Here is a 57,671-nt window from a genome sequence, read left to right on the forward strand (position 1 = left end):
CCGCGCTGGGTTGACCACGACGCTCCTGCGCGATCCGGATGATCGAACGCAGGTCATTCACCATGGCCTCGAAACAGCCGGCCTGAATCCAGCGCTGCGTCTGCTGGTAGACCAGTTCCCAAGGTGGAAAGTCATTGGGCAACAAACGCCACGGTGCACCCGCGCGTACGATCCAGCGCAGCGCGTTGAACATCTCGCGCAGTTCGTAGCGGCGCTGCGGTGCGTCCTTGTTCATCAAGGTCAGGTACGGAGCGGCGAAGTACCACTCTTCATCCGATACATCCGTTGGGTATGGCCTGCGTTTTTTCATTCTGCCAGGATACCAGGTCTGACAAAAAGTGCCTAACACCCTCTAGAACGCGTGCTTCATGCCGATCCGCACGTCGGACTGCGTGTTCGACGTGGACGGCGCGAAGCTATAGCCGATCACCGCGTTCACGCCATCGGACGCGCGCAGATAGTCGCCGGAAATATATACGTCCGTGCGTTTGGACAACAGGTAATGCAGGCCCAGCGATCCCTGATTCCAGTGATTGCCTTCAAAGCGCGTGTGCTGATAACCGCCGTACAACGCGAGCGCCGGCGTGAAGTTGTACGATGCGCCGCCCTCATAAACCTGCATATGCGAGGTCTGACCCAGACCCTTGATGGTCGTATACGTGAAGTCGCCGGTCAGCATCAGCTTGCCGATCGTATAGGCGGCGCCAATGCCGAACGCGCCTTGCTTATCGACCGGAAAGGATGACGAGCTATACAGATCCGTCACCGCGCCGGTTGCCGGATCGACGGAAACAGTCGGCCGGCCGAGGAAACTGCGCGTGCCGATCATCGCATACGGATCGAACGCATAGATGCCGTACGGGTTGTTCAACTGCGTATAAGCGGTGCCGATGTTGAACGCGCCGTGCTCGTAACGTGCGCCCACGCTCCACGCGCTTTTCTGATGGAAGTCGCCCGCCGTATTGCCGAACGAATACATGCCGCCGAAACTGAAGCCCGAGAAATCGCTCGACAGGAACTTGACCGAATTCGGCAGACGGTCGCCGTTCATGCGGTCGAAGTCGCCCTGGTGGATCGCGTAGCCGCTCGCCCATGCGGAGATGTTGTACAGATAGACGAACTCCTCGGTCATGTCGAGCTGATTGCCGAACGACAGCGTGCCCCACGAGTTCTTCAGGCCGACATAAGCCTGGCGTCCGAATTCGGCGCCGCCGAATCCAAGCTGGCCGTTGCCCAGGTGAAAACCCGATTCGAGCACGAACACGGCTTGCAAGCCGCCGCCGAGATCTTCCACGCCCTTGAAGCCGATCCGGTTGCCGTACGAAATGCCGTCATCGAATTTGAACTGGTGGGCGCCGCCTGCGTTGTTCACGTAAGTGATGCCGGCGTCCAGAATGCCGTACAGCGTGACGCTGCTTTGCGCATGAACAGCCGTGGGCGCGAATGCGGCGCTGGCCGCGAGAGCGAGTCCCGAAAGACTGGCGGCATTTCTCTTCTTCATCTAGATTCTCCCCTGCTCTTTGCCTGCGTATTTCGTTGGATGAAGCGATCCTTGCCGGGCGTTGTATTCGACGCGCGGCGTTTCTCGCATGAGGGCAGTTCGAAACCGGCTGGGACTGACTGAAACGGAGTGGAGCTGGCGTCGAGGCAGTCAATCCGCATGGCTTGCCTGCCTCGACGGGTCAAGAATACGAGTCCAGATTTATGGCGAATCAACCGCATGCGACATGAATCTGTCGCCTGGCGACCTTGCCGCCACGAATGCCGCTTTATTTCACGCCGAGGGCGGTTTGCACCGCTTGCAAGCCATTCGCGCCGCTAGCCGTGTTAACTCCGTCGAGCCACGACTTCAACAGTTCCGGGTGACGCTTGAGCGCTTCGGTGGCCGCGACGTCGACGCCTGTTTTCTTTTCCAGTACTTCGGTGATTACGCCGTTTTCCAGATCGACATTGAACGTAAGCTGTTTGAAAAGGCGCCCCACATTCGGGCATTGCGCGGCATAACCGCTGCGCACCACCGTATTGACCGTGGCGCCGCCGTAATTCGGCCCGAAGTACTTGTCGCCGCCGTCGAGATAGGTCAGCTTGAACTTTGTGTTCATCAGATGCGGCTCCCAGGCGAGGAACACGATCCACTTCTTCTCGCGCACCGCGCGCTCCACCTGCGTGAGCATGCCGGTCTCGCTCGATTCGACGACCTTCCAGTTGCCGAGGCCGAACGCCTTGTCGTCGACCATCTTCTTGATGTTCTGGTTGGCCGGCGCGCCCGGTTCGATGCCATAGATCTTATTGTCGAACTTGTCGGCGTTCTTCGCGAGGTCCGCGAACGAGTGGACACCGGCAGCCGCCACGTAATCGGGCACCGCGAGCGTGAACTTCGCGTTCGTGAGATTCGGATGCACGACCTCGATCGATTTCTCTTCCTCGAACGGCTTGACGACCGGCGCCTGCGCCGGCATCCAGTTGCCGAGGAACACGTCGATCTGCCCTTTCTTCAAGCCCTGATAGGTGATCGGCACCGACAGGTTCGCCACCTTCTGCGTGTAGCCGAGCGCCTTGAGTACGACACCGGTCATCGCATTGGTCGCGTCGATGTCGGTCCAGCCCGGCCCCGCCATGTTGACCTGCGTGCACGACTGCGGCTCCGCGGCCGAAGCAAGAGTGGCCGCGGCGCAGAAGAGCGCGGCGCCGGATACGGCCTGTTTCAAGAGCTTTTTCATCATGTCGGCTTCCTGTAGGTAGGTGAATCATGAGCGGGATATCGAGCGGAACACCGGGCGGCAAACTAGTGCGCGACGGCGGGAAAGCGCGCCATCGCTTCCAGCGTATCGAGATCGATGTGGTTGCGCATGTAGCGCTGGCTCGCATCCACCAGCGGCTGCCAGTCCCACGACGCAACCGTGCCCTGCGTCGTGGCCGCGAAATGAAAGTGACGGCGGCGCTGGCTTTTCAGAACCTCCTCGTGCAACGCGGCGAGATCCCAGCGTCGCGCGATCTCCTCGCGCAGCGCCGCCACTAGCAGCGCGTATTCGGCGCGCGCGGCAAGGTTCTCGCGCTCGAACGGGTCCGCCGCGACGTCGTATAGCTGATCGGGATCGGCCGGCGTGTGGATGAACTTGAACTGCCCGCGCCGCAGCATCACGATCGGCGCTATCGCGCCTTCGGCCAGATATTCGCCGATCGCCTCGTCGTGACCGCCACCGGCGCCGCGCAGATGCGGCATGAGGCTTTGTCCGTCGAGCGAATCCGGCCACACGGCGGGCAACTCGCCACGCGCCAATTCGACGAGCGTGGGCAACAGATCGAGATGCGATACGGACGCCTTCACGCGATGCGCGTCGAACTGCTGCGGCGCATGCACGATCAGCGGCACGCGGCAGCCGCCTTCGAAGAACGTCATCTTGTACCAAAGGCCGCGCTCGCCGAGCATCTCGCCGTGGTCCGATGTCACGACGATCACGGTGTCCTGAGCGAGGCCCGTCTGTTCGAGTGCATCGAGGATCGCGCCGAACTGATCGTCGACATAGGAAATCGCGCCGTAATAAGCGCGGCGCGCATTGCGGATCTGCTGGTCGGTCGGCGGCGTGCGGTCGGTTTGAGAGACGTGCCGCAAGCGCTTCGAATGCGGATCGGCTTCGTCGAACGAATCGCGATACGCGGGCATGTCGATGCATTCGTCGGGGTACATGTCCCAGTACTTTTGCGGAACCGCGTACGGGTCGTGCGGGTGCGTGAGCGAGGCGACCAGACAGAACGGCCTCGCGTCTTTGCCGGCATGACGCTCGCGCGCGATGTCGAAGAGCTTTTGCCGGGTCGTGAACGTGACTTCGTCGTCGAAGTCGAGTTGATTGGTGCGCACGCACGGACCCGCGTCGATCACTGAACTCATGTTGTGATACCACGTCGGGCGCGTTTCGAAATCGTCCCAGTTGGGCGTCCAGCCGAAATCGGCGGGATAGATGTCGGTCGTGAGCCGTTCCTCGAAACCGTGCAATTGATCGGCGCCGCAGAAATGCATTTTTCCGGACAGGATCGTGCGATATCCTTCCGCCCGAAGATAATGCGCGAACGTCAGTGTTTGCGACGGAAATTCCGCTGCGTTGTCGTAAGCGCCAATCGCGGACGGCAGCTTGCCCGACAAAAAGGAAAAGCGCGACGGCGCGCACAACGGACTCGCGCAATACGCCGACTCGAACACCACGCCCTGCTTCGCGAGGCGATCGAGATTGGGAGTTTTCGTCAGACGATGCCCATAAGCGGCAAGCGCGAAAGGCGTCATCTGGTCGGCCATGAGAATAAGAATATTCTTTTTGGTGTCAAGCATTGGAACGTGCCTCGAATAGAATCGCAAATGTTGGAGCAAATGTTGGTGCAAATGGCATTGCAAGCGGATGAATCAGGCCGGGCAGCAACAGCACTATTGCCGTCCAATTCGCCGCTGTGAAGACGGCAAATCGTTATGTGCCTATAAGGGGGCGTTATGTCGAGGCAGGATCGCTTGCCGCCGATGCAGGCGTTGACGATGTTCGAATCGGCCGCGCGGCTCGCCAGCTTCACGGCGGCCGCTCGCGAGTTGGGTTCGACGCAGCCGGCGGTCAGTCAGCGCGTCGTGCAGCTCGAAGAAGCGCTCGGCGCGCCGCTCTTCGAGCGCGGCCACCGCGGCGTCACGCTGACCGAGGACGGCGTGCGTCTCTTCGAAGCCGTGCACGACGCGCTGGACACGATCCGCGCAGCCACCGCCGAGATTCGCGCGCGGCGCACGCCGCAAACGCTCACGCTCTCCACCGATTTCGGCTTCGCCACGTATTGGCTGATGCCGCGCCTGTCGCAATTCAAGGCGTTGATGCCGGACGTCGACGTGAAGATCATCACCTCGCAGAATGTGTTCGACCCATCGCACGAGCAGTCCGACATTGCGATTGCATTCGGCGACGAGGATGCGGATTGGACCGCGCGCGGCGTGGTCAAGCTGTTTCCCGAACGCGTGACGCCCGTGTGCAGCCCCGCGTTTGTCGCGGCGCATCCGTCGTTGCGCACCCCCGCGGACTTGACGAATCTGCCGCTGCTGCATCTCGAACCCACTCAGCCGGCGCGCTGGCTTTCATGGGCCGACTGGTTCGCCGCGCACAGCCTCGACGCGCCCGCCGCGCATCGCGGCATCACGTTCAACAGCTACACGTTGGTCGCTCACGCCGCGATCATGGGTCAGGGCGTCGCGCTCGGCTGGGCGCCGCTCGTCGACGAACTCCTCGCTACCGGGCAACTGGTCGAACTGTTCGATACGCCGCTCGTCACCGGGCGCGGCTATCTGCTCGTCACGCAGCGCACGGCCACGCCGGTCATCAGCGCGTTTCGCCAATGGCTGCTGGGCGAATGCGGACTCGACGCCGAATGAGCGCCTGACGTTCCCATTCCAGCGCGACGGCGGTTAGCTTCTATCCGCGCGTCCGGTGGATTTGCTCTACTGCGATGATGCATGCCGCGCCCCGCGGCGTCGCCTTATCGTCTATGTGGAGAGCGCATGTCCGCCGATTCCCGTCCCGATCAACTGGTTCTCACCGTCGCGTGTCCGAGCGCGGCGGGCCAGGTTGCCGCCGTTGTCGGCTTTCTCGACCGGCATCATTGCTATATCGACGAACTGACCGTTTTCGACGACGACCTCAGCGAACGCTTCTTCGTGCGTTGCGTGTTTCATGGCGTCGAGAGCAAGGAGAGCCTGGACATCGCGGCGCTCGAGCGTGAATTCACCGTCATCGCCGAGCGCTTTCAGATGACATGGGCCATGCACGATGTCGGCACGCGGCCGAAGGTGCTCATCATGGTGTCGAAACTCGAACACTGTCTCGCCGACCTGCTATTCCGCTGGCGCATGGGCGAGTTGAAGATGGACATCGTCGGCATCGGCTCGAATCATCGCGACCTCGAACCGCTTGCGCAGCAGCACGGCCTGCCGTTCCATCATCTGCCGATCACCGCCGACACCAAGCCGCAACAGGAGGCGCGCCTGCTCGATCTGTTCGAGACCTCGGGCGCTGAATTGATGATTCTCGCGCGCTACATGCAGATTCTTTCCGGCGAAACGAGCCGCGCGCTCGCGGCGCGCGCGATCAATATCCATCATTCGTTCCTGCCCGGCTTCAAGGGTGCGAAGCCTTATCACCAGGCGCATGCGCGCGGCGTGAAGCTGATCGGCGCAACCGCGCATTTCGTGACCGACGATCTCGACGAAGGCCCGATCATCGAGCAGGTGGTGGAGCGCGTCGATCATGCTTACGGCCCGGAGCGGCTGCTTGCCACGGGACGCGACGTCGAATGCATCACGCTGGCGCGAGCGGTGAAGGCGTTTATCGAGCGGCGCGTGTTTATCAACGGCGATCGAACCGTCGTGCTGCAATAAGCAGAGAATAGGCAAAAACGCCGCTAAAAAGCGGCGTTTTCTTTAGAAGTTGCCGCTCTGACAAAGCGGCAACCGTTTCACAAGAGCAGAGCGATCACTTCACCCAGCTATCCACGCGATCGCCATGCGCGCTGATCCATGCATCGGCGGCGGCGGTCGGCTTCTCGCCGTTTTGCGTCGCCAGCATCACGCTGTCGATCTCGCCCGGCTTCCATTGAAACTTCTTCAGGAACGCGACGACGGGCGGCGCTTTCTTTTCGAGTTCCGGATTCACGACGCTATCCACGTGCTCCGCTTCACCGAATACTTTCTTCGGGTCTTCGAGGAATTTGAGCTTGTACTTCGCGAACATCCAGTGCGGTTTCCAGCCGGTCACGATGATCGGCTTGCTCGCCGCTTCCGAGCGTGCCAGTTCGGCGGTCATCGCGCTACCCGAACTCGGCATCAACGTATAGTTCAGCCCATACGCCTTGATCGCTTCGCTGGTTTTCTGCATCACGCCCGCGCCCGCGTCGATACCGACAATGCGCGCGCCGAATTCCGCCTTCTTCGCTTCCAGATCGCCCACGGTCTTCACGTCGGCATTCTCCGGCACGATCAAGCCGATCTTCGCGTCGTTGAAGTTCGGGCCGAGGTCGACCACCTTCTCCTTGAAGTTATTCCAGTACGCACCGTGCGTGACCGGCAGCCACGCGGAGAGCGTCGCGTCCAGATCGCCGCGCGCCACGCCTTGCCACATCACGCCGGCCGCGACCGGCACGAGTTGCACCTGATAACCGAGGCGTTTTTCGATCACGCGCGCGGCCACGTTGGACGTCGCCACGCTGTCGTCCCAGCCTTCCACGTAACCGATCTTGATGGTCGGCTTCGTATCGGCCGACACGCTAACGCTGCTTGCCGCCAGCGCCGCGCTCAAGGTACTCAACACCAATATCTTTTTGATCAGTCTCATCGCCATCTCCCGTTCGCCGTCCAAAAAACAACCCATTGAGCATTTAGAATCGCCAGCCAGAAAGGCCGGGTAACGTTGTTTTCCGACATGCAGTTGTCCGCATGCGACCTCGCCCGAAATCCGGGTCCGATTCTTGTCTTACTTATCGACGACGAGATCACTGAGCGGCTTGCTGCAGCACAGCAGCACCATGCCCTGGTCGATCTCACGCTGACGAATCCCGCCCGCGTGTTTCATCGCGACTTCACCCGACACCAGCTTCACCTTGCACGTGCCGCACATGCCCTGCGTGCACGATGCGGGCAGCCGAACGCCGGCTTTCTTCGCCGCATCCAGTACATGCTGACCGCTGCCGCATTCGATCTCGCGATGGCTTTTGGCAAAGCTCACCTTGAATTTCGTGTCCGTCGACTCGACCGGCGCGGGCGCAAAACCCGGCGCCTCTGCGCGCATTTCGGCAAAGCTCTCCGCGGTAGCGGGAACCGTGGCACTGGCTGTCTGCAACGCATCCGCGACATGCGCGGTCGTCAATTCGGCGGCGACCTCGCTCACCGTCTCGAACGAAAAGCTTTCCTCGTGATAATGGCTGCGATCGAATCCGCCCTCGTCCAGCAAATTGCGCACGGCCTGCATATACGGCGCGGGCCCGCAAGTGAAGATCTCGCGTTCGAGGAAATCCGGCGCGATCAGCTTGAGCAGCGGCAGCGTAAGAAAGCCGGTCACGCCAGGCCAATTCGTGCGCGCGCCGAGCCGTTCGCACACGAACGCCGTGCGGAAATGCGCCTGATTCGAGGCAATCAGATCGAGCTCGCGCGCGAAAATGATGTCGTCCGGCGTGCGCGCGCTGTGCACGAATACGATGTCGCTGTCCTGACCCAGTTCGTGATGCGCGCGGCTCATCGACATCAACGGCGTGATACCCGAGCCCGCCGACAAAAACAGAAACTTGCGCGCCGGATGCCGCGCGCAGGTGAATTCGCCGGAAGGCCCAAGCACGCGTACCTGCGAACCCGCATGCAGGTTGTCGTGCAGCCAGTTCGACACCTTGCCGCCCGGCACCCGCTTCACGGTGATCGAAATCGTATGCGGTCGCGTTGGCGGCGACGAAATCGTGTAGCAGCGATTCACCGCCTCGCCGTCGATCTCCAGTTCGAGCGTGATGAACTGCCCCGGCTCGAACACGAACGCGCGTTCCGACGGCGCGCGAAAGAAAAAGCTTTTGACGTCGTGCGTTTCCTGGCGGACCTGGCAGCACACCAGCGTGTCGTCGGTATCGCTGTTCCAACGCGCCGGCAGCGTCTCCCAGAACCGCGGTTGCGTCACGCGGTTGGGAGCCGGCTCGGTCCTGAGCTGAAACGTCGCCTGATCGCGCATCATTGTTTTCTCCCGCTCCTGGTTGCGGTATTGCGCTCAGCGCTTGAACGACACGACTTTTTCGCCGTGCGGTAGCGGCGCGGTACTGCCCGCGTCGCTGGTTTGGGGTGCGTTGTCGTAATCGGCAATGCGGCCGATGTACCACTCGCAGAACTTCTCGACCAGGCCCTCGGTGAACGGCGAATACGGACCCGGCTCGTAGGCGCTGCTCGTCGCGCCGCGCTGTGAGTATTCGACGAGCGCGCGGTCCTGATCGTTCGTCGCGCGCCACACGGCCGTGAGGTTGTTCACGTCGTAGTCGATGCCCTCGCGCGCGTCCTTGTGCACGAGCCACTTGGTGCGCACGAGCGTCTTGCCGGCGGACAGCGGAATCACCGAGAAGCTCACGATATGGTCGCTCATGAAGTGATGCCATGAATTCGGCTGCGTCCAGAACGACAGGCCGCCGAGGTCGGCTTGCTCGAAACCGCCGAGCAGTTTCTTCGAGGCGACTTTCGCGTCGAGTGTCTGCGATTCGCCGTCGCGATCGAGCGGCAAGCGTTGCGTGCGGAAACCCGTGACGAGATCGGCGAGCCGTTCGATTTCCGCCGAAGGCAGATTCATCGCCTCCCACTGCGCGGTGCGGCGCGCCACGGTTTCCTCGAACGCGGCCATGCCTTCCTCGTTGGCCGGCGTGCGCTGATAGCCGAAGCCGTATTCATAGAGCGAAATCGTCAACTCGGGATGGTTCGCGACGCAGTGATAGCACTCGCGGTTGTTCTCCATCGTGAGCTTCCAGTTGCCTTCCTCGATGATGTCGATCGACGCCGCGATCTTGCAGCTCGGCAGATCGTGCGGCAGCAGATACGGTTCCATCGCGGCGCGCACCACGGCGAAGTCGGCCGGCGGATGTTCCGCGAGGCAAATGAAAATCAGGCCCGCGAGGTTTTCGAGGTGCACGGACTTCAGGCTGTGCTTGCAGCGGTCGAACTGATCGCCCATGTGCTCGGCGTACATCAGATCGCCGGTCAGGCTATACGTCCAGCTGTGATACGGGCAGACGATATTGCCGAGCGAACCTTTCTCGCTGTTGCACAGCCGCGACCCGCGGTGGCGGCAGACGTTGTGAAACGCCCTCACCTGCATGTCGTCGTCGCGCACGATCAGGATCGAATCGTGACCGATTTCCACCGTGATGTAGTCGCCCGGTTCCGGCACATCCGGCTCCACTGCGACCTGAATCCAGTGCTGGCGGAAGATCGCGTCCATGTCGAGCGCGAAAATATCCTCGCTCGTATAGAACGGCGCTTCCAGCGTGTGATTCTTCTTGCGGCGTTCGATCATTGCGCGAACGTCTGCGGAAACTTTCATTGTGTGCTCCGTTGCGTATCACGTCTGGTGCCGCGCCAGGCCCTCCTGGTCGCGCGCTGGCCTGAATGAGAAATCAGTAATCCACGAGTTGATGCTCGCGCAAATACGCGAGTATCACTTGTGCTTTTTCGACGGAACTCCCTTCAATTACGACGCTGCCGCCACGGCTTTCGGTCGTCGTTGCCGAGAGCATGCGGGCGTGGCCGGAGCGCTTTTCGGCGGCGGCGAGGCGCACCGGTTTGGCGCTGGCCGGGCGAACTGTCCAGGCGACGGAGTCGGGGTCGCGGGACTTGCTCTCACTACGCGTGGCGACCGGGCGGATCGTGCCTTCACGCAGCCGTGCATACGCATACTTCGGCACGGCGTTGGCCATCGGATGCACCGCGAGCAAGGCAGGCAGTTGCACCTCGACGCGCCGGCGCAAACCCTTCGGCATGAATTGCCGGACTTCGGCGCAACCGTCGCGCAAGGTCAGATCGACCGCCGCGCCGATGAGCGGCATCTCCAGCGCATGAGCGACGCGATACGGCAGCATGCCGCTGTCGAATGCGCCTTCGGCACGCGTGCCGGTCAGCACCAGGTCGTAACCTCGCAGACGCGCGGCAAGCGGCGCGGCGGCGTCGGCCTGAAATTCAGGCGTCGCCGGCAATTCGAGCACTTCGACCGAGCGCGCGCCGAGCGCGAGATATTCGTTGAGCGCCGGATTCGACGGATCGCCCGCGTGCAGCACGTCGAGCGTCGCGTTGTGCGCTTTCGCGAGCGAGAGCGCCATTGTCAGCGCGGCGGCGTCGTTGCGGCTGTAGCGCGCGGCGCCGCTCACCGGATGACGGCCCACGGAAACTAGTACGGCGATCTTCATGCGAGCGCTCCCTCGGCCGGTGCCGTCGAGTTCAATAAGGCCGCGCCGGTTCCGCGCGCCGTGCGCGCCGCGGATGCGGCTTCGTTCAGCGCGGCGATGGTTTCCTGGGCGTCGGCGATCACGGTGAGATTCGCGCGCTTGGCGATCGGCGCGCTGGCGTCGAGATTCACCGCGATCACGTGACGGCAATCCTTGATGCCTTGCAGATGCTGCACCGCGCCCGAAATGCCGAACGCGATATAGACGCTCGCCTCGACCGTCTTGCCCGTCGCGCCGATCTGCTTGTCGCGCGTGAACTTGCCGTCGTCCACGGCCACGCGGCTTGCGCCGATCGCCGCGCCCAAGGTGGACGCGAGACGCTCGAACGCGGGGACGTCGCTCACGCCGTTGCCCGCCGAGACGATGAAATCCGCTTCTTCGAGCGCCAGTTGCGCGGCGTCGATTTCCTCGATGCCGAGATCGCGCACGGCGCCTTTGGACGAAACCGGCTCGCCGTCGACGCGCCACACAACCCGCTCGCCCGCGCCGACAAACGGCAATTTCGGATCGACGGCGTTCGGCGCGAGCAGCACCACTTCGGGCAGCGAGCGCGCGGCGAAAGCGGTATTCGCCCGCACATAAGCCGCGACGTGCGTGGCATCGATCTCCACCACATGCGTTGCGACGCTCGCATTGGCGGCAGCCGCATAGCGGCGGCCGAGGTCGCCGTCGCCGGTCGCGTTGTCGGGCAGGAAAATATGGACCGGCGCATACGCCGCGACGCATGCGGCCAACGCGTTCAATTCGTCGATCGGCGCAAACTTGCGGCGGTCGAACATCGGCAATTCGATCAGCTTATCCACGCCGAGCATGCCGAGCGCGGCGGCCTCGCCGGTGAACTCGCCGAATACCAGCAGCACCACTTCGGTGGTTGTGTCAGCGATCAATGCGGCGGCGGCCAGCGTTTGACGCGCGTGGTCGTCCAATGCGCCGCGGTCCGCATGGGCGGCAACCAGCAACACGCGCTGCGGCGTCGCGCTCGTGCGGCGCGGCTTGGCCTGCTCGCGATGATGGCCCGCCGAGCCAGCCGCCGCGAAGTCCGCCGACCCGGCCACGCCGGTCGCACCGAGCGTGATGCGCCTGAGGCCATCCGCCGTGATGATGAACGGCCGACGCGGATCGATTCGTTTGAGAGTGTTCATCGCGTTACTCCAGCGCCGCTGCAACCAGTTCGGCAACGTCGAGCACTTCAGGACGCGGTCCGACCACGCCTTCGAGCATCGCCGTGCAATTCGGGCAACCCACCGCGACGATTTCCGCGCCGACCGTGCGAGCGTCGTCGATGCGAATGTCGGGAATGCGGCGCTTGCCGGGAATGTCGGTCAACGGCGCACCGCCGCCGCCGCCGCAGCAACGCCCGCGCATGCCGTTGCGCTCCATCTCGACCACCTTGATGCCGATGCTCTTCAGCAAGCGGCGCGGCGCTTCGGTCTCGCCGTTATAGCGGCCCAGGTAGCATGGATCGTGATAGGTGATCTTGCGTTCGGCCAACGCGGCCACCGCGCGCGGCGACAGTTTGCCGCTCGCGACCAGTTCGTCGATCAGCGCCGTGTGATGCTGCACTTCGTAGAAGCCGCCCAGCGCGCGATATTCGTTGCGCAGGCTGTGCAGCACGTGCGGGTCGGCGGTGACGATCTTGCGGAACGAGTACTGCGAAAGCGTGCCGATCAACTGCCGCGCGAGTTGCTGAAAGGTGGCTTCGTCGCCGAGACGCCGGGCCGTGTCGCCGGTATCGGTTTCCACGCCGCCGAGCACCGCGTAGTCGATGCCCGCGCGATTCAACACCTTGACCAGCGCGCGCAGCGTGCGCTGATAACGCATGTCGAACGCGCCTTCGCCGGCGATCAGCAAGACCTCTACGTGACGCCCCGGTTGCGCGACCTGCACTTGCAAATCGACCGCCCAGTCGTAGCGCGCGCCGATGTCGTAACCGTTCGCGCTGCCCGTCTCGCGCAGATTGGCGAGCGTGATCGGCCCCTTGCCCGGCACGTTGCCTTCGACCAGGGTCTGATTGCGCCGCATGTCCACGATCGCGTCGACGTGCTCGATCAGCATCGGGCACTCCTGCACGCAGGCGCGGCAAGTCGTGCACGACCACAGCGTATCCGCTTCGATCAGGCTGGAAATCAGCGGCTTGCCGGGCGCGCCGGCATGCTTGCCGAGCGGAATGCCGGGCGTGGGACTGCCTGCATAGTTGGCGTCCGTGCCGCCCACCATGCCCGTCACCAGATCCTGAATCAGCTTCTTCGGATTGAGCGGCTGGCCGGCGGCGAACGCGGGACACGCCGCCTCGCACTTGCCGCACTGCACGCACGCGTCGAAACTCAGCAACTGGTTCCAGCGAAACTCGACCGGCTTGCCAACGCCGTATTCCTTTGCGTCGAGGAGCGGCGCCTTTAGCGCGGTCGGCGGCACCACGTCGCTATCGTTGCGCTCGGCGAAACGCTCCTGGCGCGGATGAAACGCGAGGTGCAGCAGACCGGCGAGCGCATGCTTCATCGGGCCGCCGCGCGCCGCGCCGAACGTCATCGTGAACGCGCCCGCCGCGATCAGCAACGCGACGACGATCGCGAGCGCACCCGACATCGCCGAAGCCGGCAGCGCGACGAACAGCACGAGACCGAGCGCGAACGAACCGAGCAGCAGCGGCAGATGATCCCAGGGCCCGCGCGAAAGCCGTGCCGGCACCGCCTTCGCGCCATGTCGGCGACGCCAGACGAATACCGCGCCCACCAGCATCACGAGCGCGGCGAGGAAAATCAACCGGTCGAGCCACACGGAGTAAATCGCCAGCCCGTAGTTGACGAACACCAGCGCCATCGCGAGGATCGCGCCGCCCGCGGTGGCGACGTGCGTCCTGGCAATGTACGGGTCGCGCGCGACCACATGGTGCAGATCGACGAAGTAGCGCTTGGGAATCGACAGCAGATTCGCCCAGCCGTAGGCGCCCGCCGCCGTGGCGCGGCCTTCGCGCCAGTAAGCGGCGCGTTTGGCGAGCGCGAACGCGAGGCCGGCCACCGACAGCCACAGCAGGACGGTGATGACAAACACGGGGCTCATCGTCAGAAATCCTTGCAAAGACGCAGCGCGTCGTAGATCGCGCCGTGAATGTTGTGCATGGAAATGCAGTCGCCGACGCGGAACAGCAGGAAGCGGCCGTTGCCGAGTTCTTCGCTCAAGGACGGTTGCGGCTCCGAGGCGAACAGCTTGTGCACGTCCACCTGGCCGCGATTGACCGACTCGGGCTTGAGCGTCCAGTAAAGCTGGTCATTGGGCGTGCTGCCGTTCTCGATCACCACCTGATCGACCGCGCGCTCCTCCTGCTCTTCCGTGTACTCGTTGCGGATCACGGCGATCTTCTTGCCGTCTTCCTCGTAGACCTTGTCGAGCCAGTAATTCGGCGTATGAATCACGCCCTGCGCATAGAGCCGGCGATAGAAAATCGGGAACGTGGTGCCGCCCACGTCGTCGGCGACCTTCACGTCCGGCGTCACGATCTCGACGTTCGAGCCGCGGCTCGACATGAAATCGGCGACGCCCGCGCCGGCGTGCGTGCTCACCCCGTCGTACACGAGCACGTTCTTGCCCGGTTCGACCTTGCCCGACAGCACGTCCCACGAACTTACGGCAAGACCTTCCTCGACGCCCCATGCCGCCACTTGCGACGTGAACGACGAGCCGCCCGTCGCCAGCACGACGATGTCCGGCTGCTCGGCCATGATGGTTTTCTCGTCGGCGGCAACGCCGAGCCGACGATCGACGCCGAGGCGCTTCGTCTCCATATCGAACCAGCGCACGATGCCCGCCATCTGTTCGCGCTGCGGCGCTTTCGCGGCCAGCATGATCTGGCCGCCCACGTAGTCGTTCTTCTCGAACAGCACCACGTCATGACCGCGCGACTTCGCGACGCGCGCCGCTTCCAGTCCCGCCGGACCCGCGCCGACCACGACGACCTTGCGCTTCGGCCCGCGCGTCTTCGCGATCACGTGCGGCATGGTTTCCTCGCGCGAGGTCGCGGCGTTCTGCACGCACAGCACGTCGAGCCCGTTGTACTGACGGTCGATGCAATAATTCGCGCCGACGCACTGCTTGATTTCGTCCTCGCGGCCATCGCGGATCTTGATGACCATGTGCGGATCGGCGATCTGCGCGCGCGTCATGCCGACCAGATCGACCATGCCGCCCGCCAGCAGACGTTCCGCCTGCCCCGCGTCGCGAATGCTTTGCGCGTGCATGACCGGCACCTTCACCACCGACTTGATGCCGGCCGCGAGATGCACGAACGGTTCGGGCGGCAGCGCCATCGGCGGCATGCAGTTCGCGAGCGTATTGTGCGTGTCCGCGCCCGAGCCGATCACGCCGAGGTAGTCGATCAGGCCCGTTTCGCTCATGGCCTGGGCGATTTCCTTCAACTGCTCATGATCGAGCCCGTCTTCATGAAACTCGTCGCCGCACATGCGCAAACCGATGCAGAAATCCGCGCCCACCGCTTCGCGCACCGCCTTCAATACTTCAGTGCCGAAACGTAGACGGTTTTCGAGCGAGCCGCCCCATTCGTCGGTGCGGAAATTCGTGCGCGGGCTCCAGAACTGGTCGATCAGGTGCTGGTGCGCCGCCGAGATTTCGACGCCGTCCATGCCGGCATCTTTCACGCGCTTCGCGGCCGCCGCGAAATCGCTGATGATGCGGCGAATCTCCTCCACTTCGATGATCTTCGCGTTGCCGCGGTGCACCGGCTCGCGCACGCCGGAAGGCGACATCAGATGCGGCCAATGCTCGCCATGAAACGCCGAACGGCGGCCCATGTGCGTGGCCTGAATCATGATCTTCGCGCCATGCCGATGCATCGCCTCGGCGAGCCGCGCGAGCGGATCGATGATCTTGTCGGTGGACAGATTCACCGACTTCCACCAGCCTTGCGGGCTGTCGATCGACACCGGGCTCGAACCGCCGCAGACGGCGAGGCCGACACCGCCCTTCGCCTTCTCCTCGTAGTAACGGATATAACGGTCGCCGGGCAAGCCGCCCGGTTCCGCATAGACCTCCGCGTGCGCGGTGCTGACGATGCGGTTGCGCAAGGTCAACTGGTTCAGCGTGAGAGGCTTGAAAAGGTTCGGGTAACGCATCGCGATCGACCTCGGAATGGATAGGCTCAGGCGTGTTACGAAGCGAGCGGCGACACTTCGAATACGCAATGATCGTGGCCTTCAGCCGCGCATTGCGCTTCCCGCGAATACGAAGGCGGGCCCTTGCGCGCGGCATCCGGCGCGGTGTCGTTGACCCAATCCATCGCGCCCGCGAACCAGCCGGCGAACATGTAGCAAAGCTTGCCTTCCTTGCCCGGCTGCGCGAGCACGAACGACGAATGATGCAATTCGATGCGCGCACGCGAGCTCGACGGATCGGATTCGGTGATCCTGAAGATGCCCCAGCCGCGTTGCGACAGACGGTTCAGGTAATGCTCGAACACCGCCATGCCGGAAATGCCGTGCTGTTTCGCTTCCTTGTCGCACCAGAAATAGGCGGACTTGTAGCCGGCCTTGTAGAGAATCTCGGCATACGTGTCGCGGCCCAGCGCTTCTTCGACGGCGGTGTGATTGTTCGTGAAGAAATGACGCGGCACGTACAGCATCGGCAGCGCGTCGGTGGTCCAGACGCCGGTATTCGGGTCGACGTCGATAGGCAGTTGGGGTTGCATGTGGAGACTCCGTTTTTTATAGAGTGAGGTTCGTTGAGTGGCGCTCAGACTGTCCAGACTTCACCGAACACCCGCACCCAGTTTTCACCCATGATCTTCCTGATGCGCGTCTCGCTCCAACCGGCGCGCTCCATCGCGGCCGTGAGATTCGGGAACTCGCCGATCGTGCGAATGCCCTCCGGATTCACGACCTTGCCGAAGTTGGTCAGTTGGCGATAGCGGCCCTTGTCGTGCGTGATCCAGTCGAAGAACTCGGTGCTGTAGCCTTGCGTGAAGTCCGTGCCGATGCCGACCTGATCTTCGCCGATCAGATTCACCACGTACTCGATTGCCTCGATATAGTCTTCGACGGTCGCATCCGCGCCGCGCTTCAGGAACGGCGCGAACATCGTCACGCCGACGAAGCCGCCCGCATCGGCAATCTCTTTCAGTTGCTCGTCGCTCTTGTTGCGCGGATGTTCTTTCAATCCCGACGGGCAGCAATGCGAGTAGCACACCGGCTTGTTCGAAGCCGCGATCGCTTCCGAGGACGTCTTGCCGCCCACGTGCGAAAGATCGACCATGATGCCGACGCGGTTCATCTCCTGAATCACTTCGCGGCCATAGCCGGACAGACCGCCGTCGCGTTCATAGCAGCCGGTGCCCACCAGGTTTTGCGTGTTGTAGCAAAGCTGCACCACGTTCACGCCGAGATCCTTGAAGGCTTCGATATAGCCGAGGTTGTCCTCGAAAGCGTGCGCGTTCTGGAAGCCGAAAATGATGCCCGTCTTGTTCTCTTTCTTCGCGCGGAAGATGTCGTCGGTGGTACGCACCAGCGTCAGAATCTCTCCGTATTCGCGGATTTGCTGCTTCATCTCGGCGATGTTGTCGACCGTCTTCTGGAAGCTTTCCCAAACCGAGACCGTGCAGTTCACCGCGGTGACGCCGCCCTTGCGCATGTCCTCGAACACCGAGCGCTCGAACTTCGAAATGTTCAGACCGTCGATGATGATGCTGTTGTCGTGCAGAGTGCTCATCGTGTGCTCCAGGCGTTCTCAGTAGATGGGGAAGCGTTCGCACAGCGCGAAAATCTCGCGGCGCACGCGTTGTTCGGTGGCGGCGTCGCCTTCGGGGTGGTCGCGCAGCGCGTCGAGCACCTCGACGATCAGCCGCCCGATTTCGCGGAATTCGCTCACGCCGAAGCCGCGCGTCGTGCCCGCCGGCGTGCCGAGGCGAATGCCGGAAGTGACCGTCGGCTTCTCTGTATCGAACGGAATGCCGTTCTTGTTGCAGGTAATGCCGGCGCGCTCCAGCGCCTGCTCGACCTGGTTGCCCTTGAGACCCTTCGGGCGCAGATCGACCAGCAGCAGATGGTTGTCGGTGCCGCCCGTCACCAGATCGACGCCGCCTGCCTTCAACACTTCGCCGAGCGCCTGCGCGTTGGCGAGCACGCTGTCGATATAAGTCTTGAAGCCGGGTTGCAGCGCCTCGCCGAACGCCACCGCCTTGCCTGCGATCACGTGCATCAGCGGGCCGCCTTGCAAGCCGGGGAACACCGCGGAGTTGATCTTTTTGGCGATGTCTTCGTCATTCGTCAGGACAAAGCCGCCGCGCGGGCCGCGCAACGTCTTGTGCGTGGTCGAGGTGACCACGTGCGCATGGTCGACCGGATTCTGGTGACGCCCCGCCGCGATCACGCCGGCAATGTGCGCCATGTCCACCATCAGCTTCGCGCCCACGCCATCGGCAATCGCGCGCAGCCGTGCGAAATCGAGCGCGCGCGGATAAGCCGAGAAGCCGGCGATCAACAGAGCCGGTTTATGCTGCTGTGCGAGTTCCTCGATCTGCTCGTAATCGATCAGCATCGTGTCGCGATTGACGCCATACTGCACCGCGTTGAACCACTTGCCCGACATTGCCGGCTTCGCGCCGTGCGTGAGGTGGCCGCCCGCGTCGAGCGACATGCCGAGCACCGTGTCGCCCGGCTTCACCAGCGCGAGCATCACCGCGCCGTTGGCCTGCGCGCCGGAATGCGGCTGCACGTTGGCGAATTTCGCGTTGAAGAGTTGCTTGATGCGATCGAGCGCAAGCGTCTCGATCACGTCCACGTATTCGCAACCGCCGTAGTAACGCTTGCCCGGATAGCCTTCCGCATACTTGTTGGTCAGCACCGAGCCTTGCGCTTCGAGCACCGCGCGCGACACGATGTTTTCCGACGCGATCAACTCGACTTGCGACTGCTGGCGCTCAAGCTCTTTCAAAACAGCGCCGCGCACCGCGGCATCGCGCGTGGCCAGCGATTCTTCGAAGAAGGGATTCGGGTTCGACATGGAAGGGTCCGTGAAGTCGTTGACGGAAAGGCCGGAAAGCGCCGCTCAGTGGATCGTTTGAGCCCTGCCGCCGCCGGTCTGCATTGCGTCTATTCTTGACGTTCGCCCCGCGCGCCAATTTATGAATTCAGACGTGTTCTTTGCCTTTTCCGCCATGCCCGTCCTTTTTTCACAAGTCGGCGCTGACGCGCTTTCTCCGCCGATCTTCGCCGCCCAATCATCAGACGCAGGGCCGGCCTTCGTGCTGCACTGCAACCGATCGCCGCGCGCGGTTCAGGTGCGAAAAACAGGCTCGCGGCTCCGTTGTGGTGCCCCTTGTCGGGCTGTCCAACCTTAACCGGCGGCAACTGAGGGTTTAGCCTGATGGCATGGTAGTTGCACAAATACGCAAAATTGCAGGAGTCGCCGCTCCCCACGGCGACGCGACACTATAGATTCGAAGGAATCATTCCTCCCATGGCCACCGACCGCACGGCATCGTTGTCGCATTTCGCATTCATGCCGGTTCCGAACTTCACGATGATCGCTTTCACCAACGCGATCGAAGTCCTGCGCATGGCGAACTACCTGAGCGGACAGACGCTTTATCGCTGGTCGATCGTGAGTCCCGAAGGCGGACCGGTCACGGCGAGCAACGGCCTCTCGGTCGATACGGGGCCGGTGGAATGCGTCGGCCAGCCCGATATCGTGTTCGTGATCGGCGGCATCGACGTGCAGCGCGCCACCACGCCCGCCCATCTTTCCGCGTTGCGCCGCTTTGCCCGCACGGGCAGCGTGCTCGGCAGCCTGTGCACCGGCACTTATGCGCTCGCGCGCGCCGGCTTGCTGGCCGGTTATGCCTGCGCGATTCACTGGGAGAACATGTCGGCGCTCAAGGAGGAGTTTCCCGACACGCGCTTTCTGAAAGAACTGTTCGTGATCGACCGCGATCGGGTCACCTGCACGGGCGGCGTGGCGCCGCTCGACATGATGCTGAACCTGATCGCGCCGCGCGTGGGTACGGCGCGCGTCACGCAGATCGCCGAGCAGTTCATCGTCGAACATGTGCGCGACACCAGCGCGCAACAGAAAATGCCGCTGGTCGCGCGGCTAGGTTCGGCCAACAAGTCGCTCTTCGAAGTGATCTCGCTGATGGAGAACAACATCGAAGAGCCGCTTTCGCGCGAGGAACTCGCGCGCCTCGCCGGCATGTCGCAGCGGCAATTGCAGCGGCTCTTTCGCGAGCATCTCGGGATGACGCCGACGCATTACTATCTGACGCTGCGTTTGCGGCGCGCCCGCGAACTGCTGCTGCAAACCGACATGTCGATCATGCATATCACGATGGCTTGCGGCTTCCAGTCGGCTTGCCACTTCTCGAAGAGCTATCGCGACGCGTTCGGCACCGCGCCGACGCGCGAGCGTCGCAAGCAGGCGCCTTCGCTTGCGGTAGTGCCTGTGATGGCGGCCTGATTCTTCGAGCGTTCAGGTCGGGTTCACATTTCCGAGCCGACGCCGGGCGTCGCGACGGGATCAGCGGCATCAGCGGTATCGGCGGTATCGGCGGTATCGCCAACGGTAAGCGGCTCGATTCTGCCGACGATCACGAGATAACTGAGCGCACCCAGCAGGCAAGAGCCGCCTGCCACACACAGTGGCACCTTGAACGAACCATTCGTCAACGCGACCATGAAACCGGTGAATGTCGTAATGACGATGCCCGCGAGATTCGACGCGAAGTTCTGGATTCCGCCGATCGATGCAACGTGATCCGGCGTCGGCGCCACGTCGTTGGGCAGCGACAGCACACTGGCCGCGGCGAACGCGAGACTGCCATAGGCGACGCTGAAAAACGCGAGCACCAGATAGATGTTCGTCGTAAAGGCGGACAGCGTAATGACCGACGAGAGCAGCATTCCACCGACCATGCAGGATTTGCGCGCGGCCGTCAGACTCCAGCCGCGCCGGACCAGTGAATCGGACACGAAGCCGCCCAGCCAACCGGAAGGGATCGCGACGAGCGCGGGAATCATGCCGAGCGTGCCGAGCGACTTCAGCGAGAAACGGTGCGTCTGGACCAGATAGCTCGGAAACCACGTGATAAAAAAGTAAATCACGAAGTTCAGGCAGAAGAAGCCGAGCATCATTCCCCACAGCGTGCGATGGGTGAAGAGCGAACGCCAGGTGATTTTCCTACGCTTGGCGGCTCCCGATTGCACAGACGAATCGACCGCGCCGGCGCGATGTGCGCGTGAAGGATCGCGATAAATCAGCAACCATCCGACGACCCACACGAAGCCCAACGCGCCCGTGATGACAAAGGCGGCCTTCCAGCCGAAAGAACCGATGATCAACGCGACGACCGGAATCGAAAGCGCGGAGCCGACCCGGGAGCCGCTGTCGTAAATGGCGGTGGCGAAAGCGCGTTGCCGGGGCTCGAACCATTGCGACACAAGCTTCACGCAAGACGGATACGCGCCGGCTTCACCGGCGCCCAGCATCAACCGGCAGCCGAACATTCCCGCGATGCCGGTCGGCACTGCCGTCAGCATGGTGAACAGCGACCACCAGCCCACGGCGAGAGGCAGTGCGATGCGCGCGCCGACGCGGTCGACGAACCAGCCGAACGGCATCTGCATGAGCGCGTAGGTCCAGAAGAACCCGCTCAATACCAGGCCCATTTCAGTCGGGCCTAGGCCTAGCGCGCGCTGAATCTGCGGCGCGGCGACCGCAAGATTCGCGCGGTCGACGTAGTTCACCAGATTGGCCAGAAAGCAGAGAAAAATCACGGTCCAACGTGTGTTGCTCATCAATGCTCTCGTGGCAGAAGCGGGATTTTTTCGTTGCGCTGTGGCTGACGAATAGCGCGCTTTGAACCGAACAGGTCGCGCGCGAGCGATCGTCCGGCGCGACACGCGGCGAAAGGATAGCAGAGGTGAGCGGTTGATCGCCCGACATTCTGGCGCGTGGGCACAGTTCGGGCTGGTGAGAGGTGGAGTGCTTGGCGCTCGGAGAGAGCGACGGATGAGTGCGACGCAGCGAGAGCATCCGCGCGCGTCAATTTCCCGGCATTGCATGCACGGACGCGCCGGCCTTGATACCGTCTGCGATTGCCTGCGATTGCGCACGGCAATCGGACGAGCGGGACCGCGAACGATGCGATCCCGCCAGCCCGCTTTATGTTGCCTGATGCTGCTTTACGCCGCTTTCAACAACCCATGCGGGTCGATCACAAACTTGCGCGGCGCGCCGCCGTCGAACTGCCGGTAACCATCGGGCGCCTGATCGAGCGACACCACCGTCACGTTGACGATATCCGCGATCGGCAAGCGGTCCCACAAGATCGCCTGCATCAGATTGTGGTTGTACTTCATCACCGGCGTTTGCCCGGTATGGAACGAATGCGACTTGGCCCAGCCGAGACCGAAGCGGATGCTCAGACTGCCCTTGCGCGCAGCGGCGTCGGCGGCGCCCGGATCGTCCGTGACGTACAGGCCCGGAATGCCGATCGCGCCCGCGGCCCGCGTGATTTCCATCAACGAATTGAGCACCGTGGCCGGCGCTTCCTCATGCGAGCCGCTGCTGCCGTGGCCGTGCGCCTCGAAGCCGACGCAGTCCACCGCGCAGTCCACCTCCGGCTTGCCGAGAATCTGTTCGATCTGTTCGCCGAGCGTGGCGTCTTTGGACAGGTCGATCGTCTCGAAGCCCATCTTGCGCGCATGCGCGAGGCGCGCCTCGTTCATGTCGCCGACGATCGTGCAGGCCGCGCCCAGCAGACGCGCCGACGCGGCCGCCGCCATGCCCACCGGCCCCGCGCCCGCGATATAAACGGTGGCGCCGGGCTTCACGCCCGCCATCACCGCGCCGTGATAGCCGGTCGGCAGAATGTCGGAAAGGCACGTGAGGTCGCGGATTTTCGACATCGCCTGCGCGCGGTCGGGGAATTTCAGCAGATTGAAGTCGGCGTACGGCACCATCACGTATTCGGCCTGGCCGCCGATCCAGCCGCCCATGTCGACGTAGCCATAAGCGCCGCCCGCGCGCGACGGATTCACGTTCAGGCACACGCCGGTGTGCTGCGCCTTGCAGGTCGGGCAGCGTCCGCAGGCGACGTTGAACGGCACGGAAACGAGATCGCCGATGCTCAGCGTCTCGACGTCGCGGCCGATTTCGATCACCTCGCCGGTAATCTCGTGGCCGAGCACGAGGCCGACCTCGGCGGTGGTCCGGCCGCGCACCATATGCTGGTCGGAGCCGCAAATATTCGTGCTCACCACCTTCAGGATCACGCCGTGGCCGATCGCCCGGCCACGTGGATCGACCATCTTCGGATAGTCGATCGACTGCACTTCCACCTTGCCCTGCCCCAGATACACGACGCCGCGATTGCTGCTCATTGTCTGTCTCCATGTCTTGTGAGCGGCGTGCGAGACCGTCTGCAACACGCCGTTCAACGAGCGTAGCGCCCGCTGAGCCACGGACATGTACTGAACGCGACATGGGTTTGGCCGGAACCGACACGCGCGGCGCAACCGCCGTCCACGCTGATGCAACCCGGTTTTTATTGATTGACCGTTCAATATAAAAAACCTAACATGGCCCATCGAATCCACGGCCGGCGACCGGGTTTAGCCGCCCTTGGCCATCTGAAGCCCGCCCCAACAGCACCATGCCCAAACTTGGAATGCGCGAAGTCCGCCGCGCTCAACTGATCGACGCGACCTTGCTCACCATCGACCAGACCGGCCTCGCGGGCGCGACGCTCGCCTCGGTCGCGCAGCGCGCGAGTACTTCCACCGGCATCGTCAGCCACTATTTCGGCGACAAGGACGGCTTGCTCGAAGCCACCATGCGCCATGTGCTGCGCGATCTGTGGCAAGCCACGTCGCGCCGGCGCCGCGCGGCGAAAGCCGATCCGCGCTCGAAACTGCGCGCGGTGGTGGCCGCGAATTTCGACGCCGAGCAGACCAGCGGTCCGGTCATGAAAACCTGGCTCGCTTTCTGGTCCGAAAGCATGCACAAGCCGCAGTTGCGGCGGCTGCAATACGTGAACACACGGCGCCTGAATTCGAACCTGTACGCGGATTTTTCGCAGGCGCTGCCGCGCGCGGCGGCGCGGCGCGCGGCAAGCGGCCTGGCGGCGTTGATCGACGGCTTATGGCTGCGCGGCGCGTTGTCGGGCGAACCGTTCGATACGAAGGCGGCGCTGCGCCTCGCGAACGAATACATCGATCTGGTTTTGCAGGCACGCAGCTAGGCCGGCGACATTTTTAAAGGAGCAAGTCATGGCGGTATTCGCAACGCAACGTCTCTATATCGGCGGCGCCTACGTCGACGCAACCGGCGGAGAAACCTTCGACACGTTCGACCCCGCCACTGGCGAAACGCTCGCCATGGTGCAGCAGGCAACGGCGGCCGACGTCGATCGCGCGGTGCGATCCGCGCGCGACGGTCAGCGTGAATGGGCCGCGCTCACGGCGATGCAGCGCTCGCGCATTCTGCGCCGCGCGGTCGAGCTTCTGCGCGAGCGCAACGACGAGCTCGCCGCGCTCGAAACGCGCGACACCGGCAAGCCGATTGCCGAGACGCTGGCGGTCGATATCGTGACCGGCGCGGACGTCATCGAGTATTACGCCGGGCTTGCCACCGCGATCGAAGGACAACAGATTCCGTTGCGCCCGTCGTCGTTCGTTTATACGCGGCGCGAACCGCTCGGTGTATGCGCGGGCATCGGCGCATGGAATTACCCGATCCAGATCGCGTGCTGGAAGTCGGCGCCCGCGCTGGCGGCCGGCAATGCGATGATCTTCAAGCCGAGCGAAATCACGCCGCTGTCGGCGCTGAAGCTCGCTGAGATTTATACCGAAGCCGGCGTGCCGGCGGGCGTATTCAACGTCGTGCAAGGCGATGGGCGCGTGGGCGCGATGCTAGCCGCGCATCCCGACATCGAGAAGATTTCGTTCACGGGCGGCGTCGAAACCGGCAAGAAGGTAATGTCGCTGGCGGGCGCATCGTCGCTGAAGGAAGTGACGATGGAACTCGGCGGCAAGTCGCCGCTGCTCGTGTTCGACGACGCCAATCTCGAACGCGCCGCCGACATCGCGATGAGCGCCAACTTCTTCAGTTCCGGCCAGGTTTGCACCAACGGCACGCGGGTTTTCGTGCAACGCGGCGTGCTCGAACAGTTCGAAGCGCTCGTGCTGGAACGCGTGAAACGCATTCGCGTGGGCGCGCCCACCCACGCTGACACCAACTTCGGCCCACTCGTGAGCGCCGCCCAATTGCAGAAAGTGCTCGGCTACATCGAGAGCGGCGTACAGGAAGGCGCGCGATTGATGGCGGGCGGCAAGCGCATTTCCGAAGGGCATTTCGGCAACGGCCAATACGTCGAGCCCACGGTGTTCACCGGCTGCCATGACGACATGCGCATCGTGCGTGAGGAAATCTTCGGCCCGGTGATGAGCATCCTCGCGTTCGACGAAGAGGACGAAGCAATCGCGCGCGCGAACAAGACCGCTTACGGTCTCGCCGCCGGCGTGGTGACGGAGAACCTGTCCCGCGCGCATCGCGTGATTCATCAACTGGAAGCCGGCATCTGCTGGATCAACACATGGGGCGAGTCGCCCGCGGAAATGCCGGTGGGCGGCTACAAGCAATCGGGCGTCGGCCGCGAGAACGGCATCACCACGCTCGAGCACTACACGCGCATCAAGTCCGTGCAGGTCGAACTCGGCCCGTATCAACCGGTGTTCTGAGGAGTGGCGGAGATGGCTTCGAATGAATACGACTACATCATCGTCGGCGCGGGTTCGGCGGGCAACGTGCTCGCCTCGCGCCTGACCGAGGACGCGGACGCGACCGTGCTGCTGCTCGAAGCAGGCGGCCCCGATTACCGTTTCGACTTTCGCACGCAGATGCCCGCCGCGCTCGCGTATCCGCTGCAAGGGCGGCGCTACAACTGGGCGTATGAGACCGACCCCGAGCCGCACATGAACAACCGTCGCATGGAATGCGGCCGCGGCAAGGGGCTCGGCGGGTCGTCGCTGATCAACGGCATGTGCTACATACGCGGCAATGCGCTCGATTACGACGGCTGGGCGACGCGTCCCGGTCTGGAAAACTGGACTTATCTGGATTGCCTGCCCTACTTCCGCAAGGCCGAAACGCGCGATGTCGGCGCGAACGCGTATCACGGCGGCGACGGTCCCGTGCATGTGACCACGAGCAAGCCGGGCAATAACCCTTTGTTCGCCGCGATGGTCGAGGCCGGCGTGCAAGCGGGCTTTCCGCGCACCGACGATCTGAACGGCTATCAGCAGGAAGGCTTCGGGCCGATGGATCGCACCGTCACCGCGAATGGCCGGCGTGCGAGCACGGCGCGCGGCTATCTGGATCGCGCGAAGGCGCGGCCGAATCTGACGATCGTCACGCATGCCATGACCGATCGCGTGTTGTTCTCGGGCAAGCGCGCGGTCGGCGTCGCGTATCTGCATCACGGGAACGCGGTGAATGCGCATGCGCGCCGCGAAGTGCTGGTGTGCAGCGGCGCGATTGCGTCGCCGCAATTACTGCAGCGCTCGGGCGTGGGCCGCTCCACGTGGCTGCGCGAACTCGATGTTCCGCTCGTGCATGATCTGCCGGGTGTCGGTGAAAATCTGCAGGACCATCTGGAGATGTATATCCAGTACGAATGCAAGGAACCGGTGTCGCTGTATCCCGCGCTGCAATGGTGGAATCAGCCGGCGATCGGACTCGAATGGATGCTCAACGGCACGGGCATCGGCGCGAGCAACCAGTTCGAGGCGGGCGGCTTCATCCGCACTCGCGACGACGATTTGTGGCCGAACATCCAGTATCACTTTCTGCCGGTGGCGATCAACTACAACGGTTCGAATGCGATCAGGATGCACGGCTTCCAGGCGCACGTCGGTTCGATGCGCTCGCCGAGCCGTGGCCGTGTGAAGCTCACGTCACGCGATCCGGCCGCGCATCCAGGCATCCTGTTCAACTACATGGCCGATCCGCTCGACTGGCGCGAGTTCCGCGACGGCATTCGCATCACGCGCGAGATCATGCGGCAACCGGCGCTCGACCGTTATCGCGGCCGCGAACTGAATCCGGGCGCCGATTTGACGACCGACGAACAGCTCGACGCCTTCGTGCGGATGCGTGCGGAAACCGCGTTTCATCCGTCATGCTCGTGCAAGATGGGTTACGACGACATGGCCGTGGTCGACAGCGAGGGGCGCGTGCATGGCATGGAAGCGCTGCGCGTGGTCGATGCGTCGATCATGCCGCAAATCACCACCGGCAATCTGAACGCGCCGACCATCATGCTCGCGGAGAAGATCGCGGACCGGATTCGCGGCCGCGAAGCGTTGGCGCGAGTGGAGACGCCGTATTTCGTGGCGAATGGGGTGGTGGCGCGGAAACGGGAGGGGGTGGCGGTTTGACGGGAACCCGGTGACGCAGGACTCTGCAAAAGCTCGCTGGTTGATATATGATATGTATATATCGAAAGGGAGGCATTAATGAGCCGGATTCTGATTGATCTGCCCGATTCGCAGGTTGAAGAACTGGCGTTGCTCGTAGAGTCGGAGCAACGCCCTCGCGCCGCGGTTATTCGCGACGCAATCGAGGCGTATATCGCCCAGCATAAGCGCGTGCTGGGAAATGACGTTTTCGGACTGTGGAAAAACAGAAAAGTCGATGGCCTTGAGTACCAGCGAGAATTGCGCTCGGAATGGTAAAAGCTCTTTTCGACACAAACATCCTGATCGACTATCTCGGCGGCGTCGGCGGAGCGAAGAAAGAGCTTGCGCGCTATGAGTATCGAGCGATCAGCATCATCACATGGATGGAAGTCCTTGTTGGGGCAACCCCGGAAGACGAAGCCTCGATTCGCGGATGGCTTGGCTCGTTCGACGTGATTGCGCTGGACAGCACAATTGCAAACCGTGCGGTTGAGATTCGCAAACAGAAGCGCATCCGTCTGCCCGACGCGATTGTTTGGGCGTCGGCGCAGGTGAATTCCTTGCTGCTGGTATCGCGCAATGTCAAGGACTTTCCTGCGAACGAACCCGGCGTTCGAGTGCCTTACAAAGTCTAACCACCCGGCGATTCCAGAAAGCCCCAAGGCCGCGACAACGTCGCGGCCTTTTTAACACCCGCCTCCTGCAACCCTCACTCCCGCACCGGACTCAACACCCCCTGCCCGTCCGTCTCCACCGCTTCGGACACGAGCGTCTCCAACGCCAATCCACGCGTCTCGATCCCCAGTACCCACACCGCCGCGGCCGCGATCACAAAACACATCGCACCGAGCGAAAACACGCCGCCTTGCCCGAACACCGGCAGCACGACGCCGACCACATACGGCCCGATCAACGAACCCACCCGCCCAATCGCGGACGCAAACCCCGAACCGGTAGCGCGCGCGCCCGTGCCGTAAAGCTCCGGCGTATAGGTGTAAAGCACCGCCCACATCGCGAACAGAAAGAACTGCATCGCGAGCCCGGCGCAGATCAGCAGCGCCGGCGTTTGTGCATGCAACGCGGTCTGTCCATAGACATACGCCATCACCGCGCTGCCCGCGAGCGAAGCAATACAGGTCGGCTTGCGTCCCCACCGCTCGACCAGCCACGCCGCGCAAATAAAGCCCGGAATCCCGCCGAGCGAAATCAGCACCGTGTACAACACCGACTTCGTCACCGCGAAACCGGCCTGCTGCATCAACGCGCCGAGCCACGAGGTCAGCCCGTAGAATCCGAGCAACGCGAAGAACCACAGCGTCCACACCATGATCGTGCGGCGCCGGTAGGCGATGCTCCAGATCTCGCGGAATGCGCCCGTCCCCTTCGCCACTGCCGGCTCCGCGAGCATCACGGGCGCGCGCAACTGGCTCAGCCCCGCCGCCTTCATCACTTTCACTTCGATCTGCGCGAGTACTTTGTCCGCCTCGGCGATGCGTCCGCGATGTTCGAGCCAGCGCGGCGATTCCGGCACGACGCGGCGCACGACCAGCACGAATACCGCCGGAATCGCGAGCAGCGCGAACTCGGTGCGCCACCCTAGCGTCGGCAACACGAAATACGACACCACGCCCGCCGTGATGAAGCCGAGCGGCCAGAAGCCGTCCATCAGCGCGATCAAACGTCCGCGCGACGCAGCCGGCACGAACTCCGACAGCAGCGTTTGCGCAATCGGAAACTCCATGCCCATGCCGAAGCCGAGCAGCACGCGATAAAAGATCAGCGCCTCGACGCTCTGCGCGGTCGAGCAGAGGTATGACGCCAGCCCCCACAACACCATGCTCCACTGAAACACGGGCCGTCGTCCGAAACGATCCGCGAGCAATCCGGCAATCGCCGCACCGCCCACCATGCCGAAGAAGCTCGCGCTCGCAACCAACCCCGTCGTCGCGGTCGACAGATGAAACTCCGTCTTGATCGAGCCGAGCACGAAGGTCATCGTGCCGAGATCGACGGAGTCGAAGAAGAACGCGATCGCGATGATGATGAAGATGGTCCGGTGATAACCGGAAAACGGCAGGCGTTCGAGTCGCGCGGCTGCGCTCGCGCGAGGCTGAAAAGCGGTGGACATGTCATCCCCTCATTGATGCGGCGGCTGCCGCGTGGCTGTTCCGATCGGTGTTTTCAGTAGACGCCGACATAAATCGGCCACATAGAAGAAATGCGTCATCGGAATGGAACGGGGGCGTCGTTCCTCGACCGCGATGCGAAAGCGTTACGCCCGCAGCCGCGCCCGCGCCGCGCCGGCAATGCGCGCGAGCGCATCCGCGCTCAGGCGCGCGGCGATTTTCTCGACGTAGTCGTGATGCCGCGCCTGCAGCGGCGCGCCGAGTTGCTGCGCGAGCAGATAGCGGATCAGCGCGATGCGCCGGTGCCGCAACTCGATGCTCTGTTCGAGCAGCGCGAGCGCGGCGTGCGCATCGCCCTGTTGAAACGCGCGCTCGGTGAGGCGCGCGGTGGCTAGACGTGTCGACGTCATGTCGGTCGATCGCGAGGCAAGCCGCGAGCGGTGCGGGCAAGCACCGCTCGCCGCGTCTCACGACATCAGCGGCTCGGCGGCGTCGAGCATGATCTTGACGAAGTAGTCCGCGAAGCTGCGGCGCACGACGAGATCGAAACTATCCGGCCCGGTGGGCAGCAGCGTCATCGATGCCTTGAAATAATGGCTTTGCGCGCACTGTCCTTCACCGAACAGCTTGGGATGCAGGTCGAGCGGGCACCCGCGCGCGAGCACCTCGCGCACACGCGTGCCGCTGATTTCGAGCACCGTATAGCCGCTGCCGATATCCACCGCCGAAGCAAACACGCCGGCAAACGCGGCGCCGAGCTTCGCTTGCAGCGGCGCGGTGCGCGACGCGTCGTGCGCCGTCGCCGAGCATGCCAGCCATTCGTCCGGCCCGAGCCACAACAGGTCGTAGCCGTTGCCGCGCGCCATCGTGTTCGCCTTCTCCGGCGGCCGGCAGCCGAGCACGCTTTCCACGGCACGCACAAACGCCGCGTCGCGCGTATCGCCGCGCACGTTCACCAGTTCCAGAAACGGCCGCTCGCTCAGCCGGAACGCGGCGGACGCCGTGGCCTGATGCTTCTTCAGCAGCGCATCCGTGCCGACCAGCGGCGACTCCTGCCACACGCCGGTTTGCTTGCCGACGGCGCGATCCACCACCGACGCCGTCCCTCCTGTTTCATTCCACATGTTGACGTGCTCCTTCGCTGTCGTAGAACACCGAACTGGTGACCTTGGCCGCAATCTGCCTGCCGCTGGAAAGCGGGATGGTGACGGTTTCGCCGATCTTGTCGAGACCGCCCTTCACGACCGCCATCGCGATCGAGCGCTTCAGGATCGGGCTGTAATAGCTCGACGTGACGTGGCCGAGCATCGGCGCGGTGTCGCCCTGGAATGGGCCGGCGACGATCTGCGAGCCCTCGGGAATCACGAACGACGGATCGTCCGCGAGCAATCCCACCAGTTGCTTGCGCCCCGTCTTCGCCGTATCGGAGCGCGTGAGCGAACGCTTGCCGAGAAAGTCCTTCGACTTCGCGACGAGCCCGCCCATGCCGAGATCGTAGGGCGTCATCGAGCCGTCCGTATCCTGGCCGACGATGATGTAGCCCTTCTCCGCGCGCAGCACGTGCATGGTTTCCGTGCCGTAGGGCGTGATGTCGAACTCCGCGCCCGCGGCCATCAGCGCTTCCCACACCGCGCGCCCGACGTTGGCCGGCACGTTCACCTCATAAGCGAGTTCGCCGGAGAAGCTGATCCGCATCACGCGCGACGCCGCGCCCGCGATCGTGCCTTCGCGATAGCTCATGAACGGGAACGCGGCGTTCGCGAAGTCGATGTCGCGGCACACCTTCTGCAAGACCTTGCGGCTGTTCGGACCGACCACCGCGAAAGTGGCCCAGTGGTCCGTGACCGACGCGAGCCGCACGCGCATGTCGGGCCATTCGGTTTGCAGCCAGCGTTCGAGCCACGTGAGCACACGCGCGGCGCCGCCCGTCGTGGTGGTCATCATGTAATGCTGATCGGCGAGGCGCACCGTCACGCCGTCGTCGAAGATCATGCCGTTCTCGTCGAGCATCAGGCCGTAGCGGCACTTGCCGACTTCCAGCTTGCTCCACGGATTCGTATAGACCCAGTTCAGCAGCTTCGCCGAATCGGGGCCCTGAATGTCGATCTTGCCGAGCGTCGAGGCGTCGAGAATGCCGACGCTCGTGCGCACCGCGAGCGACTCGCGCGCCACCGCCGCGTGCATGTCCTCGCCGGCTTTCGGGTAATACCAGGGACGCTTCCAGTTGCCGACGTCCTCGAACGCCGCGCCGTTTTGCACATGCCATTCGTGCACCGCGGTCTTGCGCACCGGATCGAGAAACTCGCCCAACTCGCGGCCCGCGAACGTGCCGAACGTGACCGGCGTGTAGTTGGGCCGGAACGTCGTCGTGCCGGTCTCGGGAATCGTCTTGCCGAGCGCCTGCGCGAGAATCGCCATGCCGTTGATGTTGCCGAGCTTGCCCTGATCGGTGCCGAAGCCCATCGCCGTGTAGCGCTTCACGTGCTCGACCGATTCGAAACCCTCGCGCGCCGCGAGGAAAATATCGGCCGCCGACACGTCGTTCTGGAAATCGACGAACTGCTTCGGCCCACGCGTGGCGAGTTCGCGTCCGCCGACGAGCCACAGCGGCTGCATCTTCGCTTCCGCGATGTCGGCGACTTGCACCGGATTCGGCCGCGCGACGATATGACCGGCGGCGCGCGCCGCCTCGACGCCCGCATCCATCGCGACACGGATGCCTTGACCCAGCGTGAAGTCGCCCGCGCAAGCGCCGACGCTCGTTTCCGGCTGCATCGCCTTGCCCGGCACGAAGCAGGCTTTTTCGTCATGCCAGTGCGCCTTGCCGCCCGACTGCGCGAACAGATGCAGCACCGGGCTCCAGCCGCCGGACATCGCCAGCAGATCGCAAGCGAGTTCGCCCTGCTTCGCGCCGACCTGGCCGTTCGAATACGACGCGACCTCCACCGAGTCGACGCGCAGCTTGCCGTGCGCCGCCGTGATCGCCACGCCGTTCATCACCTTCACGCCATAGCGCCGCGCGAGCGCCGGCAGCGTGCCCTTCGATTCGCCCGCGCGCGGATCGACCACCGTCACCTGCGCGCCGGCCGTCTTCAGGTCGAGCGCGCATTGATAGCCGTCGTCGTTGTTGGTGAACACCACCGCGTTGCGCCCCGGCAGCACCGCATAGCGATGCAGATACGTGGACACGGCCGAAGCCAGCATCACGCCCGGCAGATCGTTGTTGCCGAATACGATCGGCCGTTCATGCGCGCCGGTCGCGAGAATCACGCGTTTGGCGCGGATCTTCCACATCAGTTCGCGCGTGCCCTTGCGTTGCGACACCGGCAGATGCTCGGTGAGCCGCTGCGTGACCGTGACGAGATTGTGGTCCTGATAGCCGAATGCGGTGCTGCGGCAGAGGATTTTCACGTCGGGCATTTGCCGCAGTTCGTCCTCGATCTTATGCACCCATTGCAACGCGGGCTTGCCGTCGATATCCGTGCGGCACGACAGCAGCGAGCCGCCGAGTTCCGGCTGATCGTCGACCAGGGTCACGCGCGCGCCGGACAGCGCCGCCGCGTGCGCGGCCGCGAGGCCGGTCGGGCCGCCGCCGACCACCAGCACGTCGCAATGCGCAAAGCACTTGTCGTAGCGGTCGGCGTCGGTGTGCTCGGGCGCCTTGCCGAGACCGGCCGCATCGCGAATCACTTCTTCGTACTTCGGCCAGAACTTGCGCGGCCACATGAAGGTCTTGTAGTAGAAGCCCGCCGGAATGAAGCGCGCGATCTTCTGATTGACCGCCATGCGGTCTTTCTCGATGCTCGGCTTCGCGTTCACGCTGGTGGCGACGAGCCCCTGATACAACTCCACCTCGGTGGCGCGCGCATTCGGCACGGTGTACGCACCGGTTTCGAGTTGCACGATCGCATTCGGCTCTTCCACGCCCGCCGTCACGATGCCGCGCGGCCGGTGATATTTCCAGCTACGTGCGACGAAATGCACGCCGTTCGCGAGCAAGGCCGAAGCCAGCGTGTCGCCCTGATAGCCCTGATACTTGCGGCCGTTGAACGTGAAGCTCAACACGATCGCGCGGTTGATGCGCCCGCCGCTCGGCAGTCGGTCTTTCTGGCTCATGATGCCTTACCCTCGTTTGCTTGACCCTCGTTGCCGCCCATCGTGAGCAGCGGACGCTCGAACGTCTCGTAGCCTTGAATCTCGTAGCTCACGGTGTCGCGCTGCGCCTTGAACCAGCGGCGACAGCCTTGCGCGTGCAGCCATTGCTCGTGATGCACGCCGCGCGGATTCTTGCGCATGAACAGGTAGTCGCCCCATTCCTTATCGGTGAGTTTGTCGGTGTCGAGCGGGCGGGCGATGTCCGCCTCGCCGCCGCAGGAAAATTCGGTTTCGGCGCGTGGCCCGCACCACGGGCATTCGATCAGCAGCATGTTCCTTTCTCCTCGTGTGCGATTAGTGGGCCACGGCGGCCGCGCCGTGCTCGTCGATCAGGTGGCCGGTATAGAAACGCTCCAGCGAGAACGGCGCGTTCAGCGGATGCGGCTCGTCCTTCGCGATGGTGTACGCGTAAGCCCAACCGGAGCCCGGCGTCGCCTTGAAGCCGCCCGTACCCCAGCCGCAATTGAAATAAAGCCCCTTCACGTCGGTCTTGCTGATGATCGGGCACGCATCCGGCGACACGTCCACGATGCCGCCCCACTGACGGTTCATCCGCACGCGCGAGAACACCGGGAACATTTCGACGATCGCCTCGAGCGTGCCTTCGATGATCTGGAAACTGCCGCGCTGACCGAAGCCCGTGTACTGATCGACGCCCGCGCCGATCACCAGATCGCCCTTGTCGGACTGGCTGATGTACGCGTGCACCGCGTTCGACATCACCACGGTATTCACCACCGGCTTGATCGGCTCGGACACGAGCGCCTGCAACGGATGGCTCTCCAAAGGCAAGCGCACGCCGGCCATGTCCGCGAGCGTGGACGTATTGCCCGCCGCGACGATCGCCACCTTCTTCGCCTTGATGAAACCCTTCGTGGTGTCCACGCCGGTCACCTGGCTGCCGTCGCGGCGAATGCCCGTGACCTGGCAGTTCTGCACGATATCCACGCCGGCCTGGTCCGCGCCGCGCGCGAAACCCCACGCCACCGCGTCATGCCGGGCCACGCCGCCGCGGCGCTGGATCGACGCGCCGAGCACCGGGTAGCGGCTGTTCAGGTTGATGGTCGGTTCGAGTTCCTTGATCTGCGCCGGGGTGAGGAATTCGGCGTCCACGCCGTTCAGCCGGTTCGCATTCACGCGGCGCTCGGTGTCGCGCACGTCCTGCAACGTGTGGGCGAGATTCATCACGCCGCGCTGGCTGAACATCACGTTGTAGTTGAGGTCCTGCGAGAGCCCTTCCCACAGCTTCATTGCTTTCTCGTAGAGCGCGGCCGACTCGTCCCACAGATAATTCGAGCGCACGATGGTCGTATTGCGCGCCGTATTGCCGCCGCCGATCCAGCCCTTCTCCAGCACGGCGATATTGCACACGCCGTGCTCCTTCGCGAGGTAATAGGCGGTGGCGAGACCGTGCCCGCCGCCGCCGACGATCACGACGTCGTACTCACGCCTGGGCTCCGGGCTCTTCCACTGTCGCTCCCAGTTCTCGTGATACGACATTCCGTTGCGCAACAGGCTGAATATCGAATAGCGGCTCATCATTGATCCTTGTTGGTGCTGTCGGTACTAATGCTCGATACGTCGTAGCGGGTTCAACACTCGATGACGTTCACGGCGAGACCGCCGCGCGACGTCTCCTTGTATTTCGTCTTCATGTCAGCGCCGGTTTCGCGCATCGTCTTGATCACGTTGTCGAGCGACACGTAGTGCTGGCCGTCGCCCTTCATCGCCATGCGCGCGGCGTTCAGCGCCTTGATCGCGCCCATTGCATTGCGTTCGATGCAGGGAATCTGCACGAGCCCGCCGACCGGATCGCAAGTCATGCCGAGGTTGTGTTCCATGCCGATCTCGGCGGCGTTCTCGACTTGCGTCGGCGTGCCGCCCATCACGGCGGCGAGCGCCGCCGCGGCCATCGAGCAGGCGACGCCCACCTCGCCCTGGCAGCCCACTTCCGCGCCGGAGATCGACGCGGTTTCCTTGTAGATGATGCCGATCGCGGCGGCCGTCAGCAAAAACGTGACGATGCCTTCGTCGTTCGACGCGTGCATGAACTTCACGTAGTAATGCAGCACGGCGGGAATCACGCCGGCCGCGCCGTTGGTCGGCGCGGTGACCACGCGCCCGCCCGCGGCGTTTTCCTCGTTGACGGCCATCGCGTAGAGGTTGACCCAGTCGAGCATCGAGAGCGGATCGCGCAGCGACTCCTCGGAACGCGAGCGCAATTGCGCGCTCAGATCGGCGGCGCGGCGCTTCACGTGCATGGGGCCGGGCAACTCGCCGCGCACCTTGCAGCCGCGCTCGACGCACGCCGCCATCACGCGCCAGATCGCGAGCAGGCCGTCGCGCACTTCCTGTTCGGGACGCGACGCGCATTCGTTGCGCAGCGTCACCTCGGCGATCGACAAGCCGGTTTCGCGGCATACGCGCATCAGATCGTCGCCGGTGCGAAACGGATGCGGCACCTGAGCGCCGGCGCGCAAGCCGTTCACTCGATCGCCCTCGCGATTCACCACGAAGCCGCCGCCGATCGAGTAATACTCTTTCTCCACCAGCAACTGGCCGTTTTCGTCGAATGCCTGAAACCGCATGCCGTTCGGATGCACGATGCTCGAACCCGGCGCGCCGGGCATCAGCTTGCGAAAGAAGCCGAGATGCTCGCGCTCGTCGAACTTGATGGGATGCTTGCCGAGCAGCGTCAGTTGCTTCGTTTCGCGGATCGCCTGCAAGCGCGGCTCGATCTGGTCCGGGTCGATCAGATCGGGCAGATTGCCTTCGAGCCCGAGCAGCACCGCCTTGTCCGTGCCGTGCCCCTTGCCGGTCGCTCCGAGCGAGCCGAACAGTTCGACCTTCACGCGGCGCACGAAGCCGAGCAGGTTGGCGTCCTCGATATGCGAGGCGAAGCGGCAGGCAGCGATCATCGGCCCGACCGTGTGCGAGCTTGAAGGACCGATACCGATCTTGAACAGATCGAAAACGCTGACGTTCATGGCGTGCCTTGTGCGTTGCGATGCATGGGTGGCCGGGTTCGGCCTGAAGTAGCCCCTATTGCACCGCACGTCAATTTGGACCGATAGAATAAAAACGGCATCACAGTGGGATAGTGGCGTCAAGCGGGCCGCCCGCAAAGCGCCGCGGCGCATTTGCGATGACTTCTGACGCATTTGCGACAGGCGTCGCGCCCGTCGCTGGCGATGCTGGGGCACCGCTTCGGTGGCGCAAATGAAGCGGCCCGATGAAGCGCCTTGTTTCCCCGGTGCTATGCTTGATTCAACCTTTTCTCTTGCCGGCTGCATGCATGAATTCCGCTGAACCGCTTCCCCTTCAATCGATCGACGGCACCTCGAAACAGCGCATCCGCTTCGGCATCATCCTGCTGCCGAATTTCACGCTGACGGCGTTCTCGGGGTTCGTCGACCTGCTGCGCCTGTCCGCGGATGAAGGCGACTTCAGCAAGCCCGTACGCTGTTCGTGGAGCGTGATAGGGGAAACCCTCGCTCCGGTGCGCGCGAGTTGCGGCATCCAGATCACGCCGTGGGAAACCTTCGACAACGCCGAGCGGTTCGATTACGTGGTCGTGGTCGGCGGCCTGTTGCATTCCGGTCCCGCCGCCAACGAGGCGACGCTCGCGTTCATCCGCCGCGCCGCCGCCACCGACGCGACGCTCGTCGGCATGTGCACCGGCGTGTTTTCGCTGATGCGCGCGGGCGTGCTGGAAGGCCATCGCATTTGCGTGAGCTGGTTTCACTACTGGGATTTCATCGAGCGCTTTCCGTCGGTGAACGAAGAAGCGCTGGTGGCCGACCGCCTCTTCGTGATCGACCGCCGTCGCATTACCTGCTCGGGCGGGCGCGCATCGATCGACGTGGCCGCGGCGATCTTGCTGCGTCACTTCGAAACCGCCACCGTGCAGAAGGCGCTGCGCATTCTGCTGGTGGACGATATGCAGAAAGGCAACGCGCCGCAGCCGCACCCGCCCGGACTCGCGCCCGCCGCGCATCCCAAGGTGAAGCGCGCGATTCTGCTGATGGAGCAGCACGTGGGGCGTTCGCTGTCGCTCGATGAACTGGCGGGCAAGCTCGATCTTTCGCCGCGTCAGTTGGAACGGCTTTTCAAGGCGCAGACCGGCAAGGCGCCGCAAGCCTACGCGAAGCAGGTGCGCTTGCGCACCGCCGCGTGGCTGCTGACGAGTTCGGATAAGACCGTGGCGGACATCGCGTCGAGTTGCGGCTTTTCCGATGCATCGCATCTGGGCCGCGAATTCCGCAAGCAGTTCGGCTTGCCGCCGATGATGTACCGCGAGCAGCGCGGCACCGCCGCGCAAGTGGAAGACGGCTCGGGGTATGACGAAACTTTTCCGGGGCGGGCTCAGGCGATCTGAGATGCGCGGCCGTCACACAAGAAGCGACAGCTGCGCATGCCGCGGCTAGCCCGGCATCACTTCCCCGCCACGAACGCCTTCACCGCCGGCAGGCCGTCCTTGCCGTCGAACGTCTTCACCCCCGCGAGCCATTGATCGAGCACGGACGGATTCGCCTTCAGCCACTCGCGCGCGGCCTTGTTCGGATCGGTCTTGTTCATGATCGGCAGCATCACGTGGTTCTCGATATCGGTCGTGAAGTGCAGGTTCGCCACCAGCTTCGCGACGTTCGGGCAGCGCGTCGCGTAATCGCTCGGCGTGACCGTCAATACCTTCGCTTCGCCGTAGTTCGGGCCGAACACGTCGTCGCCGCCGGACAGATAATCGATCTTCATCTGCACGTTCATCGGATGCGGTTCCCAGCCGAGAAATACGATCGGCTTCTTGTCGCGAATCGAGCGGTTCACCTCGACCAGCATGCCCGCCTCGCTCGACTCCACCAGCTTGAACTTGCCGAGCCCGTACTGATTGCTGTCGATCATCTTCTTGATCAGCGCATTGCCGTCGTTGCCCGGCTCGATGCCGTAGATCTTGCCGTCGAGCTTGTCGTAGTTCTTCGCGATGTCGGCGAAGGTCTTGATGCCCGCCTGATACGCGTAGTCCGGCACGGCCAGCGTGTATTTCGCGCCGGTCAGGTTCGGCGTGGGCAGGACGCTGAGCTGGCCGGCCTTCTTGAACGGATCGATCATCGGGTCCATGGTCGGCGACCAGTAGCCAAGGAACACGTCGATCTGCTTGCTCTTCACGCCGGCGAACGTGATCGGCACCGAGGCGATCGTCTTGGTCGGCTTGTAGCCGAGCCCTTCGAGCACCGTCGAGGCGAGGCCGGTGGTCGCCGCGATATCGGTCCAGCCGACGTCGGCGAATCGCACGGCGCGGCAACTAGCGGGGTCCGCGGCAAAGACAGACGACATCGACAGCGCGCACAGCGACGCGGCCCATACATGTTTCATGGCGTTCCCTCAGGGTGGTTGATACTCGACTGGTTTGCTTGCGTGGGTGGTATTGCGTTGCCTGCCTCAGAAGTTCGGGCGCTCAGGCGCTCAGGCGGACAAACGCCGCTCGACGCTCGGCGCATGACCGAACTGCGCGCGATACGCCTTGCTGAAATGACACGGCGAATGGAACCCGCACACGGCGGTCACGCGCGCGATCGACGCATCCGTGTTGCGCAGCAGTTCACGCGCGCGCCGCAAACGCAGCGTCAGGTAATAGTGCGTGGGCGACGCGCTCAGGAACATCTTGAACATGCGCTGCAAATGCCGTTGCGACAGATGCACGAGCCGCGCGAGTTCGTCGAGCGAGAGCGGCTCCTCGATATTCGCTTCCATGAGCCGCACCACTTCGATCAGTTCCGCGCGCGAGAAACCGACCCGCGCGTCGACCGGAATGTGCTGATAATCGGTCGAGCCGCGAATCCGCTCGACGATGAACTGCTCGGACACCTGCGCGGCGATCGAATGCCCGAGGCGCATGCCGACCAGGTTCAGCAGCAGATCGAGCGGCGCGGTGCCGCCGGTGCAGGTCATCCGGTCACGGTCGATCACGAACAGTTCGTCGGCGAAACGCACGTGCGGGTAGCTCTTGTGCAACGGCGACATGTCCTCCCAATGCACGGTGCAGCGATAACCGTCGAGCAGCCCCGCCGCGAGCAGCGCATACGGCCCGGTGCAGATGCCGCCGAGCGGAATGCCCTGCGCGGCCACGTCGCGCAGCAGCGCGATCACCGTCTCGTCCACGTAATCGCGCACGTGCCAGCCGGCGCAGACGATCAGCACGTCCGGCATGCCGGCCTCGGCCAGCGTGGTGGTGGGCTTCACCGTGATGCCGTTGCTGGCCCGCGCCGGTTCGCCGTCCGGCGTGATCACCGACCACGTGTAGTGCTGCGCGCGGCCCACGTAGTTGGCCATGCGCAGCACTTCGACCGCGCTCGTGAACGCGATCATCGAAAAATTCGGCAGCGTCAGGAAGCCGAAGTGCGCGAGTTTCGACAACGGCGAGTCGGCCGGCGTCTCTACAGGGGCGGCAATCGCGTCGCGCTTCATCGGCGGCTCAGCCGTGCTGCGCCGCGGGCGCGCGGCGCACCTTCATCAGGCTGCGCAAGCCGGAGAGCAGCGGCGCGCGCGCCATGCCCGGCGAACGGCCGAAGCTTTCCGTGATGCGGTCGAGAATGATCGCCAGCATCACCACCGAGAGGCCGCTTTCGAAGCCGAGCCCGATGTCGAGCCGCTGAATACTCGCCAGCACGTCGTTGCCGAGACCGCCCGCGCCCACCATCGACGCGATGATCACCATCGAGAGCGCCATCATGATGGTCTGGTTCACGCCGGTCATGATCGAGGGCAGCGCGTTCGGAAACTGCACCTTGTAGAGCAATTGCCAGGGCGTGCAGCCGAAAGCCTGCCCCGCTTCCACGATTTCGCGGTTCACGTGCTTGATGCCGAGCGACGTGAGACGCACCGCCGGCGGCATCGCGAAGATCACCGTCGAGAGAATGCCCGGCACGCGGCCCAGACCGAACAGCATCGCGGCCGGAATCAGGTAGACGAACGCGGGCATGGTCTGCATCAGATCGAGCACCGGGCGCACCGTCATCTCGACGTAGCGGCTCTTCGCGGTCCAGATGCCGAGCGGCACGCCGAGCAACAGGCTGATCAAGGTCGACGACAGCGTGAGCCCGAGCGTGATCACCATCTGATCCCAGAAGCCGGTGGCGTAGATCAGCAGCATCGCGAGCAGCGTGAAGAGCGCGAAGCGCCAGCCCACCCGCCACAAACCGATGCCGACGAAGAACGCCATCAGCGCCCACATGGGCACGGCTTGCAAGCCGTGCTCGATCAACGCGGCGAAGCTCTCGATCGCCTTGCCGATCGCGTCGAAGGTTTTTGCGTCGTGGTCGAGCAGATAGTGAACGCCGTGGTCGACCCAGGCGCCGAGTGGAATGACTTCAGACATGGGAACTCCGATGGCGCGTGAGAACGTTCAGCACGTTCGTCTTGTTGACGGAACCGCAGTAGGAGCCGTCGGCTTCGACGACCGGCAGCGGCGCGCGGCTCGCCACCACCCGTTCGACGACGTCGTCGAGCGGCGTGGTGCGGCGGATGCACTCGATGGGGTTGAGCTGCGGCGACGCGCTGCCCATCGCATCGCGGCACACGAAGCCGCGAATCTTGCGCTCGCCGTCGAGCACGAATGCGTAGTCGCCGCTGCCGTTGAGCGTCGCGGCCACGCTAGACGCGTCGATCTGCGTCGCGTGCGAATGCATCAGCGGCACGGCGTCGGTTTGCATCAGATCGCCGGCGGTCAGATAGCGGCTCGTGTCGATGCCTTCGAAGAACGCCCGCACGTAATCGTCGGCGGGGTTCGTGATGATTTGCTGCGGCGTGCCGACCTGCACCACCTTGCCGCCTTCCATGATCGCGATGCGCGTGCCGATGCGCATGGCTTCTTCCAGATCGTGCGAGACGAACAGAATGGTGCGCTGCTGCTCGCGCTGCAGATCGAGCAGCACGTTCTGCATTTCCTTGCGCTTGAGCGGATCGAGCGCGGAGAACGCCTCGTCCATGATCATCAGCGAGGGGTTGACCGCCAGCGCCCGCGCGAGACCCACGCGCTGCTGCATGCCGCCCGAGAGCTGCGCCGGCAGCTTCGCGGCGAACGGCGCGAGGCCGACCTGTTCGAGCACCGTCATCGCGCGCTTCTCGCGTTCCTTGCGGCCGATGCCCGCCACTTCCAGGCCGAACGCCGCGTTGGACAGCACGGTGCGCTGCGGCATCAGCGCGAAGGACTGAAACACCATGCTCATGTCCTTGCGGCGCAGCGCCGTCAATTCCGAGCGCGGCACGCTGGCCACGTCGCGACCGTCGATCAGCACCTTGCCGGCAGTGGGCTCCACCAGCCGATTGATCAGGCGAATCAGCGTCGATTTGCCGGAGCCCGACAGGCCCATCAGCACGAAGATCTCGCCTTCCTTGACTTCGAACGACACATTGTGGACACCGACGATCTGACCGGTGCGCGCGAACACTTCCTCTTTCGTCGCACCGCCTGCCAGCATGCCGATCGCCTGCTTCGGGTTGGTGCCGAACACCTTGCACAGCCCTTCGACCACGACCTTCGGGGAATTCATTGAATGTTCTCCTTGCGTGGCGGACGTCCGTCCGCGCTGTGCATACATAGTTGCCAGAAAAAAGTACGGCTAGCCGACTATTTGCGACAACCACATGAGGAAATACGACACCCCCGCCGCGCGCGCCCCGCCGACAATAGGCGCAAGCCTTGCGGGGCAAGGGTTTGACGGCTATCGAGAGGCTCGGCCCGGCATGTCGCGCGAGAGCAAGTGTAGGCCGCCGGGATGAAAAAAAACCGCGCTTCGAGGGTTTGACCGGGTGCGTTTGCCGGGCGTCGGCGGCGCTCCCGCGAAACCGCATGCCAGGGTAAACCGGCAAGCGGGCCGGTCGCCATGCACGGAAATCATTACGAGAACCTTAAGCCCGCGCGCCGTTACGCGGTGTTACCGATCTCGCATCCCCCTTGCACCTGCAAATCGCGGCACTGCCTACACTGCGTTCCATCTCCACTGTCATCGCTTCATCCATGCGGCGAAAACAAACAATGCGCAAGAAATTATTTTCAGTGATGGTCGGCACGGCGGTAGGGGTGGCTTTCGCGCTGGCGTCGCCGGTGGCGTCCGCACATGTGGATGTCGGCATCGGCATCGGCATTCCGGGGCCGGTTTTCGTCCCCGCGCAGCCGGCGTATGTCGAGCCGCCGCCGGTGGTGTATGCGCCCGCGCCGGTCGTCGGCTATGGCTACGGCTATGACGACGACTGGCGTGCGCGCGAATGGCGCGAGCATCAGGAGCGGCGCGAGCGGCGTTGGCGCCGCCACGAGGAACACGAGCGCGAATGGCGCGAGCGCCACGGCTGGGGTGACGATTAAGACAGGCTGAGGCGGGCTGTCACCTGTTTCGCATGACAGCCGCGCCGATCATTGCGGCGCGGCCGCCGTCCGATAGCCGCGTCGTCCGATAGCCAGGGCGAGGAAAGCCGACACCGCGAGACTCGCCGCCACCACATAAAGCCCGGCGGCGTATCCTCCGGTCACGCTTTTCAGCCAGCCGATCGCGAACGGGCCGACGAAGCCGCCGAGGTTGCCGATCGAGTTGATCATGGCGATGCCGGCCGCCGCGCCCGCGCCCGACAGAAAAGTGCTCGGCATCGCCCACAACGGCGCCTTGGCCGCGCTGATGCCCACGTTCACCGCGATCAGCGCCGCCACCACCGCCACGACGCTATCCGCGACGCCGGCCCACGCGAGCCCCGCGCCCGCCACCACGCAGGGAATCACGACGTGCCAGGTGCGCTCGCCGCTGCGGTCCGAATGGCGCGCCCACATCACCATGCCGATCACCGCGAGCACGCTCGGAATCGCGTTCAACGCGCCGGTGCCGAGCGCGCTGAAACCGAACTGGCGAATGATCAGCGGCGCCCATAAGCCGAGCGTGTAGAGTCCCGCGGACGTGCCGAAGTAGATCATCGCCATGACCCACACGCGCGGGTCGCGCAATGCCGCGAGCGCACCCGACGCATGTCCTGCCTGCGACTCGCGTCCCATGCGCTCCTCGCGCAAGGTCGCGACGAGCCAGGCTTTCTCGTCGGCGGCGAGCCACGTCGCTTTTTCGGGTGAATCCGTGAGCGCCTTGAGCACCACGAAGCCGAGCACCACCGCCGGAATCGCCTCGATGATGAAGAGCCATTGCCAGTCCTTCAAGCCGAACAACGCGGGCATCTGCATGATCGCGCCGGAAATGGGCGAGCCGATCGCGGTCGACAACGGCGCGGCCGCCATGAACGCGGCGGCGGCCACCGCGCGCTGGCGCGCCGGAAACCACTGGCTGAGATAGAGGATGATGCCCGGAAAGAAACCGGCTTCGGCCACGCCCAGCAAAAAGCGCAACACGTAGAACGAATTCGGCCCGACGACGAACGCCGAAGCCGCCGAGACCAGCCCCCACGTCACCATCACGCGCGCGATCCAGACGCGCGCGCCGACTTTGTTCAGGATGAGATTCGACGGCACCTCGCACAGAAAGTAGCCGAGAAAGAAGATGCCGCCGCCGAGCCCGAACATGGTCGGCGAGAGGCCGAGATCCTTGTTCATCGTGAGCGCCGCGAAACCCACATTCACGCGATCCAGAAAGCTCACGAAGTAAAGGAGCATGACGAAGGGCAAAATGCGCCACGTCAGCTTGCGCACCACACGGGCTTGCAATTCATTGGTCATGCCTGTCTCCGCTGTGTTGAATTCGCCCGTGACGCGCGCGTCCGGCCGTTATGTTCTTATGTGATGAATGCGTCGCTCGCTCGAAGGCCGAGCGAGCGCGAATAGCGAATAACTCAGATCGGCGAATAACTCAGATCGCGGCCGATTCCGCCGCGAGAGTCGCCGCGAGAAGGTCGCAGACCGCATCGGTCACCTGCGCGGTGGTGGCGCCGCCGCCGAGGTCGCCGGTATGCAGCGCGGGGTTCGCCGTGATGCGTTCGATCGCGTCCATCAACTGGCGCGCGGCGTGCGTCTCGCCGAGATGATCGAGCATCATCACCACCGACCAGAAGGTGCCGACCGGATTGGCGAGACCCTTGCCCATGATGTCGAACGCGGAGCCGTGAATCGGCTCGAACATCGACGGATAGCGGCGCTCGGGGTCGAGATTCGCCGTCGGCGCGATGCCGAGGCTGCCGGCCAGCGCCGCGGCCAGGTCGCTGAGAATGTCCGCGTGAAGATTGGTGGCGACGATCGTGTCGAGCGTCGCCGGCCGGTTGACCATGCGCGCGGTCGCGGCGTCGACGAGTTCCTTGTCCCAGCGCACGTCGGGAAACTCCTTCGAGACCTGCAACGCGATCTCGTCCCACATCACCATCGCGTGACGCTGCGCATTGCTCTTCGTGATCACCGTCAGCAGCTTGCGCGGGCGCGACTGCGCGAGCCGGAACGCGAAACGCAGAATGCGTTCGACCCCGGCGCGCGTCATCATCGAAACGTCGGTGGCGACTTCGAGCGGATGACCCTGATGCGCGCGCCCGCCCACGCCGGAATACTCGCCTTCCGAGTTCTCGCGCACGATCACCCAGTCGAGATCCTTCGGCGCGCAGCGTTTCAACGGCGCGTCGATGCCGGGGAGGATGCGCGTGGGCCGCACGTTCGCATACTGATCGAAGCCCTGGCAGATTTTCAGGCGCAAGCCCCACAAGGTCACGTGATCGGGAATATGCGGGTCGCCCGCCGAGCCGAACAGAATCGCGTCCTTGTCGCGGATCGCGTCCAGTCCGTCGGCCGGCATCATCACGCCATGCTCGCGGTAGTAGTCGCCGCCCCACTCGAAGTTCTCGAATTCGAAGCGGAAGGCGTCGTGGCGCGCGGCGATGGCTTCGAGAACCCGCTGGCCGGCGGGCACGACTTCCTTGCCGATGCCGTCGCCGGGGATGGTTGCGATGCGGTAGGTCTTCACTGGCGTCTCCTTGATGTTGAAGGTATGGCTCGCATCGTAAGACGCGCACGGCTCGCGGAAACGTTGCTAGACTCAAAGCATCCTTAACCTGAAGTTAACGATACGTCCGCAGTTTGCGCTGATCCAATGACCTCATCGATACAACCCGACGACCTCGCCTTCTTCTCCACGCTGGCCGCAAGCGGCAGCCTGACCGCCGCCGCGCGTGAACTCGGCCTGAGCACGGCGGCCGTGAGCAAGCATCTCGCGCAGATGGAATCGCGCGCGGGCGTTTCGCTCGTGAACCGCACGACCCGGCGCATGAGCCTCACGCCCGAAGGCGAGCTTTATCTGACGCGCGCCCGGCGCATCCTGAGCGAAATGGACGATCTCGCGCAGTTGCTCGGCGGCTCGCAAGCCGCGCCGAAAGGTCTGTTGCGCGTGAATGCGACGCTCGGGTTCGGGCGCAGCCACGTGGCCCCGCTGATCTCGCGGTTCGTGCGGCGCTTTCCCGAAGTGGACGTGCAGTTGCAGCTTTCCGTCGACCCGCCGCCGCTCAGCGACGACGCCTTCGACGTGTGCGTGCGCTTCGGCGAACCGCCGGATGCGCGCGTGATCGCCCGCCGGGTCGCGCCGAACCGGCGCCTGCTGTGCGCGTCGCCCGCCTATCTCGCGAAGCGTCGCGCGCCGCGCGGCCCGGCTGAGTTATCGCAACACAACTGCATCGGCATTCGTCAGGGCGACGACGGCTACGGGCTATGGCGTCTGACGAGCGGACGCGGCGCGACGCAAAAGACGGAGACCGTGAGGGTGCGCGGCAACCTCACCACCAATGACGGCGAGATCGCGGTGAAGTGGGCGCTGGACGGCCACGGCATTCTGATGCGCGCCGAGTGGGACATCGCGGAGTATCTCGCCGATGGCCGGCTCGTCCACGTGCTGCCCGACTATCGAACGCCGGGCGCGGACATTTATGCGGTGTATCCGCAGCAGTTGCAGATGACGGCGCGAGTGAAGGCGTTCGTCGACATGCTGGTCGAGACGCTCGGCGGACGGTGAACCCGCGCGGCTCACATGCGTCGAGCGGCAGCGCGGCGAAGCTTGGTCAATCGCAACGAGCTAACGCCGCGATCGCTCATTGGCGGAAATTCACGGGACGCTGTCCGTGTTGTCCAGACAGTCTGCTTCGTTAATTGAAAACAGCCGCGCGAGCCCGGTCGGCGCCACGCGGCTGCTGCACGCTTACTGGCTCGCGCCCGTTCCGATGCCCGCCTTCTTCTGCGCTTTCTGCAGATCGTTCGGATAGTTCGGGTCGTTCCTGGACGGCTGATAGCCCGCGTCCTCGAGCTTCTTCAACTCGGCATTCTTCTTCGCGCGCGCCTGCTTGCGCGCCGCTTTGCGCTCGGCCTTGGTCGGCTTCGCGCTGCTCGCCACGCCGGGCTGGGCGGCCTCGGCCGCGGGCGCGCTCGCGGCATCCTGCGCGACCGCGAGCGGCATGCCGCCGGCCACCAGGGCGGTGACCGCGAGCCCGAGCATGATCTGTTTGACGGCGAATGACTTCATGGTTGATATCCCCTCTGGAAAGTTGGCAATGACGTTGAAGCCTGTCTGCGATGTCGTTCATGACGACGAGTCGCGCGATAGGCAGCACGGACTCGTCGATTAAAGCTTACAGGCAAACGCGCGCGAGTGAGGCCTGGGCACACTGGGTATCCATACAGCATGGCGGCGATTGCCGATTGCCGATCTCCGATTCCCGCGGAAGAAGCGAGGTCCGCATATTGCTGCCCGGCAATACATCCATGATCTTTCGACGATCCCGCAAGTTTTAGCCATGAGCGAATCGCATCGACACCCGCTGGTCGTCTCGCCGCACTTCGACGACGCCGTTCTCAGTTGCGGCGAACTGCTCGCCGCGCGGCCGGGGGCGCGGGTCTGCACCGTCTTCGCCGCGCCGCCCGAGAAAAACATGACGACGGACTGGGACCGCCGAGCCGGTTTCGCCGACGCCTTCGAGGCAATAAAAGCGCGCACCGAGGAAGACACGCGCGCACTCGCGATACTGCAAGCCACACCGCTGCGCCTGCCCTTTTGCGACGCGCAGTATCTGGCGTCGCCTTCTCACGATGCGCTCGTGAGCGCGCTGCGACAGACGCTGACCGAGTCGGAAGCGGACATGCTCGTCGCACCGCTCGGCCTGTTTCACGCCGATCACATGCTCACGGCACGAGCCTGCCTCGCATTGCTGATCGACACGCCGGGTCTCGCCTTTTATGTCTATGAAGATATCCCCTACCGGTGCATCGAAGGCGCGGTTCAGGCACGCGTCGCCGAACTATCCTCGCTCGGCTACACGGCCACACCCGCCGAGGAACTGCAAGCGCCCGCCGATAGGCGAGCCGAACGCGAGCACATGGAACTGAAGCGTGAAGCAATCGGCGCGTACCGCAGCCAGTTGCGCGCTTTCGGTCCGAACGCACGCGCCAGCCTGTTTGCGCAGGAGCGCTACTGGCAGGTCCGCCGCAAAAACGCATAGCGCATGGGCACATCGTTTGCTCGACAGCACGCATCGACCATCAGAAGAACATCGAACCGCATGGAACAGAAGCCGCTTGCCTCGCGCATCTCCGTGGTCGTCCTCACGCACAATCGCGCGGACGAACTGATCGCCACCCTCGAACGACTGCTAGCCCTCCCCGAACGTCCCAGCATTTTCGTCGCGGACAACGCGTCCGGCGACAACACGGTTTCACTCGTCAGAACGTTGTTTCCAACCGTCCGCGTGATCGAATGCGGCGCGAATCTCGGCGCGGCCGGCCGCAATCGCGCGGCCGAGTGCGTCGGCACCGACTATGTCGCCTTCTGCGACGACGACACCTGGTGGGAGCCGGGCTCGCTCGAACGCGCGGTGCAATTGCTCGACGCGTGGCCGAACGTCGGCGTGCTGAGCGCGCGCGTGGTGGTGGGCGAAGCGCGAGCCCCCGACCCGATCTGCGCGGTGATGCGCGCAAGCCCGCTCGGCGGCGACGGCCTGCCCGGCCCGGCATTGATCGGCTACATGGCGGGCGCCTGTGTATTTCGCACTGCGCTGTTTCGCGAGATAGGCGGCTACGAGCCGCGTCTTTTCATCGGCGGCGAGGAAGAACTCGTCGCGCTGGATGTGCTCGCCTCCGGTCATGCGATCGTCTATTGCGATCAGTTGACCGTGCATCATCATCCGTCGCCGGCTCGCAATAGCGGCTTGCGGCGGCGCACGCTGGCGCGCAACGCGGCGTGGATCGCGTGGCTGCGTCTGCCGTGGCAGGAGGCGTGCCGCGCGACGCTGCGCGCTTTCGGCGTGTGGGCTCGGGAAGGCACGCTGCTGCGCGACGGCGTGGCGCTGCTGCGCGGGCTCGCGTGGGCGTTGCCGCGTCGCGAGGTCGTGCCGCCCCATGTGCTGGGTCTGCGGGAGCGGGTGCGGCTGGGCGAGCGCGCGGCGCTGGCGTCGAATACCGGCACGGGGGTGGGCGTGGGTACGGGCGTGGGCGTGGGTGCGGGCGTAACTACAGGCCCGGGCGCGGGGGTTGGCGCGAAGCGCGGCGGGTAACAGCGAGCCGCGTATCCGAAGCGCGGCCGGCAGGCTCACGCTTCAAACAGCCGCGCGCGCCGACGCCATCGCCAGATGCCGGATATCGGCGATCAACTGGTCCGCCGCGACGGGCTTCGTCAGATGCGCCTGGAAGCCCGCCGTTTTCGCGCGAATGCGGTCTTCGGCCTGGGCGTAGCCGGTCAGCGCAATCGCCGGCAAGCGTTCCTCCAGGGGCAATTCCCGCTCGGCTTCCAGACGCCGCAAACGGCGCAGCACGTCGTAGCCGTCTTCATCGGCGAGCACGATATCGCACACCAGCGCGTGCGGCCATTGCTGCGTCGGCGTGTTCGCGAGCCAGGCGAGCGCCTCGTCGCCGGACGCCGCCAGCCTGACGCGCGCGCCGCTCGCGCTCAGCACCGCTTCGAGCGCGTCGCGCGCGTCTTCCTGATCGTCGATCGCCATCACGAAGAGACCGTCGAGCGGCATGGCCCGGTCGACAACGTCGGGCCCCTGGGTAGCGGGCGCGGGCGCGTCGGAGTCGGCCACCGGACGCAGCGGCAACATGGCGACATAGGCGAGCCGCCCGCCCAGCGGCGTCAACGTGAAGCCGCCGCCCGCCGCGGCCAGGGTTTCTTCCATGTGCCGCGCGGCGGCCTGCGACAACTCCGCGGGTTTGTCGCCCATGCCGAGCACGCTCACCCATGCGTAGTTGTCGTGGCGCTCCACCCGCAGTTCGATGCGCTGCCCCGGCTTGGCCTGGACGATTTCGTCGCGGCACAGTTCGGCGATCAGCGGCTGCAACACGCTCGGGTCGCCGGTCACGCGCAAATCGGTGTCGGTGAGCACCGGATACAGCGTGACCCGATGAGCCGCAAGTTCGTCGTGCAACGCGTCGATCACGCCGGCCGTCAACGCGGCGAGACTCACCGATCGCGCGGTGAGCTTGCGTTGCGCATGCTCCAGTTCGCCTTGCTGCCATTGCAGCGACCACATCTTCGAATACACGCCCTCGCGCGCCAGCAGTTCGCGATGCGTGCCCTGCTCCACCACGCGCCCATGCTCCATCACCAGAATCCAGTCGGCGTCCACCACGGTGGAGAGGCGGTGCGCGATCACGATCGACGTGCGGCCTCGCGCGAGCCGCGTCAACTCGGTCTGGATCGCGCGCTCCGAGCGCGTGTCGAGCGCCGAGGTCGCCTCGTCGAACACGATGATGCGCGGGTCCTTCAGAATGGCCCGCGCGATCGCGATGCGCTGCCGCTCGCCGCCCGATAGCCGCACGCCGCGTTCGCCGACGCGCGTGTCGTAGTGATCCGGCAGACGTTCGATGAACTCGTTCAGTTGCGCCGCGCGCGCGGCGCGCACCACGTCGGCGCGGGTCGCCCCAGGGCGTCCATAGGCGATGTTGTAGGCGATGGTTTCGTTGAACAGCACTGTGTCCTGCGGCACGATGCCGATCGCCTCGCGCAAGCTCTTCTGCGTGACCTGGCCGATGTCCTGACCGTCGACGCGGATCGCGCCGTGGTTCGGCTGATACAGACGGAACAGCAGCTTGACGAGGGTCGACTTGCCCGAGCCGCTGCCGCCCACCACCGCCAGGGTCTTGCCCGGATACGCGTGAAAATCCACGTCGTGCAGAATTTGCCGCGCCGGGTCGTAGCCGAAATCCACGTGCTCGAACGAGATTTGCCCGGCGCTCACCTTGAGCGGTTGCGCCGCGGCTTCGTCGATGTCCTCGCCCACGCGTCCCTGCGTGCAGAGAATCGCGAACATGCGCTCGACGTTGACCATCGCGTCGTTGGTCTCGCGAAACACGAAGCCGAGCGTGTTGAGCGGCATGCAGATCTGGATGATGTAGGCGTTCACCAGAATCAGGTCGCCCACGCTCATTTGCCGCACCATCACATGCTGCGCGGCGAGCAGCATGATCGCCGCGATGCCGAGCGCGATCACCGCGCTTTGTCCCACGTGCAGCGCGGTCAGCGCGCGCTGATTGGCGGTTCGCGCGTGCACCCACTTTTCCAGCACGGCGTTCAGCCGCCGGGTCTCGGTGTCCTCGGTGGCGAAATACTTGACCGTGTCGTAGTTGAGCAGGCTGTCCACCAGCCGTCCGTCCGACTGCGCCTCCAGCACGTTCACCGCGCGCTGGTAAGCCACCCGCCGCCGCGTGAACACGAACGTATAGGCCGCATAACACACGAAGGTCGCGAAGATCACCAGCGTGAACTCGCGCGCATAGCTGCTCACCATGATCGCCACGATCGCGCTGATCTCGAAGGCGGTCGGCACGATCGTAAACAGCGCGACGCCGAGCAGAAAACCGATGCCGTCCGCGCCTTTCTGCACGTCGCGGACGATCGCGCCGGTTTCGCGCTTCGTATGAAAACGCGCGCTCATGCGGTGCAGATGCGCGAAAGTGCGCTCGGTGAACGCCGCGACCGTGCGCTGCGTGACGATGCTGAACACCACGTCGCGGGCTTCGTTGAGCGCGTCGCCGAGAAAACGCAGCAGCGCATAGGCCAGCACGAGGAACACCGGAAACAGCGCCTGCGCCGCCGGATGCCCGAGGTCGTCGACCACCCGCTTGAGCGCGAGCGGCATCAGCACGATGGCGAGTTTCGCCGTCACCATCAGCACGACGGCCGCGACGGTCTGGTTGCGGTAGCGCCACACCGCGCGCGCGAGATCGGCGACGATCCGGCGCGTCAGATCGGAGCGGGGCAGCGTGGCGGAATTCGGCATGGTGTCCCTGATGAGGATTGATCGGCGGCAGTGAGAGATATTGTGCGCGGCTCGTTCGCGATGCGCGAGCCCGGAACATTTGCGCGGCGCGTTCGACGCTCATCGAAAACCTTGCGTGCGAGCCTTGCGAGTAACGAGCGGCAGTCAAGCAGCAAGCAAGCGCGCAGCAAGCGCGCAGCAAGCGCGCAGCAAGCGCCGCGCCCGCCGAACAGCGAAAAACGGCCTACGTATAGCGTAATTCGGTTCATCGCGAGGTTCGAGATCACGCCAAAATTTTCCTCCTTGCATGACGCGACGCATGCAACGCACGCGAAATTACATACCGCTTGTAGAAACAGGGAACGCCACAGCGTTGGTCCCGATGCAAACAGGGAACGCCACAGCGTCATAGGTGCAGTGCATGCGCCGGCAAGCGTTGCGGCCCGGCGTGGAAACGAACGGGCACATCGGATGCTCAGGCCGAAGTACATGCGTAGCCTCTGCGCCCCGCCCACCCGCTCTCGCGAGGGCGCTCACGCCAACGCTTTGAAAACGCCCATCATGCGAAGGAACGTCAATGAAAGTCGCCCTCATCAGTGAACACGCCTCCCCTCTCGCGGTCGCCGGTGGCGTCGATAGCGGAGGACAAAACATTTACGTCGCGAACGTCGCGCGCCAACTGAGCGGGATGGGCCATCAAGTGGATGTGTTCACGCGGCGCGACCGCGCGTTGCTGCCGCTCGTCTCCGACATGGACGGCATTCGCGTGATTCACGTTCCGGCCGGGCCGCCGAAGCAGTTGCCGAAGGAACAACTGCTGCCCTTCATGGGCGAATTCGCCGCGTTTCTGATCGAGTTCTTCCGGCGCGAGCGCCAACCGTACGACGTGATGCATGCGAACTTCTTCATGTCGGGCCTCGCCGCGCTGAAGGTAAAAGCCGCGCTCGGCATCCCGCTCGTCACGACGTTTCACGCGCTCGGCCGCGTGCGTCGCCTTCATCAAGGCGCGGACGACGGCTTTCCCGACGAACGCTTCACCATCGAGGACGACCTCGTCGCGCGATCCGACGTGGTGGTGGCCGAATGCCCGCAAGACGAAGCCGACCTGATCGAGCACTACCGGGCCGATCCCGCCCGCATCGAAATCGTGCCGTGCGGCTTCGACGCCGACGAGTTCCAGCCGGTCGACCGCGCCACGGCCCGCAAGACGCTCGGCTGGCGGCAAGATGAATTTACGGTGCTGCAACTGGGGCGGCTCGTACAGCGCAAGGGCATCGACAACGTGGTGCGCGGCGTCGGCATGCTCAGGCAAAGCTTCGGCGCGCACGCGCAACTGTACGTGGTGGGCGGCAACTCGGACGCGCCCAACGAGCTCGCCACGCCCGAGATCGCGCGGCTGCGCGGCATCGCCGCGCAATGCGGCGTGGCCGGGCAAACCACCTTCATCGGCCGGCGCGGGCGCGCGCAACTGCGCTACTTCTATAGCGCCGCCGACGTGTTCGTGACCACGCCCTGGTACGAGCCGTTCGGCATCACGCCGGTCGAGGCGATGGCCTGCGGCACGCCGGTGATCGGCGCGGATGTCGGCGGCATCCGCTATTCGGTGGCCGACGGCGTGACCGGTTTCCTCGTGCCGCCGCGCGATCCGGCGGCGCTCGCCGCGCGTCTGGAGCAATTGCGGCGCGATCCGGCGCTCGCGCGCCGCATGGGCGAAGCGGGCCTCGCGCGGGCGCGCGCGGAATTCACGTGGCACGGCGTGGGCGAGTCGCTTGCGCACATCTATCGGCGCGCGGCGCGGCTTGCGCCCGCCCGCACGCGCGAGGAGCGCGAGGAGGTGCCGCTGCGCGCCGCGGCCGGCGCGTCGTTCCGCTAGCCGGCAGTTGCCGTTTCGATCCGCCAGGCCGCGCCGCGCGCTGCGGCGCCTGGCCACTCGCATCCGTTATGGGCAGGCGACACATCATGCTGGATACCGCCGTTTTCCTGGACAAGGACGGCACGTTGCTCGACGACGTGCCGTACAACATCGATCCGCAGTCAATGCGTTTCGCGCCCGGCGCGCGCGAGGCGCTGACGCTGCTGGCCGGCCATCCGTTCCAACTGATCGTGGTCAGCAATCAGTCGGGCGTCGCGCTCGGCAAGTTCGAGCGTGCCGCGTTGATCGAAGTGGAAGCGCAACTGCGCCGCATGTTCGCCGAATGCGGCGCCACGCTGGCCGGCGCCTATTGGTGCCCGCATCATCCGCGCGGCAGCGTGGCGCCGTACGCGACGCTCTGCGATTGCCGCAAGCCCGCGCCCGGCATGCTGCTGCGCGCGGCGCGCGAGCACCGGCTCGACCTCGCGCGAAGCTGGTTCATCGGCGACATTCTCGACGACGTCGAAGCGGGCAACCGCGCGGGCTGCCGCACGATTCTGCTCGATAACGGTCACGAAACCGAATGGCTCGAAGGACCGCGCCGCGTGCCCACCGCGCGCGCCGTCGATCTGTACGAGGCGGCGCGAATCGTCGTGCGCGACAGCGGCGCGGCGGCGCATGCCGCGCCGGCCGGCGAGGAAGCCGTGTAATGAACGCGCCGAACGCCCCGCTTCTTTTAGTTCAGCCGATGCTGGCGCATGCCCGCGTGCCGGACACGTCACCGGTCACGCGCTGGGGCGACGAGGTCAAGCGCATTCTGTGCGTGCGGCTCGACAATCTCGGCGACGTGCTGATGACCACGCCGGCGCTGCACGCGTTGCGCGAGGGCGCGCCCGGCCGTCATCTCACGTTGCTCGGCTCGAAGAGCGGGGTCGCGCTCGCGCCGTTCCTCGACGATGTGGACGACGTCATCGAATACGACGCACCCTGGGTCGCGAATCCGCATACGAACGCCCGCACGCTCGCCGACGATCAGCAGATGCAGGAGCGCTTGCGGCGCGGCGGCTTCGACGCGGCCGTGATCTTCACGGTGTATAGCCAGAGTCCGCTGCCCGCCGCGATGCTGTGCTATCTCGCCGGCATTCCGCGCCGTCTCGCGCATTGCCGCGAAAACCCCTACTCGCTGCTCACCGACTGGTTGCGCGAACCCGAGCCGCAGCAGCGCACGCGCCATGAAGTCGAACGGCAGCTCGATCTGGTGCGCCAGGTCGGCGCGCACTCGGCGGACACGCGCATGCGCTTCAGCGTCCACGCGAACGACCGCGCGACGTTGCAGGCGCAACTGGCGGCGCGCGGGGTCGATGGCGACGCCGCTTATATCGTGCTGCACCCCGGCGCGACCGCTGCGTCGCGGCGCTATCCGCCCGAACGCTTCGGCAAGGTGGCCGCGCGCCTCGCGCGCGAAACCCGCGCGCCCGTGCTGATTACCGGCGGTTCCACCGAGCGGCCGCTGGTCGAAGCCGTGATCGAGGCGGCCGGTCCGCGCGTGCGCAAGCAACTGCACGACTTGAGCGGCGCGTTGAAGCTGGGCGAACTCGCCGCGTTGATCGAACGCGCAAGCGTGCTGATCTCCAATAACAGCGGTCCGGTGCATCTCGCGTCCGCGCTCGCGACACCGGTGGTCGATCTGTACGCGCTGACCAATCCGCAGCACACGCCGTGGCAAACGCCGAATCGCGTGCTGTTTCGCGATGTCGAATGCCGCTGGTGCTATCGCAGCGTGTGTCCGCAGCAGCATCACGCGTGTCTGCTCGGCGTCGCGCCCGGCGAGGTCGTGCGAGCGGCACTGGACTTGCGGGCGCAGGCGCAGGCGCATCGGCAACCGGTCGACGGCGCGGCTGAAACGGCCAGCCAGGCCGCGCACGAGCCCGACGACGCCCCGCGCGCCGACTCGCCGCCTCCATTCACCGGCATACCGGTGGCCCCCTGAAACCCCACTTCATGGCGAACGCTCATGTACACACTCGGAATCAATGCCGTCTACCATGACAGCGCCGCGGCCCTGATGCGCGACGGCGTCGTGCTCGCCGCCGCCGAAGACGAGCGCTTCACGCACGTCAAGCATGCCAAGCGTCCCGTGCCGTTCTCGACGTGGCAACTGCCCTTCGACGCAATCGACTATTGCCTGAAAGCCGCCGGCATCACGCTGGCCGAGGTCGATCACGTCGCCTATTCATACGATCCCGCCTTGTTCGGCGGCATGCCCAGGCGCCCCGGCGCCACCATCGAACTGCCGTTCGATCCGGCCAGCACGCGCTTGACGGACCCGTCCGCGTCGCCGTGGGACCCGCTCTTTCTCAGCTACATCGCCAATGCGAAGGGGCAATTGCTCGACGGCGCGCCGCATCATCTGCGCAAGCGTTTTCAGGGCGTGGACCGCGACAAGGGCTTTACGTGGCACTTCGTCGAGCATCACCTCGCGCACGAGGCGAGCGCGTTTCTCGCCGCGCCGTTCGACGACACCGCCGTGCTCACGATGGACGGACGCGGCGAAGGCGTGACGACCAGCATGGGGCAATTCGTCGGCGGCGACTATACGCGGCTCAAGCAGGTCGAACTGCCGCATTCGCTCGGCTTGCTCTATGAGGCGGTGACGGATTGGCTCGGCTTCCTGCATTCATCCGACGAGTACAAGGTGATGGCGCTCGCGTCATACGGCAAGCCGGCCTACGTCGACGTGTTCCGCGAGATCGTGCGCTATCGCAGCGACGGCAGCTACACGGTGGACGCGCCGCGCCTCGTCGAACGGTTCGGCCCGCCGCGCGAACGTGGCGGCCCGCTCGAACAGCGTCACTTCGACATCGCCAATTCGCTGCAACGCGTGCTGGAAGAAACGGTGCTGCAACTCGGCAACTGGCTGCATGAACAGACCGGCTTGAGCAAGCTGACGATGGCGGGCGGCGTCGCGCTGAACTGCGTGATGAATTCGAAACTGCGCGACGCGGGCCCGTTCGACACGGTGTGGGTGCAACCCGCCGCGGGCGACGCGGGCACCGCGCTCGGCGCGGCGCTGTGGATCGACTATCAGGAACGCGGCAAGCTCGGCGACCGCACGCGCCGCTGGCGAATGGATCACGCCTATCTCGGCCCCGAGTACAGCGACGAGGAAATCGAGCAATTCCTGCGCTGGTCCAAAGTCCCCTATCGCCAGCTCATCGACATCGCCGGGGAAACCGCCGACCTGCTTGCCGAAGGCCAGGTGATCGGCTGGTATCAGGGGCGCACGGAATTCGGGCCGCGCGCGCTCGGCGCGCGCTCGATTCTCGCCTCGCCGATCGATCCGCGCATGCAGGCGAAGCTCAACGAGATCAAGGACCGCGAGGACTTCCGCCCGGTCGCGCCGGTCGTGATGGAAGAGCACGCGAGCGAGTGGTTCGTCGACGGCCAGGTCGCGCCGTTCATGCTGTTCATTTTCGACGTGCGCGCCGACAAGGCCGCGCGCATTCCGGCCGTGCGTCACGTGGACGGCACCGCGCGCGTGCAGACCGTGAACCGCGCGCAGCATCCGCTCTATTACGATCTGCTGGACGCGTTCAGGCAGCGCACCGGCGTGCCGATTCTGGTGAACACGTCGTTCAACACGCGCGGCGAGCCGATGGTGAATTCGCCGCGCGACGCGGTCGAATCGTTCTGGACCTCGCCGCTCGACGCGTTGGTGATCGGCCCGTTCCTCGTGCGCAAAGCGGGAGCCGGCGCATGAGTTCATCCGCGGGCGGACCGATCGAGCTGGGTTCGATCGACATGCCGGAGCACGCGGCGGAGCCGATCGCAGCCGGCTATCCCGGCGCGCTGCTTGCGCATCTGGACGTCTCGGTGGTCGTGCCGACCTACCGGCGCCCGGCGATGCTCGCC

The 57,671-nt window shown here is 64.5% G+C and carries 49 protein-coding genes (1 of these 49 running past the window's edge); 18 read left to right on the plus strand and 31 right to left on the minus strand.

Annotated features, from left to right (window positions below):
- From BUE39_RS23410 to betC, 4 genes are all read right to left on the minus strand, one after another.
- On the minus strand, window positions 1-310 hold a 310-nt coding region (locus BUE39_RS23410; protein ID WP_143169517.1), incomplete at its 3' end, for a transposase.
- A 42-nt stretch (window positions 311-352) separates the two neighbouring features.
- Window positions 353-1,501 carry a porin gene (locus BUE39_RS23415; protein WP_073431103.1) on the minus strand — a complete coding sequence of 383 codons (1,149 nt, stop codon included), beginning with the start codon at window positions 1,499-1,501 and terminating at the stop codon, window positions 353-355.
- Between the two features lie 268 nt (window positions 1,502-1,769).
- The gene (locus BUE39_RS23420) at window positions 1,770-2,723 is read right to left on the minus strand and encodes a choline ABC transporter substrate-binding protein (RefSeq protein WP_090518820.1); all 954 of its coding nucleotides are present in this window, start codon (window positions 2,721-2,723) and stop codon (window positions 1,770-1,772) included.
- A gap of 62 nt (window positions 2,724-2,785) precedes the next feature.
- The gene (gene betC, locus BUE39_RS23425; RefSeq protein WP_073431104.1) at window positions 2,786-4,324 is read right to left on the minus strand and encodes a choline-sulfatase; all 1,539 of its coding nucleotides are present in this window, start codon (window positions 4,322-4,324) and stop codon (window positions 2,786-2,788) included.
- A 156-nt stretch (window positions 4,325-4,480) separates the two neighbouring features.
- On the opposite strand from betC, the gene BUE39_RS23430 reads away from it, so the two are divergent.
- Both BUE39_RS23430 and purU read left to right on the plus strand, forming a co-directional pair.
- Window positions 4,481-5,395 carry a choline sulfate utilization transcriptional regulator gene (locus BUE39_RS23430; protein WP_073431105.1) on the plus strand — a complete coding sequence of 305 codons (915 nt, stop codon included), beginning with the start codon at window positions 4,481-4,483 and terminating at the stop codon, window positions 5,393-5,395.
- A 126-nt stretch (window positions 5,396-5,521) separates the two neighbouring features.
- Window positions 5,522-6,397, plus strand: a complete 876-nt coding sequence (purU, locus tag BUE39_RS23435; protein WP_073431106.1) for a formyltetrahydrofolate deformylase — start codon at window positions 5,522-5,524, stop codon at window positions 6,395-6,397.
- Window positions 6,398-6,491: 94 nt separating this feature from the next.
- On the opposite strand, the gene BUE39_RS23440 is transcribed toward purU, so the two are convergent.
- The 10 genes from BUE39_RS23440 to BUE39_RS23485 all read right to left on the minus strand — a co-directional run bounded on the left by BUE39_RS23440 (window position 6,492) and on the right by BUE39_RS23485 (window position 18,978).
- The gene (locus BUE39_RS23440; protein ID WP_073431160.1) at window positions 6,492-7,349 is read right to left on the minus strand and encodes a glycine betaine ABC transporter substrate-binding protein; all 858 of its coding nucleotides are present in this window, start codon (window positions 7,347-7,349) and stop codon (window positions 6,492-6,494) included.
- Between the two features lie 138 nt (window positions 7,350-7,487).
- Window positions 7,488-8,726, minus strand: a complete 1,239-nt coding sequence (locus BUE39_RS23445; protein WP_073431107.1) for an FAD-binding oxidoreductase — start codon at window positions 8,724-8,726, stop codon at window positions 7,488-7,490.
- A 33-nt stretch (window positions 8,727-8,759) separates the two neighbouring features.
- The gene (locus BUE39_RS23450) at window positions 8,760-10,073 is read right to left on the minus strand and encodes an aromatic ring-hydroxylating oxygenase subunit alpha (RefSeq protein ID WP_073431108.1); all 1,314 of its coding nucleotides are present in this window, start codon (window positions 10,071-10,073) and stop codon (window positions 8,760-8,762) included.
- A gap of 73 nt (window positions 10,074-10,146) precedes the next feature.
- Window positions 10,147-10,932, minus strand: a complete 786-nt coding sequence (locus tag BUE39_RS23455) for a drug:proton antiporter (RefSeq protein ID WP_073431109.1) — start codon at window positions 10,930-10,932, stop codon at window positions 10,147-10,149.
- The gene (locus tag BUE39_RS23460) at window positions 10,929-12,113 is read right to left on the minus strand and encodes an electron transfer flavoprotein subunit alpha/FixB family protein (RefSeq protein ID WP_073431110.1); all 1,185 of its coding nucleotides are present in this window, start codon (window positions 12,111-12,113) and stop codon (window positions 10,929-10,931) included. The genes BUE39_RS23455 and BUE39_RS23460 overlap by 4 nt, the downstream gene beginning before the upstream one ends.
- A 4-nt stretch (window positions 12,114-12,117) precedes the next feature.
- Window positions 12,118-14,031 (minus strand): (Fe-S)-binding protein, encoded by a 1,914-nt coding sequence (locus BUE39_RS23465; RefSeq protein ID WP_073431111.1) that lies wholly within the window; start codon window positions 14,029-14,031, stop codon window positions 12,118-12,120.
- 2 nt (window positions 14,032-14,033) lie between these two features.
- Entirely contained in the window at window positions 14,034-16,097 is a 2,064-nt protein-coding gene (locus BUE39_RS23470; RefSeq protein ID WP_073431112.1) for an NADH:flavin oxidoreductase, read from the minus strand.
- A gap of 35 nt (window positions 16,098-16,132) precedes the next feature.
- A complete protein-coding gene (locus tag BUE39_RS23475) occupies window positions 16,133-16,669 on the minus strand; it encodes a DUF5943 domain-containing protein (RefSeq protein ID WP_073431113.1) in 537 nt (178 codons plus the stop codon).
- A 44-nt stretch (window positions 16,670-16,713) separates the two neighbouring features.
- Window positions 16,714-17,685, minus strand: coding sequence for a dipeptidase (locus tag BUE39_RS23480; protein WP_073431114.1), 972 nt, complete (start codon window positions 17,683-17,685; stop codon window positions 16,714-16,716).
- An 18-nt stretch (window positions 17,686-17,703) separates the two neighbouring features.
- Entirely contained in the window at window positions 17,704-18,978 is a 1,275-nt protein-coding gene (locus BUE39_RS23485) for a serine hydroxymethyltransferase (RefSeq protein ID WP_073431115.1), read from the minus strand.
- Between the two features lie 456 nt (window positions 18,979-19,434).
- Here BUE39_RS23485 and BUE39_RS23490 point away from each other — a divergent pair, with 456 nt between their 5' ends.
- A complete protein-coding gene (locus BUE39_RS23490; protein ID WP_073431116.1) occupies window positions 19,435-20,430 on the plus strand; it encodes a GlxA family transcriptional regulator in 996 nt (331 codons plus the stop codon).
- A gap of 23 nt (window positions 20,431-20,453) precedes the next feature.
- On the opposite strand, the gene BUE39_RS23495 is transcribed toward BUE39_RS23490, so the two are convergent.
- On the minus strand, window positions 20,454-21,767 hold the full coding sequence (locus BUE39_RS23495) for an MFS transporter (RefSeq protein ID WP_073431117.1): 1,314 nt from the start codon (window positions 21,765-21,767) through the stop codon (window positions 20,454-20,456).
- A 387-nt stretch (window positions 21,768-22,154) separates the two neighbouring features.
- Window positions 22,155-23,354, minus strand: coding sequence for a formaldehyde dehydrogenase, glutathione-independent (gene fdhA, locus BUE39_RS23500; protein ID WP_073431118.1), 1,200 nt, complete (start codon window positions 23,352-23,354; stop codon window positions 22,155-22,157).
- Window positions 23,355-23,626: 272 nt separating this feature from the next.
- Between fdhA and betI the strand changes: the two genes are divergently transcribed.
- From betI to BUE39_RS23525, 5 genes are all read left to right on the plus strand, one after another.
- Complete coding sequence (gene betI, locus BUE39_RS23505; RefSeq protein WP_073431119.1) at window positions 23,627-24,214, plus strand: transcriptional regulator BetI; 588 nt, start codon at window positions 23,627-23,629, stop codon at window positions 24,212-24,214.
- A 28-nt stretch (window positions 24,215-24,242) separates the two neighbouring features.
- Window positions 24,243-25,712 (plus strand): betaine-aldehyde dehydrogenase, encoded by a 1,470-nt coding sequence (gene betB / locus BUE39_RS23510; protein ID WP_073431120.1) that lies wholly within the window; start codon window positions 24,243-24,245, stop codon window positions 25,710-25,712.
- A gap of 12 nt (window positions 25,713-25,724) precedes the next feature.
- The gene (gene betA, locus BUE39_RS23515; RefSeq protein WP_073431121.1) at window positions 25,725-27,410 is read left to right on the plus strand and encodes a choline dehydrogenase; all 1,686 of its coding nucleotides are present in this window, start codon (window positions 25,725-25,727) and stop codon (window positions 27,408-27,410) included.
- 78 nt (window positions 27,411-27,488) lie between these two features.
- Window positions 27,489-27,707 (plus strand): ribbon-helix-helix protein, CopG family, encoded by a 219-nt coding sequence (locus tag BUE39_RS23520; RefSeq protein WP_073431122.1) that lies wholly within the window; start codon window positions 27,489-27,491, stop codon window positions 27,705-27,707.
- Window positions 27,701-28,066: a type II toxin-antitoxin system VapC family toxin gene (locus tag BUE39_RS23525; protein WP_073431123.1), complete on the plus strand. Its 366-nt coding sequence runs from the start codon at window positions 27,701-27,703 to the stop codon at window positions 28,064-28,066. Before BUE39_RS23520 ends, BUE39_RS23525 begins: the two co-directional genes overlap by 7 nt.
- 74 nt (window positions 28,067-28,140) lie before the next feature.
- On the opposite strand, the gene BUE39_RS23530 is transcribed toward BUE39_RS23525, so the two are convergent.
- The 7 genes from BUE39_RS23530 to BUE39_RS23560 all read right to left on the minus strand — a co-directional run bounded on the left by BUE39_RS23530 (window position 28,141) and on the right by BUE39_RS23560 (window position 36,699).
- A complete protein-coding gene (locus BUE39_RS23530) occupies window positions 28,141-29,559 on the minus strand; it encodes an MFS transporter (protein ID WP_073431124.1) in 1,419 nt (472 codons plus the stop codon).
- Between the two features lie 144 nt (window positions 29,560-29,703).
- Window positions 29,704-29,967 carry a hypothetical protein gene (locus BUE39_RS23535; RefSeq protein WP_073431125.1) on the minus strand — a complete coding sequence of 88 codons (264 nt, stop codon included), beginning with the start codon at window positions 29,965-29,967 and terminating at the stop codon, window positions 29,704-29,706.
- Between the two features lie 57 nt (window positions 29,968-30,024).
- Window positions 30,025-30,681, minus strand: coding sequence for a sarcosine oxidase subunit gamma (locus BUE39_RS23540; RefSeq protein ID WP_073431126.1), 657 nt, complete (start codon window positions 30,679-30,681; stop codon window positions 30,025-30,027).
- Window positions 30,671-33,673 (minus strand): sarcosine oxidase subunit alpha family protein, encoded by a 3,003-nt coding sequence (locus BUE39_RS23545; RefSeq protein WP_073431127.1) that lies wholly within the window; start codon window positions 33,671-33,673, stop codon window positions 30,671-30,673. The genes BUE39_RS23540 and BUE39_RS23545 overlap by 11 nt, the downstream gene beginning before the upstream one ends.
- Window positions 33,670-33,984, minus strand: a complete 315-nt coding sequence (locus tag BUE39_RS23550) for a sarcosine oxidase subunit delta (RefSeq protein ID WP_073431128.1) — start codon at window positions 33,982-33,984, stop codon at window positions 33,670-33,672. The genes BUE39_RS23545 and BUE39_RS23550 overlap by 4 nt, the downstream gene beginning before the upstream one ends.
- 22 nt (window positions 33,985-34,006) lie before the next feature.
- A complete protein-coding gene (locus tag BUE39_RS23555) occupies window positions 34,007-35,251 on the minus strand; it encodes a sarcosine oxidase subunit beta family protein (protein WP_073431161.1) in 1,245 nt (414 codons plus the stop codon).
- Window positions 35,252-35,304: 53 nt separating this feature from the next.
- The gene (locus tag BUE39_RS23560; RefSeq protein WP_073431129.1) at window positions 35,305-36,699 is read right to left on the minus strand and encodes an L-serine ammonia-lyase; all 1,395 of its coding nucleotides are present in this window, start codon (window positions 36,697-36,699) and stop codon (window positions 35,305-35,307) included.
- 308 nt (window positions 36,700-37,007) lie between these two features.
- Between BUE39_RS23560 and BUE39_RS23565 the strand changes: the two genes are divergently transcribed.
- Window positions 37,008-38,090 carry a GlxA family transcriptional regulator gene (locus BUE39_RS23565; RefSeq protein ID WP_073431162.1) on the plus strand — a complete coding sequence of 361 codons (1,083 nt, stop codon included), beginning with the start codon at window positions 37,008-37,010 and terminating at the stop codon, window positions 38,088-38,090.
- Between the two features lie 56 nt (window positions 38,091-38,146).
- On the opposite strand, the gene BUE39_RS23570 is transcribed toward BUE39_RS23565, so the two are convergent.
- The 4 genes from BUE39_RS23570 to BUE39_RS23585 all read right to left on the minus strand — a co-directional run bounded on the left by BUE39_RS23570 (window position 38,147) and on the right by BUE39_RS23585 (window position 42,258).
- Window positions 38,147-39,082 carry a choline ABC transporter substrate-binding protein gene (locus tag BUE39_RS23570; protein ID WP_073431130.1) on the minus strand — a complete coding sequence of 312 codons (936 nt, stop codon included), beginning with the start codon at window positions 39,080-39,082 and terminating at the stop codon, window positions 38,147-38,149.
- Window positions 39,083-39,172: 90 nt separating this feature from the next.
- Window positions 39,173-40,174 carry a GlxA family transcriptional regulator gene (locus BUE39_RS23575; RefSeq protein WP_073431131.1) on the minus strand — a complete coding sequence of 334 codons (1,002 nt, stop codon included), beginning with the start codon at window positions 40,172-40,174 and terminating at the stop codon, window positions 39,173-39,175.
- Window positions 40,175-40,181: 7 nt separating this feature from the next.
- A complete protein-coding gene (gene choW / locus BUE39_RS23580; protein ID WP_073431132.1) occupies window positions 40,182-41,084 on the minus strand; it encodes a choline ABC transporter permease subunit in 903 nt (300 codons plus the stop codon).
- On the minus strand, window positions 41,077-42,258 hold the full coding sequence (locus tag BUE39_RS23585; RefSeq protein WP_073431133.1) for a quaternary amine ABC transporter ATP-binding protein: 1,182 nt from the start codon (window positions 42,256-42,258) through the stop codon (window positions 41,077-41,079). Before BUE39_RS23585 ends, choW begins: the two co-directional genes overlap by 8 nt.
- Window positions 42,259-42,743: 485 nt before the next feature.
- Here BUE39_RS23585 and BUE39_RS23590 point away from each other — a divergent pair, with 485 nt between their 5' ends.
- Window positions 42,744-43,070 (plus strand): hypothetical protein, encoded by a 327-nt coding sequence (locus BUE39_RS23590; protein WP_073431134.1) that lies wholly within the window; start codon window positions 42,744-42,746, stop codon window positions 43,068-43,070.
- 48 nt (window positions 43,071-43,118) lie between these two features.
- Here the strand turns inward: BUE39_RS23590 and BUE39_RS23595 are convergent, their stop codons facing one another.
- Together BUE39_RS23595 and BUE39_RS23600 are read right to left on the minus strand one after the other, a co-directional pair.
- Entirely contained in the window at window positions 43,119-44,414 is a 1,296-nt protein-coding gene (locus BUE39_RS23595; protein ID WP_073431135.1) for an MFS transporter, read from the minus strand.
- Between the two features lie 130 nt (window positions 44,415-44,544).
- A complete protein-coding gene (locus BUE39_RS23600) occupies window positions 44,545-45,639 on the minus strand; it encodes a tartrate dehydrogenase (protein ID WP_073431136.1) in 1,095 nt (364 codons plus the stop codon).
- 126 nt (window positions 45,640-45,765) lie between these two features.
- On the opposite strand from BUE39_RS23600, the gene BUE39_RS23605 reads away from it, so the two are divergent.
- A complete protein-coding gene (locus BUE39_RS23605) occupies window positions 45,766-46,677 on the plus strand; it encodes a LysR family transcriptional regulator (RefSeq protein WP_073431137.1) in 912 nt (303 codons plus the stop codon).
- A 183-nt stretch (window positions 46,678-46,860) separates the two neighbouring features.
- On the opposite strand, the gene BUE39_RS23610 is transcribed toward BUE39_RS23605, so the two are convergent.
- Window positions 46,861-47,181: a hypothetical protein gene (locus BUE39_RS23610; protein WP_083085645.1), complete on the minus strand. Its 321-nt coding sequence runs from the start codon at window positions 47,179-47,181 to the stop codon at window positions 46,861-46,863.
- A gap of 271 nt (window positions 47,182-47,452) precedes the next feature.
- Here BUE39_RS23610 and BUE39_RS23615 point away from each other — a divergent pair, with 271 nt between their 5' ends.
- Window positions 47,453-48,154, plus strand: a complete 702-nt coding sequence (locus tag BUE39_RS23615; RefSeq protein WP_073431138.1) for a PIG-L deacetylase family protein — start codon at window positions 47,453-47,455, stop codon at window positions 48,152-48,154.
- Window positions 48,155-48,214: 60 nt separating this feature from the next.
- Entirely contained in the window at window positions 48,215-49,204 is a 990-nt protein-coding gene (locus BUE39_RS23620) for a glycosyltransferase family 2 protein (RefSeq protein WP_084561469.1), read from the plus strand.
- 42 nt (window positions 49,205-49,246) lie between these two features.
- On the opposite strand, the gene BUE39_RS23625 is transcribed toward BUE39_RS23620, so the two are convergent.
- Window positions 49,247-51,928, minus strand: a complete 2,682-nt coding sequence (locus tag BUE39_RS23625; protein ID WP_073431139.1) for an ATP-binding cassette domain-containing protein — start codon at window positions 51,926-51,928, stop codon at window positions 49,247-49,249.
- Window positions 51,929-52,484: 556 nt separating this feature from the next.
- Between BUE39_RS23625 and BUE39_RS23630 the strand changes: the two genes are divergently transcribed.
- The 5 genes from BUE39_RS23630 to BUE39_RS23650 all read left to right on the plus strand — a co-directional run.
- On the plus strand, window positions 52,485-53,780 hold the full coding sequence (locus BUE39_RS23630) for a glycosyltransferase family 4 protein (protein WP_073431140.1): 1,296 nt from the start codon (window positions 52,485-52,487) through the stop codon (window positions 53,778-53,780).
- Window positions 53,781-53,866: 86 nt separating this feature from the next.
- Window positions 53,867-54,469 (plus strand): D-glycero-alpha-D-manno-heptose-1,7-bisphosphate 7-phosphatase, encoded by a 603-nt coding sequence (locus BUE39_RS23635; RefSeq protein ID WP_073431141.1) that lies wholly within the window; start codon window positions 53,867-53,869, stop codon window positions 54,467-54,469.
- A gap of 38 nt (window positions 54,470-54,507) precedes the next feature.
- The gene (locus BUE39_RS23640) at window positions 54,508-55,749 is read left to right on the plus strand and encodes a glycosyltransferase family 9 protein (protein WP_176035810.1); all 1,242 of its coding nucleotides are present in this window, start codon (window positions 54,508-54,510) and stop codon (window positions 55,747-55,749) included.
- A 24-nt stretch (window positions 55,750-55,773) separates the two neighbouring features.
- Entirely contained in the window at window positions 55,774-57,519 is a 1,746-nt protein-coding gene (locus tag BUE39_RS23645; protein ID WP_073431143.1) for a carbamoyltransferase family protein, read from the plus strand.
- Window positions 57,516-57,671 carry the 5' end (the start) of a glycosyltransferase family 2 protein gene (locus BUE39_RS23650; RefSeq protein WP_084561470.1) on the plus strand. It continues 921 nt past the right edge of the window, so the window shows 156 of its 1,077 coding nt (coding positions 1-156); its start codon is at window positions 57,516-57,518; the stop codon falls past the right edge of the window. Before BUE39_RS23645 ends, BUE39_RS23650 begins: the two co-directional genes overlap by 4 nt.

It is taken from the genome of Paraburkholderia terricola (genome assembly GCF_900142195.1).
GTDB lineage: Bacteria > Pseudomonadota > Gammaproteobacteria > Burkholderiales > Burkholderiaceae > Paraburkholderia > Paraburkholderia terricola.

Bases quoted from the DNA above. Each gene is read 5' to 3' on its own strand.
- BUE39_RS23415 (WP_073431103.1), bottom strand. From the start codon at position 1,501: ATGAAGAAGAGAAATGCCGCCAGTCTTTCGGGACTCGCTCTCGCGGCC.
- BUE39_RS23420 (WP_090518820.1), bottom strand. From the start codon at position 2,723: ATGATGAAAAAGCTCTTGAAACAGGCCGTATCCGGCGCCGCGCTCTTC.
- betC (WP_073431104.1), bottom strand. From the start codon at position 4,324: ATGCTTGACACCAAAAAGAATATTCTTATTCTCATGGCCGACCAGATG.
- BUE39_RS23430 (WP_073431105.1), top strand. From the start codon at position 4,481: ATGTCGAGGCAGGATCGCTTGCCGCCGATGCAGGCGTTGACGATGTTC.
- purU (WP_073431106.1), top strand. From the start codon at position 5,522: ATGTCCGCCGATTCCCGTCCCGATCAACTGGTTCTCACCGTCGCGTGT.
- BUE39_RS23440 (WP_073431160.1), bottom strand. From the start codon at position 7,349: ATGAGACTGATCAAAAAGATATTGGTGTTGAGTACCTTGAGCGCGGCG.
- BUE39_RS23445 (WP_073431107.1), bottom strand. From the start codon at position 8,726: ATGATGCGCGATCAGGCGACGTTTCAGCTCAGGACCGAGCCGGCTCCC.
- BUE39_RS23450 (WP_073431108.1), bottom strand. From the start codon at position 10,073: ATGAAAGTTTCCGCAGACGTTCGCGCAATGATCGAACGCCGCAAGAAG.
- BUE39_RS23455 (WP_073431109.1), bottom strand. From the start codon at position 10,932: ATGAAGATCGCCGTACTAGTTTCCGTGGGCCGTCATCCGGTGAGCGGC.
- BUE39_RS23460 (WP_073431110.1), bottom strand. From the start codon at position 12,113: ATGAACACTCTCAAACGAATCGATCCGCGTCGGCCGTTCATCATCACG.
- BUE39_RS23465 (WP_073431111.1), bottom strand. From the start codon at position 14,031: ATGAGCCCCGTGTTTGTCATCACCGTCCTGCTGTGGCTGTCGGTGGCC.
- BUE39_RS23470 (WP_073431112.1), bottom strand. From the start codon at position 16,097: ATGCGTTACCCGAACCTTTTCAAGCCTCTCACGCTGAACCAGTTGACC.
- BUE39_RS23475 (WP_073431113.1), bottom strand. From the start codon at position 16,669: ATGCAACCCCAACTGCCTATCGACGTCGACCCGAATACCGGCGTCTGG.
- BUE39_RS23480 (WP_073431114.1), bottom strand. From the start codon at position 17,685: ATGAGCACTCTGCACGACAACAGCATCATCATCGACGGTCTGAACATT.
- BUE39_RS23485 (WP_073431115.1), bottom strand. From the start codon at position 18,978: ATGTCGAACCCGAATCCCTTCTTCGAAGAATCGCTGGCCACGCGCGAT.
- BUE39_RS23490 (WP_073431116.1), top strand. From the start codon at position 19,435: ATGGCCACCGACCGCACGGCATCGTTGTCGCATTTCGCATTCATGCCG.
- BUE39_RS23495 (WP_073431117.1), bottom strand. From the start codon at position 21,767: ATGAGCAACACACGTTGGACCGTGATTTTTCTCTGCTTTCTGGCCAAT.
- fdhA (WP_073431118.1), bottom strand. From the start codon at position 23,354: ATGAGCAGCAATCGCGGCGTCGTGTATCTGGGGCAGGGCAAGGTGGAA.
- betI (WP_073431119.1), top strand. From the start codon at position 23,627: ATGCCCAAACTTGGAATGCGCGAAGTCCGCCGCGCTCAACTGATCGAC.
- betB (WP_073431120.1), top strand. From the start codon at position 24,243: ATGGCGGTATTCGCAACGCAACGTCTCTATATCGGCGGCGCCTACGTC.
- betA (WP_073431121.1), top strand. From the start codon at position 25,725: ATGGCTTCGAATGAATACGACTACATCATCGTCGGCGCGGGTTCGGCG.
- BUE39_RS23520 (WP_073431122.1), top strand. From the start codon at position 27,489: ATGAGCCGGATTCTGATTGATCTGCCCGATTCGCAGGTTGAAGAACTG.
- BUE39_RS23525 (WP_073431123.1), top strand. From the start codon at position 27,701: ATGGTAAAAGCTCTTTTCGACACAAACATCCTGATCGACTATCTCGGC.
- BUE39_RS23530 (WP_073431124.1), bottom strand. From the start codon at position 29,559: ATGTCCACCGCTTTTCAGCCTCGCGCGAGCGCAGCCGCGCGACTCGAA.
- BUE39_RS23535 (WP_073431125.1), bottom strand. From the start codon at position 29,967: ATGACGTCGACACGTCTAGCCACCGCGCGCCTCACCGAGCGCGCGTTT.
- BUE39_RS23540 (WP_073431126.1), bottom strand. From the start codon at position 30,681: ATGTGGAATGAAACAGGAGGGACGGCGTCGGTGGTGGATCGCGCCGTC.
- BUE39_RS23545 (WP_073431127.1), bottom strand. From the start codon at position 33,673: ATGAGCCAGAAAGACCGACTGCCGAGCGGCGGGCGCATCAACCGCGCG.
- BUE39_RS23550 (WP_073431128.1), bottom strand. From the start codon at position 33,984: ATGCTGCTGATCGAATGCCCGTGGTGCGGGCCACGCGCCGAAACCGAA.
- BUE39_RS23555 (WP_073431161.1), bottom strand. From the start codon at position 35,251: ATGAGCCGCTATTCGATATTCAGCCTGTTGCGCAACGGAATGTCGTAT.
- BUE39_RS23560 (WP_073431129.1), bottom strand. From the start codon at position 36,699: ATGAACGTCAGCGTTTTCGATCTGTTCAAGATCGGTATCGGTCCTTCA.
- BUE39_RS23565 (WP_073431162.1), top strand. From the start codon at position 37,008: ATGAATTCCGCTGAACCGCTTCCCCTTCAATCGATCGACGGCACCTCG.
- BUE39_RS23570 (WP_073431130.1), bottom strand. From the start codon at position 39,082: ATGAAACATGTATGGGCCGCGTCGCTGTGCGCGCTGTCGATGTCGTCT.
- BUE39_RS23575 (WP_073431131.1), bottom strand. From the start codon at position 40,174: ATGAAGCGCGACGCGATTGCCGCCCCTGTAGAGACGCCGGCCGACTCG.
- choW (WP_073431132.1), bottom strand. From the start codon at position 41,084: ATGTCTGAAGTCATTCCACTCGGCGCCTGGGTCGACCACGGCGTTCAC.
- BUE39_RS23585 (WP_073431133.1), bottom strand. From the start codon at position 42,258: ATGAATTCCCCGAAGGTCGTGGTCGAAGGGCTGTGCAAGGTGTTCGGC.
- BUE39_RS23590 (WP_073431134.1), top strand. From the start codon at position 42,744: ATGCGCAAGAAATTATTTTCAGTGATGGTCGGCACGGCGGTAGGGGTG.
- BUE39_RS23595 (WP_073431135.1), bottom strand. From the start codon at position 44,414: ATGACCAATGAATTGCAAGCCCGTGTGGTGCGCAAGCTGACGTGGCGC.
- BUE39_RS23605 (WP_073431137.1), top strand. From the start codon at position 45,766: ATGACCTCATCGATACAACCCGACGACCTCGCCTTCTTCTCCACGCTG.
- BUE39_RS23610 (WP_083085645.1), bottom strand. From the start codon at position 47,181: ATGAAGTCATTCGCCGTCAAACAGATCATGCTCGGGCTCGCGGTCACC.
- BUE39_RS23615 (WP_073431138.1), top strand. From the start codon at position 47,453: ATGAGCGAATCGCATCGACACCCGCTGGTCGTCTCGCCGCACTTCGAC.
- BUE39_RS23620 (WP_084561469.1), top strand. From the start codon at position 48,215: ATGGAACAGAAGCCGCTTGCCTCGCGCATCTCCGTGGTCGTCCTCACG.
- BUE39_RS23625 (WP_073431139.1), bottom strand. From the start codon at position 51,928: ATGCCGAATTCCGCCACGCTGCCCCGCTCCGATCTGACGCGCCGGATC.
- BUE39_RS23630 (WP_073431140.1), top strand. From the start codon at position 52,485: ATGAAAGTCGCCCTCATCAGTGAACACGCCTCCCCTCTCGCGGTCGCC.
- BUE39_RS23635 (WP_073431141.1), top strand. From the start codon at position 53,867: ATGCTGGATACCGCCGTTTTCCTGGACAAGGACGGCACGTTGCTCGAC.
- BUE39_RS23640 (WP_176035810.1), top strand. From the start codon at position 54,508: ATGCTGGCGCATGCCCGCGTGCCGGACACGTCACCGGTCACGCGCTGG.
- BUE39_RS23645 (WP_073431143.1), top strand. From the start codon at position 55,774: ATGTACACACTCGGAATCAATGCCGTCTACCATGACAGCGCCGCGGCC.